Source organism: Halomonas sp. MMSF_3323 (genome assembly GCF_030733595.1).
Classification (GTDB): Bacteria; Pseudomonadota; Gammaproteobacteria; order Pseudomonadales; family Halomonadaceae; genus Halomonas; species Halomonas litopenaei.
Window position 1 is genome coordinate 57152 of sequence record NZ_JASHIT010000010.1, and the last position, 57671, is coordinate 114822.

Annotated in this window: 42 protein-coding genes and 2 tRNA genes (1 of these 44 cut by a window edge); 26 read left to right on the forward strand and 18 right to left on the reverse strand. The window is 64.0% G+C overall.

What is annotated here, in order from left to right; all coding sequences use genetic code 11:
- On the reverse strand, positions 1-1476 hold the 5' portion of the coding sequence (locus tag RBB39_RS06880) for a collagen-like triple helix repeat-containing protein (protein ID WP_306168960.1). The gene continues 813 nt to the left of window position 1, outside the view; 1476 of the gene's 2289 nt are visible here — the first part of the coding sequence; the start codon lies at positions 1474-1476; its stop codon lies off the left edge, out of view.
- A 378-nt stretch (positions 1477-1854) separates the two neighbouring features.
- Between RBB39_RS06880 and RBB39_RS06885 the strand changes: the two genes are divergently transcribed.
- Positions 1855-2385 (forward strand): hypothetical protein, encoded by a 531-nt coding sequence (locus RBB39_RS06885; protein ID WP_157033055.1) that lies wholly within the window; start codon positions 1855-1857, stop codon positions 2383-2385.
- Positions 2386-3088: 703 nt separating this feature from the next.
- On the opposite strand, the gene RBB39_RS06890 is transcribed toward RBB39_RS06885, so the two are convergent.
- Both RBB39_RS06890 and RBB39_RS06895 read right to left on the reverse strand, forming a co-directional pair.
- Positions 3089-3679 carry a helix-turn-helix domain-containing protein gene (locus RBB39_RS06890; RefSeq protein WP_052704361.1) on the reverse strand — a complete coding sequence of 197 codons (591 nt, stop codon included), beginning with the start codon at positions 3677-3679 and terminating at the stop codon, positions 3089-3091.
- 103 nt (positions 3680-3782) lie between these two features.
- Positions 3783-4535 carry an SDR family NAD(P)-dependent oxidoreductase gene (locus RBB39_RS06895; RefSeq protein ID WP_045992956.1) on the reverse strand — a complete coding sequence of 251 codons (753 nt, stop codon included), beginning with the start codon at positions 4533-4535 and terminating at the stop codon, positions 3783-3785.
- A 166-nt stretch (positions 4536-4701) separates the two neighbouring features.
- Between RBB39_RS06895 and gltX the strand changes: the two genes are divergently transcribed.
- The 3 genes from gltX to RBB39_RS06910 all read left to right on the forward strand — a co-directional run bounded on the left by gltX (position 4702) and on the right by RBB39_RS06910 (position 6886).
- Positions 4702-6189, forward strand: a complete 1488-nt coding sequence (gltX, locus tag RBB39_RS06900) for a glutamate--tRNA ligase (RefSeq protein ID WP_045992955.1) — start codon at positions 4702-4704, stop codon at positions 6187-6189.
- Between the two features lie 528 nt (positions 6190-6717).
- A tRNA-Ala gene (locus RBB39_RS06905) sits at positions 6718-6793 on the forward strand.
- Positions 6794-6810: 17 nt separating this feature from the next.
- Positions 6811-6886, forward strand: a tRNA-Glu gene (locus RBB39_RS06910).
- A gap of 511 nt (positions 6887-7397) precedes the next feature.
- Here the strand turns inward: RBB39_RS06910 and RBB39_RS06915 are convergent.
- Both RBB39_RS06915 and gltA read right to left on the reverse strand, forming a co-directional pair.
- The gene (locus tag RBB39_RS06915; RefSeq protein WP_045992954.1) at positions 7398-8294 is read right to left on the reverse strand and encodes an NAD(P)-dependent oxidoreductase; all 897 of its coding nucleotides are present in this window, start codon (positions 8292-8294) and stop codon (positions 7398-7400) included.
- Positions 8295-8509: 215 nt separating this feature from the next.
- Positions 8510-9796 carry a citrate synthase gene (gene gltA, locus RBB39_RS06920; protein ID WP_045992953.1) on the reverse strand — a complete coding sequence of 429 codons (1287 nt, stop codon included), beginning with the start codon at positions 9794-9796 and terminating at the stop codon, positions 8510-8512.
- A gap of 477 nt (positions 9797-10273) precedes the next feature.
- Here gltA and sdhC point away from each other — a divergent pair, with 477 nt between their 5' ends.
- From sdhC to sucD, 9 genes are all read left to right on the forward strand, one after another.
- Complete coding sequence (gene sdhC / locus RBB39_RS06925) at positions 10274-10651, forward strand: succinate dehydrogenase, cytochrome b556 subunit (RefSeq protein ID WP_045992952.1); 378 nt, start codon at positions 10274-10276, stop codon at positions 10649-10651.
- Positions 10645-10992, forward strand: a complete 348-nt coding sequence (sdhD, locus tag RBB39_RS06930) for a succinate dehydrogenase, hydrophobic membrane anchor protein (RefSeq protein ID WP_045992951.1) — start codon at positions 10645-10647, stop codon at positions 10990-10992. Before sdhC ends, sdhD begins: the two co-directional genes overlap by 7 nt.
- A 3-nt stretch (positions 10993-10995) precedes the next feature.
- Positions 10996-12768: a succinate dehydrogenase flavoprotein subunit gene (sdhA, locus tag RBB39_RS06935; RefSeq protein WP_045992950.1), complete on the forward strand. Its 1773-nt coding sequence runs from the start codon at positions 10996-10998 to the stop codon at positions 12766-12768.
- A 12-nt stretch (positions 12769-12780) separates the two neighbouring features.
- The gene (locus tag RBB39_RS06940) at positions 12781-13491 is read left to right on the forward strand and encodes a succinate dehydrogenase iron-sulfur subunit (RefSeq protein ID WP_045992949.1); all 711 of its coding nucleotides are present in this window, start codon (positions 12781-12783) and stop codon (positions 13489-13491) included.
- A gap of 300 nt (positions 13492-13791) precedes the next feature.
- Positions 13792-16629 (forward strand): 2-oxoglutarate dehydrogenase E1 component, encoded by a 2838-nt coding sequence (locus RBB39_RS06945; RefSeq protein ID WP_045992948.1) that lies wholly within the window; start codon positions 13792-13794, stop codon positions 16627-16629.
- Between the two features lie 39 nt (positions 16630-16668).
- A complete protein-coding gene (gene odhB / locus RBB39_RS06950; RefSeq protein ID WP_287165314.1) occupies positions 16669-18255 on the forward strand; it encodes a 2-oxoglutarate dehydrogenase complex dihydrolipoyllysine-residue succinyltransferase in 1587 nt (528 codons plus the stop codon).
- Positions 18256-18321: 66 nt separating this feature from the next.
- Entirely contained in the window at positions 18322-19758 is a 1437-nt protein-coding gene (gene lpdA / locus RBB39_RS06955; protein WP_213228887.1) for a dihydrolipoyl dehydrogenase, read from the forward strand.
- A 185-nt stretch (positions 19759-19943) separates the two neighbouring features.
- Positions 19944-21110 (forward strand): ADP-forming succinate--CoA ligase subunit beta, encoded by a 1167-nt coding sequence (sucC, locus tag RBB39_RS06960; RefSeq protein ID WP_045992945.1) that lies wholly within the window; start codon positions 19944-19946, stop codon positions 21108-21110.
- The gene (gene sucD / locus RBB39_RS06965) at positions 21110-21982 is read left to right on the forward strand and encodes a succinate--CoA ligase subunit alpha (protein WP_045992944.1); all 873 of its coding nucleotides are present in this window, start codon (positions 21110-21112) and stop codon (positions 21980-21982) included. Before sucC ends, sucD begins: the two co-directional genes overlap by 1 nt.
- 136 nt (positions 21983-22118) lie before the next feature.
- On the opposite strand, the gene RBB39_RS06970 is transcribed toward sucD, so the two are convergent.
- Complete coding sequence (locus tag RBB39_RS06970; protein WP_287165312.1) at positions 22119-23126, reverse strand: lysylphosphatidylglycerol synthase transmembrane domain-containing protein; 1008 nt, start codon at positions 23124-23126, stop codon at positions 22119-22121.
- Between the two features lie 31 nt (positions 23127-23157).
- A complete protein-coding gene (locus RBB39_RS06975; protein ID WP_213228883.1) occupies positions 23158-24273 on the reverse strand; it encodes a glycosyltransferase in 1116 nt (371 codons plus the stop codon).
- 347 nt (positions 24274-24620) lie between these two features.
- Between RBB39_RS06975 and RBB39_RS06980 the strand changes: the two genes are divergently transcribed.
- Together RBB39_RS06980 and RBB39_RS06985 are read left to right on the forward strand one after the other, a co-directional pair.
- Complete coding sequence (locus RBB39_RS06980) at positions 24621-27296, forward strand: T6SS effector BTH_I2691 family protein (RefSeq protein WP_287165309.1); 2676 nt, start codon at positions 24621-24623, stop codon at positions 27294-27296.
- A 12-nt stretch (positions 27297-27308) separates the two neighbouring features.
- Positions 27309-28244, forward strand: coding sequence for a DUF6708 domain-containing protein (locus RBB39_RS06985; RefSeq protein WP_306168961.1), 936 nt, complete (start codon positions 27309-27311; stop codon positions 28242-28244).
- Between the two features lie 152 nt (positions 28245-28396).
- Here RBB39_RS06985 and RBB39_RS06990 read toward each other — a convergent pair whose 3' ends face one another.
- Positions 28397-30337, reverse strand: a complete 1941-nt coding sequence (locus tag RBB39_RS06990; protein ID WP_306168962.1) for an exoribonuclease II — start codon at positions 30335-30337, stop codon at positions 28397-28399.
- Between the two features lie 317 nt (positions 30338-30654).
- On the opposite strand from RBB39_RS06990, the gene RBB39_RS06995 reads away from it, so the two are divergent.
- The 7 genes from RBB39_RS06995 to RBB39_RS07025 all read left to right on the forward strand — a co-directional run bounded on the left by RBB39_RS06995 (position 30655) and on the right by RBB39_RS07025 (position 40117).
- Positions 30655-31389, forward strand: coding sequence for a GntR family transcriptional regulator (locus tag RBB39_RS06995; protein WP_108133240.1), 735 nt, complete (start codon positions 30655-30657; stop codon positions 31387-31389).
- 9 nt (positions 31390-31398) lie between these two features.
- Positions 31399-32535, forward strand: coding sequence for an N-acetylglucosamine-6-phosphate deacetylase (gene nagA / locus RBB39_RS07000; RefSeq protein ID WP_306168963.1), 1137 nt, complete (start codon positions 31399-31401; stop codon positions 32533-32535).
- Positions 32519-33538, forward strand: coding sequence for an SIS domain-containing protein (locus tag RBB39_RS07005; protein ID WP_306168964.1), 1020 nt, complete (start codon positions 32519-32521; stop codon positions 33536-33538). The genes nagA and RBB39_RS07005 overlap by 17 nt, the downstream gene beginning before the upstream one ends.
- Before the next feature lie 28 nt (positions 33539-33566).
- Positions 33567-36140: a phosphoenolpyruvate--protein phosphotransferase gene (gene ptsP / locus RBB39_RS07010; protein ID WP_306168965.1), complete on the forward strand. Its 2574-nt coding sequence runs from the start codon at positions 33567-33569 to the stop codon at positions 36138-36140.
- A complete protein-coding gene (gene nagE / locus RBB39_RS07015; RefSeq protein WP_306168966.1) occupies positions 36137-37849 on the forward strand; it encodes an N-acetylglucosamine-specific PTS transporter subunit IIBC in 1713 nt (570 codons plus the stop codon). The genes ptsP and nagE overlap by 4 nt, the downstream gene beginning before the upstream one ends.
- Positions 37850-38015: 166 nt before the next feature.
- Complete coding sequence (locus tag RBB39_RS07020) at positions 38016-38819, forward strand: Cof-type HAD-IIB family hydrolase (protein WP_306168967.1); 804 nt, start codon at positions 38016-38018, stop codon at positions 38817-38819.
- Positions 38820-38935: 116 nt separating this feature from the next.
- Positions 38936-40117: an AGE family epimerase/isomerase gene (locus RBB39_RS07025; RefSeq protein ID WP_306168968.1), complete on the forward strand. Its 1182-nt coding sequence runs from the start codon at positions 38936-38938 to the stop codon at positions 40115-40117.
- A 63-nt stretch (positions 40118-40180) separates the two neighbouring features.
- Here the strand turns inward: RBB39_RS07025 and RBB39_RS07030 are convergent, their stop codons facing one another.
- From RBB39_RS07030 to RBB39_RS07055, 6 genes are all read right to left on the reverse strand, one after another.
- On the reverse strand, positions 40181-41251 hold the full coding sequence (locus tag RBB39_RS07030) for a YcjF family protein (protein WP_306168969.1): 1071 nt from the start codon (positions 41249-41251) through the stop codon (positions 40181-40183).
- The gene (locus RBB39_RS07035; protein WP_045992935.1) at positions 41248-42639 is read right to left on the reverse strand and encodes a YcjX family protein; all 1392 of its coding nucleotides are present in this window, start codon (positions 42637-42639) and stop codon (positions 41248-41250) included. The genes RBB39_RS07030 and RBB39_RS07035 overlap by 4 nt, the downstream gene beginning before the upstream one ends.
- A gap of 20 nt (positions 42640-42659) precedes the next feature.
- Positions 42660-43862, reverse strand: a complete 1203-nt coding sequence (locus RBB39_RS07040; RefSeq protein ID WP_108133247.1) for an MFS transporter — start codon at positions 43860-43862, stop codon at positions 42660-42662.
- A 52-nt stretch (positions 43863-43914) separates the two neighbouring features.
- A complete protein-coding gene (locus RBB39_RS07045; RefSeq protein ID WP_306168970.1) occupies positions 43915-44934 on the reverse strand; it encodes a GlxA family transcriptional regulator in 1020 nt (339 codons plus the stop codon).
- Positions 44935-45152: 218 nt separating this feature from the next.
- Positions 45153-46748 (reverse strand): solute:sodium symporter family transporter, encoded by a 1596-nt coding sequence (locus RBB39_RS07050; protein ID WP_222568556.1) that lies wholly within the window; start codon positions 46746-46748, stop codon positions 45153-45155.
- A gap of 379 nt (positions 46749-47127) precedes the next feature.
- Positions 47128-47346, reverse strand: coding sequence for a hypothetical protein (locus tag RBB39_RS07055; protein ID WP_045992932.1), 219 nt, complete (start codon positions 47344-47346; stop codon positions 47128-47130).
- Positions 47347-47448: 102 nt separating this feature from the next.
- On the opposite strand from RBB39_RS07055, the gene RBB39_RS07060 reads away from it, so the two are divergent.
- Positions 47449-48003, forward strand: a complete 555-nt coding sequence (locus tag RBB39_RS07060) for a DUF924 family protein (protein WP_108133249.1) — start codon at positions 47449-47451, stop codon at positions 48001-48003.
- A 244-nt stretch (positions 48004-48247) separates the two neighbouring features.
- Positions 48248-48487, forward strand: coding sequence for a GlsB/YeaQ/YmgE family stress response membrane protein (locus RBB39_RS07065; RefSeq protein ID WP_045992930.1), 240 nt, complete (start codon positions 48248-48250; stop codon positions 48485-48487).
- Between the two features lie 112 nt (positions 48488-48599).
- On the opposite strand, the gene RBB39_RS07070 is transcribed toward RBB39_RS07065, so the two are convergent.
- The 3 genes from RBB39_RS07070 to RBB39_RS07080 all read right to left on the reverse strand — a co-directional run bounded on the left by RBB39_RS07070 (position 48600) and on the right by RBB39_RS07080 (position 52980).
- Positions 48600-50018 (reverse strand): amidase, encoded by a 1419-nt coding sequence (locus RBB39_RS07070; RefSeq protein ID WP_108449063.1) that lies wholly within the window; start codon positions 50016-50018, stop codon positions 48600-48602.
- A 140-nt stretch (positions 50019-50158) separates the two neighbouring features.
- Positions 50159-51451, reverse strand: a complete 1293-nt coding sequence (gene gabT, locus RBB39_RS07075; protein WP_306168971.1) for a 4-aminobutyrate--2-oxoglutarate transaminase — start codon at positions 51449-51451, stop codon at positions 50159-50161.
- A gap of 89 nt (positions 51452-51540) precedes the next feature.
- On the reverse strand, positions 51541-52980 hold the full coding sequence (locus RBB39_RS07080; RefSeq protein WP_045992927.1) for an NAD-dependent succinate-semialdehyde dehydrogenase: 1440 nt from the start codon (positions 52978-52980) through the stop codon (positions 51541-51543).
- A 310-nt stretch (positions 52981-53290) separates the two neighbouring features.
- Between RBB39_RS07080 and RBB39_RS07085 the strand changes: the two genes are divergently transcribed.
- Both RBB39_RS07085 and RBB39_RS07090 read left to right on the forward strand, forming a co-directional pair.
- Positions 53291-55747, forward strand: coding sequence for a DUF1266 domain-containing protein (locus RBB39_RS07085; protein ID WP_306168972.1), 2457 nt, complete (start codon positions 53291-53293; stop codon positions 55745-55747).
- Positions 55748-55987: 240 nt separating this feature from the next.
- Positions 55988-56614 (forward strand): C40 family peptidase, encoded by a 627-nt coding sequence (locus RBB39_RS07090; protein ID WP_231498679.1) that lies wholly within the window; start codon positions 55988-55990, stop codon positions 56612-56614.
- Between the two features lie 105 nt (positions 56615-56719).
- Here the strand turns inward: RBB39_RS07090 and RBB39_RS07095 are convergent, their stop codons facing one another.
- The gene (locus RBB39_RS07095) at positions 56720-57607 is read right to left on the reverse strand and encodes a LysR family transcriptional regulator (protein WP_213228859.1); all 888 of its coding nucleotides are present in this window, start codon (positions 57605-57607) and stop codon (positions 56720-56722) included.
- Positions 57608-57671: the final 64 nt, after the last annotated feature.

Below are 57671 nucleotides of genomic sequence, written 5' to 3' on the forward strand. Positions count from 1 at the left end.
GAAGTTCAGGGTCAGCACGTTACCGGCCTGGGTCACGCCGCCACCAAGGGCCGCGACGCTGCTGCCGAGCTGGGTGATGGCGCCGCTGCGGTTGTCGAGCTGCATGACCAGGGGGAGCTGGTTCAGGTTGCCGACGGTGGCGCCGAGGCTGGATACCACCTCTCCGGTTTCGGAGACCGCTACACCGCCGCCGGCCAAGGTGGTTCCCACAGCGTTGGGGTTATTCGAGAAGTTGCCCAGACCATTGTCGAGTCCGTTGCTGAGCCCGGATACGGCTTGGCCGCCATTGCTGATGACATTGCCCAGCCCGTCGGTGACGAACTCTCCACGTCCTCCCAGACTTTGTTGCGAAATGCCATCGCCCAGGGCGGTGACCGCGTCTCCAGCACCGGCGCCGGTCTGTCCTGCGCTGGCGACGGTGCGCTCCAAGTCGGTGCGGCCGTCGTCAGGTGCACTGGTATCGCCATCGAGCAGTCCGCCGAGGCCGCCGCCTGAGCCATTGTCGCCTTCACCGCCGCCGAGCAGCTCGCCGGTCGCGATGACGATATTACCGCTGCCGGTCACGCTATCGCCGGCGCCGCCAAGCAGAGAGTAGCGTTCACCGATGCGCTGACCGAGGTCGGCCAGGGTGCCACCGGTGCGTAGCAGCAGGTTGCCGGCCTGGGCCGGCAACACCAGCGCTTGACCGACGCGTGTGACCTTGCCGTCGGTGCCCAGCAGCACAGGACGAAGGGCAACACCAAGCTTGGTAGTGGTGGCCCCGAGCACCTCGCTGGAATCCTCGAAATTGACGCTGAGTGCGTCGCCTGCGCGCTCCACCTTGCCGCCGAGCCCATTGACGGTGGTACCGAGCTTGGTCACCAGGCCTGTTCGGGCGTCGAGTTCCATCACTACGGGCAGTTCGCCCAGGCTGGCAACGGTGTCTCCTGTCGCCGAAACTGCCTGTCCAAGCTCGCCGACACCGTTGGTCACGCCTGCGGCGGTGGTGCCCAGATAGTTGTCATTGGTACTGAGACTGCCGACACCATCGCGTATGCCGCTCGAGATGTCGCCGACCGCATCGCCCGTTTCGGAGACGATCGTACCTGCAGGTTCGGTGACGCTGGCCAATTGAGGGACGGCGCTCTGCTGGGAGATGCCGTTCCCGATGTCAGTAAGCGTGGTGTCTACACCGTCGCTGGTATCGGCGGTCGCCAGGAAGACACCTTCCAGCGATGAGCGGGCAATGCCATCGCCGCCATCACCACCGTCGGATCCATCACCACCGGAGCCATCACCACCGGAGCCATCGCCACCGGAGCCGCCATCGCCACCTGAGCCGCCATCGCCACCGGAGCCATCGTCGCCACCGCTGGTAATCGGGTCCTGGCTGTTACTGGCCAGGGTGCGAGAGTTGCTGGAATCACCAGAGCAGGCGGTCAGGGTCGCCATCGCGCTGGCGAGAGCAATAACGAGCAGTTTTCGTTGCAAAGTCATCGGTTTATACCTCACCTAGTCCGGATGTAATGGTTGTCTTGGTGGAAAGGCAATGAAGCCTGTATGGGCTTTCTAAAACTCTTGTCGTTGAATATTTAGCGTAGATGCATCTTTACGCATAATTCCTTTTTATTAGCTTTTTATGGGTTTTAATTGGTGTTTAAGTGTTATCAAACGTAATGAAAGGTGTTATGAAGTGATTGTGCTGAAGATTGTTTTGAAAAGGGCGGGGCGCTCGGGCGTACACTGAACTAGCACCGTGCTAGGCTCATGTAGCAGCAAGGAGAGGTGATGATGAGCCCTTGGCGTTTTGTAGTAATGTTGGTCGCAGGAGCCATGGTTGCCGGGGTACTGGCGGCCTGTGATGGAGATTCAACAGTGAGTCAGCCTTCGGAGACGAGCGGTGAGCGAGACATCGCGTCCGGTCCTGTCGAAAGGGTGACGTCCCGAGTTGATGAACCTGAACCGATGACGGTAGCGGCGCTGAACGAGCCGGTGACGGTTTCGCTGGATATCCGGCTGGCGTCGGATCGGCGAATGCATGTGGCGGCCACGACCAACTTGCCGGAAGGCACCAGAGTCCAGCTGCGGGTGGTGCGCGAGGCCAGCAATGTGCGTTGGCAGTCACGCACCGAGGTGCGTGAGGGCAGTGTGGCAGCTGGGCCCTACGGTCCCGGTAGCGGGTTGCCCGATGGCTACTATCGTATCGAACTGGTCACCGCTCCTGCTGACGTGCAGCCCGCCGAGGTCAAGGCGCGGATCGGGCCGAGCGGCGAGTACCTTGATGGGCCACTGGTTGCCACGTCGGAGCATGGACTGGGCAAGATCATCAAGGCTAGCCAGCGGTTTCTGGTAGGACAGGAAGTGCGACGAACGCTGGACGATGTCGAAGTGCAGCAAAGCCCCTGAATCAACCCTTGAAAGCAGCCCTTGATAAGTGTCCCTAAGACGCGAACGCAGCAGGAAGTTGTTACAGGCCGCCCGTGGAAGTCGCTTTTGGAAATCGTTTTTGGAAATCGTTCCGGAAGCGTGTTCTTGAGAAGTGTTCCTGGCAAAGTTCTTGCGAAAAGTTGTTGAGAAGATGTATCTGAAAAGGCTTTGAGAAGTGTTCTCGGAAAACATGCTTGAGAAAAGTTCTTGGGAAGAGTTCTCGGGGCAACGTTCTTGAGAAGAGTTCTTGGGAAGGGTTCTCGGGGCAACGTTCTTGAGAAGAGTTCTTGGAAAAGACTGAGAACAGTTCTGGAGAAGTGTTCCAGAAAAGCGTCCTGGAAGATGGCTGGAAGCGGACGTCATGTGTCGAACACGCCTGGACGCCATCGCCGACTTATAAGTAAGAGGGATAAACGGCGCCAGGGGTAAGAAGCTCAAGAGATAAGAAACGCAAGTGATAAGAAGCGCAGGGGATAAGAAGGGCAAGGCACTGAGAGCGGTGGCGACAAGACAGCCGGGCAGGGCTGAGGCGGCAAGGGACAGTAAGGCCGGATTGACCGACCTGACCCGTCGGGCTCGCTCCCGGGGGTTGGGCGCCTGGTTGGATGATCTGGGTAGGCGAGAGATGAAACGTCAGGCCCGGCCGACTGCTTTTGGTTTCATCTCTGCTTTTCGTCTCACCTCAGGTCGCTGACTCGCTACGCCATAGCGCTACCACCTTGGCCTTGAGTCGCATGCCGCTGTGATAAGGCATGGTGGTGGTCTGGCCCTGGCGCTGAAAGGTCAGTTGCCCGTTGTTGTCCTGTGCGACTCGGCGCAGGTACAGGGTGTCTTCCTCCGCCACAAGATAGAGTCCCGGCTGCCGGAATATCTCGGTCGGAGCCACGGCGGCCAGATCCAGCGGTCCCAGAAAATCGAAGTGCTCATCCGGCGCTGGCGTCACCAGGTGGCAGTCACCGTCCCAACGCTGCTCCGGGATCAGCTCCAGTGGCAGATCGATCCCCTTGTGGGCGACTTCCTGCCAGGGCAGCGGCAGGGTCGATCTCAGGTAGAGGGGAGATGGTCGGTTCGGTTCTCCTTCCAGCAGGTGTGCCAGGGGGCAGTTAAGGGCCTGTGACAGCGCCACCAGGCGTTCATGCCCGATCTGCTTGATGGTGCCGGACTCCCAGTAGGAAATGGTGACGTCAGAGACCCCGACCTGGCGAGCCAGCGCCGCCTTGTTCAAGCCGGCTGCCAACCTCAAAGATTTGATGCGCGGACCCAGCGCGTCCATGGAACCTTCCTGTCGACACATAAAGAGAATTTAGAATACTCATTCATAAGCACCTCTTGTGCAATATCAGGCGTCAACGATATTCGACGGTTCCTATGCCGCACTACCAGGTGATCGGCTCGTTGGCCCAGTCGAAGAAGCCGCCGCTGTCGTCGGGGCCACGCTGCTGCACCATGGTCATCAGTCGGTCGGCGACAAAGTCGGCGGTGAACAGCTTGTGCTCAGGGACTCGGGCCTGAAAGGGGCGTGACAGCAAGCTGTCGGTGGTACCCGGGTGGAAGCTCAGCACGCAGGACCGGGGGTTCAATCGCTTGAGTTCGATGGCAGCGGTTTTCATCAGCATGTTGTGGGCGGCCTTGCTGGCGCGGTAGGCGTACCAGCCGCCCAGGCCGTTATCGCCGATCGAGCCGACCCGTGCCGACAGGCTGACCACGGTGGTGGGATGGGAGCCCTTGAGGTGGGGAAGCAGCGTCTGGAGCATCAAGGCCGGCGTGGCGGCGTTGACCTGAAAAAGGGTCGTCAGGGCGGCTTCGTCGAGGTCCTCCAGGCGTTTCTCGGGCTGAATGTTGCTTGCTTCGTCGTGCAACAGGCCAATGGCGTTGACCACAAGGTGAAGAGGAACGGCTTGGCCAGCAGGGCCGTGAAGGGCTCGACCCAGGTCAGCCCGGCCCTGTGCAGTGGTGACATCGCCTTCGATCGCTTCCAGGCGAGAAGAGGAGGCCTGAAAGGAGGTTCGGCTGACGACGGTCGCCTGCCCCAGCCGTGGGTCGGCGAGCAGTCGATCGACGACGGCGCGACCTATGCCTCCATTGCCGCCGATGACGAGGGCGCGATAGCCGTCGGGAAGTCTGTCCATGTCGCTCTCCTGGCCTGGGTGGGGTGGCAACCTGTTCGAGTCCCGCACGGGGTGACGATTTCAGAGTTTCGCGAATCCCGCCGGGTCCTGCGCAATTGCTTCGTCGGTGCGTATAATGCGCCCACGCCGCCAGCTTGGCTTCAACGACTTCAGGATGCAGGACGTTATGACTGTTCGCACGCGTATCGCCCCGTCGCCCACCGGGGACCCCCACGTAGGAACCGCCTACATTGCCTTGTTCAACCTGTGCTTTGCTCGACAGCATGGGGGAGAGTTCATCCTTCGCATCGAGGACACCGATCGTGTTCGTTCCACCGCCGAGTCGGAGCAGATGATCCTCGATTCGTTGCGCTGGTTGGGGCTCGAATGGGACGAAGGACCCGATGTAGGCGGCCCGCATGGTCCCTATCGTCAGAGCGAGCGAGGAGACATCTATGCCGAGCACGCCCAGCGATTGATCGATGCCGGCCATGCCTTCAAGTGTTACCGCACCAGCGAGGAGCTCGACGAGCTGCGTGAGGCGCGCAAGGCCCAGGGGCTGCACCTGGCGCTGAAGCCGGCCGATCTGGCGCTTGATCCCGATGAACAGGCCCGTCGCGAGCAAGAGGGCATGCCCTATGTGGTGCGCATGCAGGTGCCGGAAAGCGGCCCCTGCGTCGTTCAGGACATGCTGCGTGGCGCCATCGAGGTGGACTGGGCCCAGGTGGATGCGCAGATCCTGCTCAAGTCCGACGGCATGCCGACCTATCACCTGGCCAATGTGGTGGATGATCACCTGATGGGGATCACCCACGTGCTGCGTGGCGAGGAGTGGATCAATTCGGCGCCCAAGCACCAGTTGCTGTATGAGTACTTTGGCTGGGACATGCCTGAGCTGTGCCATATGCCGCTGCTGCGCAATCCCGACAAGTCCAAGCTGTCCAAGCGCAAGAACCCTACCTCGATCAACTATTATCGGCGTATGGGATTCCTGCCCCAGGCGGTAACCAACTATCTCGGACGCATGGGCTGGTCCATGCCGGACGAACGAGAGAAGTTCTCCCTCGCCGAGATGATGGAAAACTTCGACATTCAGCGGGTATCGCTGGGTGGCCCGGTGTTCGATCTCGAGAAGCTGACCTGGCTCAACGGTGTCTACCTGCGCGAGGACCTGGACGACCGCGCCTTTCTCCAGGCCTTGATGACCTGGGCCTTCAATGAAGACTATGTGGCGCAGATCCTGCCCCAGGTGCGCACGCGGGTCGATACCTTGTCCGACGTGGCGCCTCTGGCGGGGCACTTCTTCTCCGGGCTGCCCGCCATCAGCGAAGCAAGCTTCGACGGGATCAACCTGGAGCGTGAAGATCTCGTCAAGCTGCTGCAGTTCCTGGTCTGGCGGCTCGAAGGTGTGTCCAGCTGGAACAAGGACGCGCTGCTGGCCGAGATCAAGCTGTTGGGCAGCCACTTCGATCTGAAGATGAAGGTACTGCTGGCACCGGTCTTTATCGCCATCACCGGCTCGTCATCGAGCACCTCGGTGATGGACGCCATGGCGATTCTTGGCTCCGACATGACCCGCGCCCGCCTGCGTCACGCCATCGGCGTGCTGGGTGGCGTCTCCAAGAAGCAGGCCAAGCGCTTCGAGAAGGAATATCGCGAGTTGCCGGCGGAATAGTGACAAGTGATGGCGGTGGGGGAGAGGCGTTATTGCGAGCCCCCATCGCCATGGCGCTTGATACGTTTAGCTCCCCCGCGCCCGCCTGCGTCACGCCATCGGCGTGCTGGGTGGCGTCTCCAGGAGGCAGGCCAAGCGCTTCGAGAAGGCGCGCCGCGAGCTTTCCGGAGAAAAAGCGCGAGTTGCCGGCGGAATAGTGACAAGTGATGGCGGTGGGGGAGAGGCTTTATCGCGAGCCCCCATCGCCATGGCGCTTGATACGTTCAGCTCCCCCGCGCCCGCCTGCGTCACGCCATCGGCGTGCTGGGTGGCGTCTCCAGGAAGCAGGCCAAGCGCTTCGAGAAGGCGCGCCGCGAGCTTTCCGGAGAAAAAGCTCGAGTTGCCGGCGGCATGATGAAAAAGATGGGGAGGCCTGCTGGCACCCCATCACCTTGGCATCGCCATGGCCGGGACACCGAAAAATTTTGGCGCTTCCGGGGTTGACCAAATCTTATGATATCCGTAAGATACGTCTCGTCTTCACGAGATGGGGCCTTAGCTCAGCTGGGAGAGCGCGACACTGGCAGTGTCGAGGTCAGCGGTTCGATCCCGCTAGGCTCCACCAATCTCGTTTCAGGCTGCGTCCCATTCGTCTAGTGGTCCAGGACACCGCCCTTTCACGGCGGGAACAGGGGTTCGAACCCCCTATGGGACGCCACTTCCTGTGCGTAGCGTCTGCTCCGTATGGATTCATGCTTTCGCATGAATCGTTGTGAACTCCGTGGTCTCTCCTCTTGTTATCACCATTCGCTTTGTGAGCTCTTCGTGATTTGCACGAAGCCTCAGTTTGCTTGTGGATGGTTTGCAAAAACTGTCTTGTACGGCTTGACAGAACCTTCCTCTTGTCCACCAGTGACGCATTTTTCCCCCGGTCAGCCTCTGCTACGGGGATAACGCCCGTGGTTGCGCGATTTATATTTTTTCCTTTCAAAATCAATGTGTTGCGACAGGTTAAAAATTAACCAATCTAAGTCCAATGCCCAGTTCATGGCGATTCGAGGGCGGTTTCGATAGGTTGTGAACAGGGTTATCCACAGAAAGTGTGGAAAACGCTGGGCGGGGTGAAAAGGGCTTGGGGAGAGAGGGGGATGTTGGCCCATGAGCGCATGCCGGCGCCGCGAGAAGGTCGGGCCAGCAGGAGGGCGCTGGCCCGGCAGGTATGGAAAATGTCAGTCCTTGCGGTCAGACCTTTCGCGCAGGCGTCGCAGCAATGAGGACGTGTCCCAGCGCCCACCCCCCATTGCCTGCACGTCGGCGTAGAACTGGTCCACCAGGGCGGTCACCGGCAGGCGAGCCTCCAGCTGACGCGCCTGGTTCAGACAGATATCCAGATCCTTGCGCATCCAGTTGACGGCGAAGCCATGCTCGTATTCGTCACGGATCATGGTCGCGTGACGGTTCTCCATCTGCCACGATCCGGCGGCTCCCTGGCTGATGACCTCGACCACCCGCTCCTGATCGAGACCCGCTTGCTCGGCGAAATGAAGGCCTTCAGCGAGGCCCTGGACAAGGCCCGCGATGCAGATCTGGTTGACCATCTTGGTCAGCTGTCCGGCGCCGACGCCGCCCATCAAGGTTACGGCTCTGCCATAGTGCTCGAGTACCGGCCTTGCCCTGGAGAAGTGCTCCTCCTGGCCGCCGCACATGATGGTCAGGGCGCCGTTCTCTGCTCCTTGCTGGCCGCCAGAGACCGGCGCATCGATGAAGCCCACATCCTGCTTCTGGCAGGCCTGGTCGAGCTCCTCGGCGAGGCTCGAGGAGGCGGTGGTATGGTCCACCAGGATGGCGCCCTGGGAGAGCGTCGACAGTACCCCGTCGGGCCCGGTGGTGACCTCGCGAACGTCGTCGTCATTGCCCACGCACACCAGTACCAGATCGGCGCCGCTGGCGGCCTCTGCGGGTGTCGGGTGGTGGCTTCCTTCGTAGCGTTCGCACCACTGCTCGGCCTTGCTTTGCGTGCGATTGTAGACGCGCACTGTCAGCCCGGCTTCGGCGAGATGTCCTGCCATGGGAAAACCCATCACGCCAAGGCCGATAAAGGCGACGGTGGAGATGTCTTGACTCATGAAAGCGCTCCTTTGTTATTTGCTTCGAAGGGGTCAGCATAGCGCCGGTAGGCGTGTCCGTTCATCCGTTGGGCAAAAAAGTTGAACAAAAAAAGGGCCGCCCCGGAGGGCGGCCCTTTTCATGGCAATGCGACGCGGGATGTTGCGTCTTCTGGCGTGACGGCGATTCCCTTGCCTTGGGCAGCGGGCGCCACGCGAATTACCTGGTCGGCGAATTACTTGGACGGGTAGTCGCGCTTGGGATGCCCGGTGTAGAGCTGGCGCGGACGACCGATCTTGTAGCTTTCGCTGATCATCTCGTTCCAGTGCGAGATCCAGCCGATGGTACGGGATACCGCGAAGATGACCGTGAACATGTTGGTCGGGATGCCCATCGCCTTGAGGATGATGCCGGAATAGAAGTCGACATTCGGGTAGAGCTTGCGCTCGACGAAGTACTCGTCTTCCAGGGCGATCTGCTCCAGGCGCTTGGCGATCTTGAGTTGCGGATCGTCGGCCTTGCCCAGTTCTTCCAGGACCTCGTCGCAGGTCTCTTTCATGACCTTGGCGCGCGGGTCGAAGTTGCGATAGACGCGGTGACCGAAGCCCATCAGCTTGAACGGGTCATCCTTGTCCTTGGCCTTGTCGATGAAGCGCTGGATGTTCTCTTCGGAGTCGTCGCCGATCTCGTCGAGCATGTTGAGCACTGCTTCGTTGGCGCCACCGTGGGCAGGACCCCACAGGGCCGCGATGCCGGCGCTGATGCAGGCAAACGGGTTGGCGCCGGTGGAGCCTGCCAGACGCACCGTGGAGGTGGAGGCGTTCTGCTCGTGGTCCGCGTGCAGCATGAAGATGCGGTCCATGGCCTTGGCGTAGACCGGGTTGATCTCGTAGGGCTCGCACGGATTGCTGAACATCATGTAGAGGAAGTTCTCTGCATAGTTCAGGTCGTTGCGCGGGTAGTTGAAAGGCTGTCCGATGTTGTACTTGTAGGACATGGCCGCGATGGTCGGCATCTTGGCGATCAGGCGAATGGCGCTGATCTCGCGGTCCTTGGCCTGGGTAATGTCCAGGTGGTCATGATAGAACGCCGCCAGGCCGCCAATCACGCCGCACATGATCGACATGGGGTGGGCGTCGCGACGGAACCCCTTGAAGAAGTTGGCGATCTGCTCGTGGACCATGGTGTGGTTGCGCACCCGGTGCTCGAAGTCCTTGTACTGCTCTTCGTCCGGCAGTTCACCGAACAGCAGGGTGTAGCAGAGCTCGACGAAGTTGGAATGCTTGGCCAGCTGCTCGATCGGGTAGCCGCGGTGCAGTAGCACGCCGTTGGCGCCATCGATGTAGGTGATGCCGGATTCGCAGGAAGAGGTGGCCAGGAAGCCGGGGTCGAAGGTAAAGAGGCCTTCCGCTCCGAGTCCGCGCACGTCAACGACGTCGGGGCCGAGGGTGCCTGAATGGACGGGAAGTTCGACAGGTTTCTCCAGACCATCCACCGTCAGGGTCGCTTTTCTCTCAGCCATGTCAGGCCTCCTTCGTGTTCGATATGGAGCGATACGTTGTCATTTCTCACTAACGTGCCGACGAATAGGGGGTCGCCCGGCAAAAAAGGTTCGCCCACTATAGAAGCGTTCAGGATATTGTCAATTCTCCCATTGAACGCTTGCTGTTGTACTATGCTCATTTAGCAGTATAGGTGTTGTATAGGTTATGGTGCTTTGCACCATAGGCTGTCCTTTTGCGGTGCAGCAACTTGACGAAGTCGCATTTTTATGCAGCTTTGCCGCATTTTCCGACGAAGCGTTCGCCAAATTGCATGGTCATGCCATTTGTCATGGTGGGGGCATGTCCCTATAATTCAGGCCGCGACTGGCAGGAACAGGAGGTCGTGTCCAACTTGTCGCAGGTTGGGTCACGACAGCGCCCTTCCCAAAACCACCGCCCGCTCGGGCCTCTGGCCCGTATGTCGTAGAGTGGGCCAAGAGAGTGTGTAGAGAGCCGTGAATAGCAAACGACCCGTAAATCTGGATCTATCCACGATCCACTTCCCCCTTCCCGCCTTGACGTCGATTACCCACCGGGTCACTGGCGTCATTCTCTTCGTCGGTCTGATCTTCGGCTTCTGGGCGTTGGACGCCTCGTTGTCCTCGCCGGCCGGTTTCGATGCCGTACGCGATGCGCTGGCGCACAACTTCTTCGCCAAGCTGGTGGCCTGGGGACTGTTGTCCGCTCTGGCCTTCCACTTCGTCGCCGGCTGCAAGCACTTCATTATGGACGCCAACATCGGCGTGTCATTGGAAGGTGCGGTGAAAAAGGCGCAGATCACCATCGTGGCGAGCGTTGTCCTGATCATTCTGGCGGGAGTCTGGGTATGGTAACCAACATCACGAGCTTCAGCCGCAGCGGCCTGTCCGACTGGATCATCCAGCGCGCCAGTGCGGTTGTAATGGCGCTCTACACGGTCTTTCTGGTGGTCTATCTGCTGGCTCATCCGCAGCTCGACTATGCCACCTGGAGCGGTCTGTTCGAGCAGACCTGGATGCGAATCTTCTCGTTGCTGGCCTTCGTCTCGCTGGCCGCCCATGCCTGGGTGGGCCTGTGGACCGTGACCACCGACTACATCAAGCCGACCGCCATTCGTGTCGGCACCCAGTCCGTCATCATCATTGCCATCTTCGTGTTCCTGGTCTGGGGCATCCAAGTGCTGTGGGGAGCCTGATACATGTCAACCATGCGTAGTTTGACCTTTGACGCCATCATCATCGGTGGCGGTGGTGCCGGCCTTCGTGCGGCGCTGGAGCTGGCCAAGTCCGGCAAGAAGACCGCGGTGCTGTCCAAGGTCTTCCCGACGCGTTCGCACACCGTGTCCGCCCAGGGCGGCATTACCTGTGCCATCGCTTCCTCCGATCCCAACGACGACTGGCGCTGGCACATGTACGACACCGTCAAGGGCGGTGACTACATCACCGACCAGGACGCTGCGGAATACATGTGTTCCGAGGGGCCGAAGGCGGTGTTCGAACTCGAGCACATGGGCCTGCCGTTTTCCCGTTTCGACAATGGGCGGATCTATCAGCGCCCGTTCGGTGGTCAGTCCAAGAACTTTGGCGAAGGCGGCCAGGCGGCCCGTACCTGCGCCGCGGCCGACCGTACCGGACACGCTCTGCTGCACACGCTGTACCAGAACAATCTGAAAAATAACACCACCTTTCTCAATGAATGGTACGCCGTCGACCTGGTGAAGAACGCCAACGGTGACGTGGTCGGCTGTATCGCCATGGATATCGAGACCGGTGAAGTGGTGCACGTAAAGTCCAAGGCTACCGTGCTGGCCACCGGCGGTTCCGGTCGCATCTATGCCTCCACCACCAATGCCCTGATCAACACCGGTGACGGTATCGGCATGGCGCTGCGTGCCGGTGTGCCGATGCAGGACATGGAAATGTGGCAGTTCCACCCGACCGGTATCCACGGTGCCGGTGTGCTGGTGACAGAAGGTTGTCGCGGCGAAGGCGGCTATCTGGTCAACAAGGACGGCGAGCGCTTCATGGAGCGTTATGCGCCGAACGCCAAGGACCTGGCCGGCCGCGATGTGGTTGCGCGTTCCATGGTCATGGAAATCCTCGAAGGCCGTGGTTGCGGCGAAGACGGCGATCACGTCTTCCTAAAGCTCGACCACCTGGGCGAAGAGGTGCTGTCCAAGCGTCTGCCGGGTATCGTCGAGCTGGCCAAGACCTTCGCCCACGTGGATCCGGCCAAGGAGCCGATCCCGGTGGTGCCGACCTGCCACTACATGATGGGTGGTATTGCCACCAACGTGCATGGTCAGGCGATTGCCCAGGATGCCGACGGCAACGACCAGATCATCAATGGTCTCTACGCCTGTGGCGAGGCAGCTTGTGTCTCCGTGCACGGTGCCAACCGCCTGGGCGGCAACTCGCTGCTGGATCTGGTGGTGTTCGGGCGTGCCGCCGGCATGTACATCGAGAGCGCGCTCAATGAAGGCATCGAGTACCTGGATGCCCGCGAGTCCGACATCGAGACCGCGATGAAGCGCATCACTCGCTGGAACGAGTCCGAAGGCGGCGAGAGCGTGCCTGAGCTCAAGCGCGAGCTGCAGAGCATCATGCAGAACTCCTTCGGCGTGTTCCGCGAAGAGAAGAACATGGTCGAGGGCGTCGAGAAGCTGGCCGAACTGCGTGGACGGATCGCCAACGCCCATCTGGCCGACAAGTCCCATGCGTTCAACACTGCCCGGGTCGAGGCGCTCGAGCTCGACAACCTGATGGAAGTGGCCGAGGCCACCGCCATCGCGGCACTGGAGCGCAAGGAGAGTCGCGGTGCGCACTCCCGCTACGACTATCCGGATCGTGACGACGCCAACTGGCTGAAGCACTCCATGTTCTTCCCCGGCGAGAAGCGGGTCGGCCAGCGCGATGTCAATTTCGCGCCGAAGACCGTCGACAAGTTCGAGCCGAAAATCCGTACCTATTAAGGGGGAGTCAACATGTCCAAGCTTCAGGTATCCCTGTACCGCTACAACCCGGAAACCGACTCCGCGCCTTATATGCAGGAGTTCGAGGTCGATACCCAGGGTCGCGACCTGATGGTGCTGAACCTGCTTGAGATGATCAAGGAGGACGACAGTTCCGTGGCCTTCCGTCGCAGCTGCCGTGAAGGCGTCTGTGGTAGTGACGGCATGAACATGAACGGCAAGAACGGCCTGGCTTGTATCACCCCGCTGTCCGAGGTGGTCAAGAACAACAAGCTGGTGCTGCGTCCCTTGCCCGGTCTGCCGGTCATTCGTGATCTGGTGGTCGACATGGCGCTGTTCTACAAGCAGTACGAAAAGATCCAGCCGTACCTGCAGAATGACACGCCGGCGCCGGCCATCGAGCGCCTGCAGTCTCCGGAAGAGCGCGACAAGCTCGACGGTCTGTATGAGTGCATCCTGTGCGCTTGCTGTTCGACCTCGTGCCCGTCGTTCTGGTGGAATCCGGAGAAGTTCGTCGGTCCCGCCGGCCTGCTGCAGTCCTATCGCTTCCTCGCGGATTCCCGCGATACGGCGACCCAGGAGCGTCTGTCGGAGCTGGAGGATCCGTTCTCCGTATTCCGTTGCCGCGGCATCATGAACTGTGTGGCGGTCTGCCCCAAGGGGCTTAACCCGACTCGGGCGATCGGCAAGATCCGTGAGATGTTGCTGGCGAATGCCACTTAAATCGTGGCGCCGGGCTTGTTATCATGGGCTCGGTCCGGGGCGCGGCATCCTGTCGCGCCCCCGGATGATAGCGTCAGGAGCCGGTGCCATGGGCACCGGCTTTTGAGCATGATGCAAGACCGCTAGGCAGATCGACCGCGGCCCCGATGACCGCGGCAGAACCACCAGGGCGCTCGATGATGGTCAGTGCCAAGGGTGACGATGGGCAGGACACCTTCCACTGAGGGGCCTGCGCCACGCCCGCGGTAGATCACGAGCATCGAGCCCACTACCACCCCATCAGTGCAGGGTGACCGAGAGATGCAACAAGGCATAATGGAGTTGATGTGGCGCTCCTCTCACGTGACGGGCAGCAACGTCCACTACGTGGAAGCGCTCTATGAGCAGTACCTCGACGACCCTAGCGCCGTCTCCGATGAATGGCGCGATTACTTCGACGAGTTGTCACGCCAGGAAGGCGCCCCGTCCGACGAGACCCCCCTCTCACCGATCCGTGATCAGTTCTATCAGCTTGGCCGCGAACGTCGCACCGCCGTTGCCGGCGCCGCGACCGTCGACAGCGAAGAGAGCCGCAAGCAGGTCAAGGTCCTGCAGCTGATCAACGCCTATCGCTTCCGGGGCCACCAGAAGGCCGACATCGACCCGCTGGGGCTGCGTGATCCGAAGCCGGTGCCTGACCTGGATCTGGCGTTCCACCAGCTGTCCAAGGCCGACCTCGATACCGAGTTCCAGACCGGTTCCTTCTTCCTGGGTAAGGACCAGGCGCCGCTCAAGGAAATCGTCGATGCGCTGGATCGCACCTATTGCCGTTCGATCGGTTGCGAGTTCATGCATATCGTCGACACCGAAGAGAAGCGCTGGCTGCAACAGCGTTTCGAGTCGGTGCGCTCGGCTCCGGACCATGGTGATGATCGCCGCAAGCAGCTGTTCGAGCGGCTGTCCGCGGCCGAAGGGCTGGAAAGCTACCTGGCCTCCAAGTACCCGGGCACCAAGCGCTTCGGCCTTGAGGGTGGCGAGACCTTCATTCCGATGATGGACGAGCTGATCCAGCGCGCGGGCAGCTACGGCACCAAGGAAGTGGTCATCGGCATGGCCCACCGCGGTCGCCTCAACGTGCTGGTCAACATCCTCGGCAAGAACCCCGGCGAGCTGATCGACGAGTTCGACGGCAAGAAGCTGATCGAGCGCGGTTCCGGTGACGTCAAGTATCACCAGGGCTTCAGCTCCAACGTGATGACGCCGGGCGGTGAGGTTCACCTGGCGATGTCCTTCAACCCCTCGCACCTCGAAATCGTGGCGCCGGTGGTGGAAGGCTCGGTACGCGCACGCCAGGATCGCCGCGACGATGTCGATGGCGGCAAGGTGCTGCCGATCAACGTCCATGGCGATGCCGCCTTCGCTGGTCAGGGCGTGGTCATGGAGACGTTCCAGATGTCCCAGACCCGTGCCTACAAGACCGGTGGCACGGTGCACATCGTCATCAACAACCAGGTCGGCTTCACCACCTCGCATCCCGAGGACGCGCGTTCCACCGAGTACTGCACCGACATCGCCAAGATGGTGCAGGCGCCGATCCTGCACGTGAACGGTGACGATCCCGACGCGGTGCTCCACGTGACCCAGGTGGCCCTGGACTATCGTCAGCAGTTCAAGAAGGACGTGGTCATCGACCTGGTGTGCTACCGCCGCCGCGGCCACAACGAGGCCGACGAGCCCTCCGGCACCCAGCCGATGATGTACCGCAAGATCAAGGACCATCCGTCCTCTCGTGCGATCTACGCCGAGCGCCTGGTCAAGCAGGGCGTGCTCAGCGAAGACGAAGCCAAGGCGGTGGTCGAGAAGTATCGCGATGATCTGGTCGCCGGCAATCACGTGGCCAATGCCCTGGTGCAGGAACCCAACACCTCACTGTTCGTCGACTGGAAGCCGTACCTCGGTCACGAGTGGACCGGGCATGCCGATACCACCTTCGACATGAAGCGGCTCAAGCAGCTCGCCGCCAAGATGTGCGAGATCCCTGACGGGGTGAAGGTGCAGCGTCAGGTCGCCAAGATCTACGATGATCGCCGCAAGATGCAGGGCGGTGGGCTGGCCATGAACTGGGGCTTCGCCGAAACCCTGGCCTACGCCACCTTGCTCGAGCAGGGGCACCCGATTCGCCTGACCGGTCAGGATGTCGGACGCGGTACCTTCTCGCACCGCCATGCGGTGATCCACAACCAGGCCGACGGTTCCACCTACGTGCCGCTTCAGCACATGGCGGACGGTCAGCCACGCTTCACCATCCATGACTCCTTCCTCTCCGAGGAGGCGGTGCTGGCGTTCGAGTACGGCTACTCGACCACCATGCCCAACGCGTTGGTGATCTGGGAAGCGCAGTTCGGTGACTTCTTCAACGGTGCCCAGGTGGTGGTGGACCAGTTCATCTCCTCCGGCGAGACCAAGTGGGGCCGTCTGTGTGGCCTAACCATGCTGCTCCCCCACGGTTTCGAAGGGCAGGGCCCCGAGCACTCCTCGGCGCGTCTCGAGCGCTTCCTGCAGCTGTGCGCCGAGCACAACATGCAGGTGTGCGTGCCGACCACCCCGGCGCAGATCTATCACCTGCTGCGCCGCCAGGTGATTCGCCCTCTGCGCAAGCCGCTGGTGGTGATGTCGCCGAAGAGCCTGCTGCGCCACAAGGAAGCCACCTCGAGCCTCGAGGACCTCGCCAACGGCAGCTTCAACATGGTGCTGCCCGACCAGGGACAGCGTGATGCGTCCAAGGTCGAGCGGATCATCATGTGCTCGGGCAAGGTCTACTACGATCTGGCCAACTGGCGCGAGGAGAACCTGCGTGACGATGTAGCGATCGTGCGCGTCGAGCAGCTCTATCCGTTCCCCAAGGAAGAGCTGATCGAGACGCTCAAGGACTACAGTGGCGTCACCGACATCGTCTGGTGTCAGGAAGAGCCCCTGAACCAGGGCGCCTGGTATTCCATGCAGCACAATCTGCGCATCGTCGCCGATTCGCTCAAGGACGGCCTGGGCGGTCAGCTGAAGTTTGCCGGACGTCCGGCATCGGCGGCTCCCGCGGCGGGCTACATGTCCGTTCACACCGAACAGCAGCGCCAACTGGTGGAAGACGCCTTCAATCTCTAAGGCGACCATCGGGAAGAGAGAGAACACTAAGGATACGACATGGCTACCGAGATCAAGGCACCATCCTTTCCGGAATCCGTTGCCGAAGGCACCGTAGGTACCTGGCACAAGAAGCCGGGTGACAGCGTCGAGCGTGACGAACTGATCGTCGAGATCGAGACCGACAAGGTCGTGCTCGAGGTGGTGGCGGTGGAAGCCGGCACCCTGTCAGAGGTGCTGGTGGAAGAAGGCGACACCGTGGAGTCCGAGCAGGTCCTGGGCCGCATCGGTGAAGGCGGCGGCGAGTCCAAGGAGGCGTCCGAGGAGTCGTCCGAGAAAGACGAGGACGACGCCAAGGAAGACGCTTCCGAAGCGTCCGACGACAAGGCCGAGAAGAAGCCGGCCGAAGCGCCCAAGGGCGGCGGCGAGAAGCGCGACGTCAAGGCGCCGAGCTTCCCCGAGTCGGTGCAGGAAGGGACCGTCGCCAGCTGGACCAAGAAGGTCGGCGAAGCGGTCAAGCGTGACGAAGTGCTGGCCGAGATCGAGACCGACAAGGTCGTGCTCGAGGTGGTCGCACCGGAAGATGGCGCCCTGGCCGAGATCAAGACCGAGGAAGGCGACACCGTGGAGTCCGAGGCCGTGCTGGCGGTGTTCGAGGTGGGTGCAGGCGGTGGCTCTGCCGATACCGCCGACCAGGAAGCGCCCAAGGCCAGCGCCGACGATGGCGACAGCGACGAGCAGGTCGGTGACAAGATCGTGGCGCCTGCCGCGCGCAAGCTGATCGCCGAGCACGACCTCGACGTCAGTGCCATCAAGGGCACCGGCAAGGATGGTCGCGTGCTCAAGGAAGACGTGCTCAAGGCGGTCAAGGACGGCGGCGCCAAGAAGTCCACGCCGGCCAAGAAGGCCAGCTCCGGCGCCACCGCAGCCCCGGCCGTGGAAGGCGAGCGTCCCGAGAAGCGCGTGCCGATGACCCGTCTGCGCAAGACCATCGCCAAGCGTCTGGTCCAGGCTCAGCAGACCGCTGCCATGCTGACCACCTACAATGAGGTGGACATGGGTGCGGTGATGGAGCTGCGCTCCCAGTACAAGGACACCTTCCTGAAGGCCCACGACGTCAAGCTCGGTTTCATGGGCTTCTTCGTCAAGGCGGCTTCCGAGGCGCTCAAGCGCTTCCCTGACGTCAACGCCTCCATCGACGGTGACGACATCGTCTACCACGGTTATCAGGACATCGGCGTGGCCGTATCCACCGACCGTGGCCTGGTGGTGCCGGTGCTGCGCGATACCGACAGCATGAAGATCGCCGACGTCGAGAAGGGCATCGTCGACTTCGGCAAGCGCGGACGCGAAGGCAAGCTGGGCATCGAGGACATGCAGGGCGGTACCTTCACCATCACCAACGGCGGCATCTTCGGCTCGCTGATGTCGACCCCGATCCTGAATCCGCCGCAGACCGCGATCCTCGGCATGCACAAGATCCAGGAGCGTCCGATGGCGGTCAACGGCAAGGTCGAGATTCGCCCGATGATGTATCTGGCAGTGTCCTATGACCACCGCATGATCGATGGCAAGGATGCGGTACAGTTCCTGGTCACCATCAAGGAGCTGCTCGAGGATCCGGCGCGTCTGCTGCTGGAAATCTGAGCCAGACCGTGGCAGCGACAGGGATTTACTGCAGAGCCTCTGCACACAGAACGAACAGGAGCCAACATGGCCGACAAGTATGATGTGATCGTCATTGGCGCGGGCCCGGGTGGCTACGTGGCCGCCATCCGTGCTGCTCAGCTGGGTCTGAAGACCGCCTGCGTCGAGAAGTGGATCGGCAAGGAAGGCAAGGTGGTGCACGGCGGTACCTGCCTGAACGTGGGCTGTATCCCGTCCAAGGCACTGCTCGAGGCCTCCCACAAGTTCGTCGAGGCCCAGCACGACTTCGACGACATGGGCATCCAGGCCGGCGACGTCAGCATGGACGTGTCCAAGATGATGGCGCGCAAGGACAAGATCGTTAAGCAGCTGACCGGCGGCATCTCCGGGCTGTTCAAGGCCAATGGCGTCACCGCCATCGAAGGTACCGGCAAGGTCGTGGCCAAGAACAAGGTCGAGGTCACCGACAAGGACGGCGAGTCCAGCACGGTCGAGGCGGACAACATCGTCATCGCCGCCGGCTCGGTGCCGGTGGAGATCCCGCCGACCCCGCTGACCGAGGGGCTGATCGTCGATTCCACCGGCGCCCTCGAGTTCCAGGAGACGCCCAAGCGTCTGGGCGTCATCGGCGCCGGCGTCATCGGCCTTGAGCTTGGCAGCGTGTGGAGCCGCCTCGGCAGCGAAGTGACCGTGCTCGAGGCGCTGGACAGCTTCCTGCCGATGGTCGACTCGGCCATCGCCAAGGAGACCCAGAAGCTGCTCAAGAAGCAGGGTCTGGACATCAAGCTCAACGCCCGCGTGACCGGTTCCGAGGTCAAGGGTGAGGAAGTCGTCGTCAAGTACGAGGACAACGAGGGCGAGAAGGAACTGACCTTCGACAAGCTGATCGTCTGTGTCGGCCGTCGTCCCTACACCAAGGGCGTGGTAGCCGACGGCCTGGGCGTCGAACTGGATCAGCGCGGCTTCATCCACGTCGATGACCAGTGCCGCACCAGCGTGCCGGGCGTCTACGCCATCGGTGACTGCGTGCGTGGCCCGATGCTGGCCCACAAGGCCTCCGAAGAGGGTGTGATGGTGGCCGACATCATCGCAGGCCACAAGGCGCAGATGAACTATGACGCCATTCCCAGCGTGATCTACACCCACCCCGAGGTGGCCTGGGTCGGCATGAACGAGCAGGACGCCAAGTCCGCCGGTATCAAGGTCAAGACCGGTAGCTTCCCGTTCGCCGCCAGTGGCCGTGCCATGGCCAACAACGCCACCGAAGGCCAGGCCAAGATCATCGCCGACGCCGAGACCGATCGCATCCTGGGGATGCACATCGTCGGTCAGCACGCCGGTGAGCTGATCGCCCAGGGCGTCATCGCCATGGAATTCGGCTCCAGCGCCGAAGATCTGGCGCTGACCTGCTACGCGCACCCGAGCCTGTCCGAGGCGGTGCACGAGGCGGCGCTGGCGGTGGAAGGTCACGCCATCCACGTGGCCAACCGCAAGAAGCGCTAGCAAGACAACAAGCGCCCGGTAATCCTAGGCAAGCCTGTGCAGTTTTGGCAGGCTTGCCGGTGTTTTCCGCGAGCGCATCGCCGCCGACCATGTATCGGTGGCGGTCGGTGGCGACCCGATGACTTTCGTCCCTCGGGGCAGGGTGGGTCGCCGTTCGAGTCACATGCAACCAATGGCATGAATCGATGAACCTTCACGAGTATCAAGGCAAGCAGCTGTTTGCCGACTATGGTCTGCCCGTTTCCAAGGGCTTCGCCTGCGACACCCCCGAAGAAGCCTATGAGGCTTGCAAGAAGATCGGCGGCGACATGTGGGTCGTCAAGGCCCAGGTCCACGCCGGTGGCCGCGGCAAGGCCGGTGGTGTCAAGCTGATCAAGAGCCCGGACGAAGCCAAGGCCTTCGCCGAGCAGTGGCTGGGCAAGAACCTGGTGACCTTCCAGACCGACGAGAACGGTCAGCCGGTCGCCAAGATTCTGGTCGAGAACTGCACCGACATCGCCAATGAGCTGTACCTTGGCGCGGTGGTCGACCGTGGCACCCAGCGTGTGGTCTTCATGGCCTCCACCGAAGGTGGTGTCGAGATCGAGAAGGTCGCCGAAGAGACGCCCGAGAAGATCCTCAAGGCCGAGATCGACCCGCTGGTCGGCGCTCAGCCCTACCAGGCGCGTGAGCTGGCCTTCGCCCTCGGCCTGGAAGGCGCGCAGGTGAAGCAGTTCACCAAGATCTTCCTGGGTCTGTCCAAGATGTTCCACGACAAGGATCTGGCGCTTTTGGAGATCAACCCGCTGGTGATCACCGACGAAGGCAACCTCCACTGCCTCGACGCCAAGATCAACCTGGACGGCAACGCCCTGTACCGTCACCCGGACCTGCAGGAAATGCGTGATCCGTCCCAGGAAGACGAGCGTGAAGCCAACGCTGCCCAGTGGGACCTGAACTACGTCGCCCTGGAAGGCAACATCGGCTGCATGGTCAACGGCGCTGGCCTGGCCATGGGCACCATGGACATCATCAAGCTCCACGGTGGCCAGCCGGCCAACTTCCTTGACGTCGGCGGCGGCGCCACCAAGGAGCGCGTGGCTGAGGCGTTCAAGATCATCCTGTCCGACGACAGCGTGCAGGCCGTGCTGGTCAACATCTTCGGCGGTATCGTGCGCTGCGACATGATCGCTGAAGGCATCATCGGTGCCGTCGAGCAGGTCGGCGTCAATGTGCCGGTCGTGGTGCGTCTGGAAGGTAACAACGCCGAGCTGGGTGCCGAGAAACTGGCCTCCAGCGGTCTGAACATCATCGCTGCCAAGAGCCTCACCGATGCGGCTCAGCAGGTCGTCAAGGCAGCGGAGGGCAAGTAATGAGCATCCTGATCGACAAGAACACCAAGGTCATCTGCCAGGGCTTCACTGGCGGACAGGGGACCTTCCACTCCGAACAGGCCATCGAGTACGGCACCCAGATGGTCGGCGGCGTGACCCCGGGCAAGGGCGGCCAGGAGCACCTGGGCCTGCCGGTGTTCAACACCGTCAAGGAAGCCGTCGAGCAGACCGGCGCCGAGGCCAGCGTGATCTACGTGCCTGCCCCGTTCTGCAAGGATTCCATCCTGGAAGCCGCCAACGCCGGCATCAAGCTGATCGTGTGCATCACTGAAGGCATCCCGACCCTCGACATGCTGGACGTCAAGGTCAAGTGCGATGAGCTGGGCGTGCGTCTGATCGGTCCGAACTGCCCCGGTGTCATCACCCCGGGCGAGACCAAGATCGGCATCATGCCGGGTCACATCCACAAGCCGGGCAAGGTCGGTATCGTGTCGCGCTCCGGCACCCTGACCTACGAAGCGGTCAAGCAGACCACCGACCACGGCTTCGGCCAGTCCACCTGTGTGGGCATCGGCGGCGACCCGATCCCGGGCTCCAACTTCATCGACATCCTCGAGATGTTCGAGAAGGACCCGGCGACCGAGGCCATCGTCATGATCGGTGAGATCGGCGGTACCGCCGAGGAAGAGGCTGCTGCCTACATCAAGGAGCACGTCTCCAAGCCGGTGGTGTCCTACATCGCCGGTGTCACCGCTCCTCCCGGCAAGCGCATGGGCCACGCCGGCGCCATCATCGCCGGTGGCAAGGGCACCGCGGACGAGAAGTTCGCCGCCCTGGAAGCCGCGGGCGTCAAGACCGTGCGCTCCCTGGCCGAGATCGGCGACGCCCTGAAGGAAGCGACCGGCTGGTAAGCGGTCCTGCCGTCAGAATAAGCGTCAGAATAAAGGCCACCTCCGGGTGGCCTTTTTTGTGGCTGGAACTCCACCAGATGCGACGAGGGGGCGGGTCGAAGGGGGAAGTACTAGGAAAGGGATCAGGACGGGGCGACTACGATCTGGGCCGCGTGCGCCACCAGCCGATCACCTGTGCCACGAACACCGGCGCGCCCGCCACCAGATAGAGGTGGTAGCTGACCAGGCGCCAGACGATCACCGCCGCCGCGGCCTGCTCTCGGGCCATCAGCGGCAGCAGCAGGGCGCCTACGCTGACCTCCGCGGCGCCGGCGCCGCCCGGCAGCACGCTCAACTGGCTGGCGGCCATGGCCAGCATCTGTACCAGAAAGGTCCAGGCCCAGTCGGCGCCGCCGCCGACCCCCAGCACCGCCAGGTACAGGAGGCTGTAGCGCGCCAGCCAGTGCAGGCAGCACAACGCGAAGATCGCCATCAGCACACCCTTTGGCAGCCTCAGCGTACTCGCCAGGGTTCGGCGACAGCGCAGTAGGCGTCGGGTCATCCAGCGCCTGGGCCCCGAGCCGACAAAGGGTAGGTGGGGGACATGGCGGAGCAGCCAGGGTAGCCACACGATCAACACCGCAAACACCACAAGCGCCAGCAGCAGCGCCGCCAGGGAGGCCTCGACCAGGGCCTGGTGAGGCCAGCTGGCCAGTCCGCTCATCGACAGCGACACCAGTACGCCCAGCATCAGGCTGAAGAACAGCATGTCGGCCAGTTGATCGACCAGAAAGATGGCCGAGGCCTGGGCCGGCGGATAGCCGCGTCGTGCCAGCAGCCACAGCAGGGTGGCGACGCCTCCGCTTCCAGCGGGGGTGGCACAAAGCGCGAACTTCGACGACATCTCGATCGCCAGGGCGCCACCCTGACCGAGGCGGCCGGCTCGTCCGTCGAGCATCAGGCGCAGGCGCGCCGCGTTGAGGTTCCAGCAGATCACCGCCAGGGCTACCATCAGCGCCAGCAGGGGCAGCGGGAAGGCAATGACCGCAGTGAAGGTGCCGGCGCCCCCTAGCCACCACGGCAGCAGCAGGGTGATGGCCAGGGTCAGGATCAGCAGGGCGGCCTTCCACCACAGGCGCGATCGTATCCCGGCAGGGGCACGCACGCGCCTGTCCAGCGATGGTGTTGGCCCAAACCTAGCCATGGCGCCGATCGCGCGGGCAGACCGGATCGATGACGGCTTCGTAGTGGTTGAGCAGCGAAACCATCACCTTGTCCCAGTCGAACTGGCGCTCGACGAAGCGCCGAGCGTGGCGCCCGGCCGAGCGTGGATCATTGGCGAACAGCGCCTCGGTAGCCTCGGCCATGGCGGCTGCCGAGTGTGGCTGACATAGCACGCCGCCGCCCAATGGCACGTTCTCGATCAGCGCACCGGCCCTGGCGCCGATCACCGGGATGCCGCTGGCCATGGCTTCCTGGGCGATCAGCCCGAAGGTCTCGCGGGTGCCCGCGTGCAGCAGGGCATCACTGGAGGCGAGCGCACGGGCGACTTCGTGAACGCCGACGCAGCGATTGATGACGCTGACGTTGGCGGGCACCTCGGTGGGCATGCCGGGGCCCATCAACAGCAGGTGGTAGGGAGGCCCAAGGCGCCTGGCGGTGTCCAGCAGCACCTCGATGTTCTTTTCTCGTGAGTAGCGCCCGACGAACACCAATAGACGGCTGTCATTGTCCAGGCCCAGCTTGCGCCTGAGCTCGGGATCGCGCCTGTCCGGGTGAAAGGTCGCCAGATCGACGCCAAGGGGCTGCACCCGCACCCGTTTGACGCCCCAGGACGTCAGACGGTCGGCCATCGCCTGGCAGGGCGCCAGTACGCTGTCGAAGCGGCGGTAAAGGTCGACCACGTAGCGCTCCAGCCGTCGCTGCACCATCGGCCCGAAGCGATCCCCCATCAACCGAGGAAGGTCCGAGTGGTAGAAGCCCACCACCGGCACGCCGAGACGCTGGCCGGCGTCCAGTGCCGCCCAGGCGGTGACGTAGGGGTCGCCGGCTTCGATCAGATCCGGCGATAGCTCCACCAGAGCGTCGCGCCAGGGCCGGCGGCGCAGCGGAAAGCGGTAGCTCTGGCCCAGCGGGATGCGCAGTGCAGGCAACTGGTGATGGTCGCCGAGGCTGTCTCGCTCGGCCCCCGGCACCAGCAGACTGGTGCGCAACTGCGGGAAGCGCGAAAACACCCGGTGTTTGGCTTGAAGGTAGGTGCGTACGCCGCCGCTGGCGGGGGCGTGAAACATGGTGACGTCGGCGAGATGCAAAAGGGGCCTCCATGGCGTGCGCGTCATTGCCATGAGCCTACGAGGGAAATAAGTCAGTTCAGCGACAGGGGTGGGCAGTACGTCATCATCCTCGACATGAGCTGGGCAAGAAGTAAGCGAGGTGGACTGACCTCTGCATCGGATGTGTCTTTCGTCGCTGGCGCCTTGATCTCGATACGCTCCTGAAGCGCGCTTGTCGAACCGGAGTAGTGGTTAGGTGTTCTCGTACAGAAGTTGGAGGTGGCGACCCCTTATGCTGAGAGAAACAGCGGCGGCAAGGTTCAAGCCGCGTTTCATCGCCACCAGCACATGGAGCGGGAAGGCGACTTCAGGGAAGGGGGAGAAGTATGGCGGACGTCAGGATTAGCGAGATTGCCGACTGGCTCGAGGCACTGGACGACAACAGCCCGCTGCCAGGAACGAAGCAGCAGGGCTGCCCTTGCTGCGACAGGGTGGGACTACCCATCCTGCCGGTGCGCTACGCGGTATCGGACCGTCACGTCAGCGACTGGTCGCAAGACCTTCCCAGGTCGATGGCGGTGCACGCCAATCGCCACTTTCCTGCCCCGCGTGAGACGCGCTATGTCCTGCGCCTGATGCGCGAGGGCTATCTCTACCTGTTCGACGAGAAGCGCCAGCGCTGGCAAGCCTGGCGCATCACTCACGACTCCCGTTTCGAAGAATTTGACCCCTATGGACGCGGGCCGAGAGAGACGGCCTACGGGGACTCGCACATCGATGCGCCTTGCAATATTCCCGAGAATAATCTCTCGGCGCGCCTGATTTCTCTACCGAAGGCTCAGGAAGCTGGCATCGTACACGTTGGCTATAGTGACCATCCCTTCACGCAGGCCATGCTGGGGCGGCTGGAGCGCAACGACAGCGGCCTGCGTGATCGCCTGCTTGGTCCTTTCGATGTGGCTGCCTGGCTCGGTAAGGGAGAGGCCGCTGGCGTCATTCCCTCTACGCAACTCGGTACGCATGTCATGGAGTTCAATGACGCCTGTCCCGAGGAACTACTGGAAAACGATGGTTTTCCTCTTGTTGGCGTCTGCGAGCGATTGCCGTCGACGGTGAGTCAGCTTCGCGATCGGATGAACTGGATGGTCCAGGACGCCCCTCAGTGGATCGACAGGACCCCGGTACTAGCGGTGGCTGACCCTATCGGTATGTGCATCTCCGTCAATCATTTTCGTAACCAGGCCAAGGCTCGCCTCGATCGCTATGCCCGCCGCAAGGATGTGGTGGAAAAGAAGGTGACGTCGGAATTGATCGAGGGCATACGAGAAGCGGTGAAAAGCAAGGCCGAGCACCAGGCTGAGAAACATATTGAACGGGCACGTCGAGCCGAGGTATTTGGTGACCAGAGGCTCGCTCAGGAGTTCGATGCGCTGACGGACGCATCAGAAAAGGCAAGGCGCTGGGCGCTGATGGGCGATATCGACAGGCGAAGAGTCGAGCGGGGGCGCCGCGAGCTCGAATTGCTGCGCGCTCAGCAGGCTGATAACGCGCTAGCCTATCAGCGTCGTGCCATCGAGCAGAGCTGGGAAAAGTATCAGGCCTGCTACGACGAGCAGCGGCGTCTGGAGTTCGAGTCGCGCTATAGCGCCCATCTTGAACGTGACAGCCAAGCGGTGGTGAAGCTGGCCGAGATTCACCGTGACTGGTTGATGTCCGATCTGGTCCGTGACGCCATGCTGGGCTACGACGACCAGGATCTGGACAATGGGGCGGCCTATGAGGTGGCAGTGGCCGCCATGACGGTGGGCATGACCACGACAGAGACGGGGCAGGAAACCGTCGCCGAGTTGATCGAACGATCGATCGACGAGGTGGATTCCTACCTGTGGCGTGCCACCTTCGCCAATCACGCCCCGGCCATCGACATGGTCAAGGATCTGGTCTACGAAAGTGCCTTCTGGGGCAGCAAGATTCTGGGTCCCTTAAGGCGGGTGCTGGGGGCTGACATGGACAACCGCTCCCAGACCGAGCAACTGCTGGCCACCATGGCCAGTCAGATCGCGCAAAAGCTCGGGCTGGTCAGCTACACCAATATCGCCAACGACTCGCTGGCACGACTGTGGCAGGCGGTTGGCTGGGTGCGCTATGGGTTCAAGACGTCCTTGATGGTGTTCGATGCCACCCCCAGACAGCTGTTGTCCATGTACGACCAGGTGCTCTGGCGTGATGAACTGGCCTTCCGCAATATTCGGCATGACCTGCGCCACTTCTTCCCACCCTTGCCGGAAGGGCCTCCTGATGTGCCGATACGTCTGTGGGCCTTTGTTCCCACCTCCGTGGACCCGCTGCAGCGCCCGATCATCCAGGCGGAACTTGCCCAGTCGATCGAGATGCGGCGAATAGCCGTCGCATCGGCAATGACGCCCGGCTCCTGGTTGGGCGTCTTCGCCGCCAGCCTGGAGCTGATCAATTCGGTGTATCTGGGCGAAGCCGTGTTTGACGAGAACTCCGCCAGGAGTCAGGCGGAGCGAAACTGGATGTTTGGCGGTGGGCTGCTGTATCTGGCCAGTAGTCTGGTCGGGGTGACCAATCAGATGATCCACCCGGTGGCGGCGCCGGAGAGCCGTCTTTACAGAGGGCTGGCCTGGGGCGGAGGAATTTCCGCAGCGCTGGGGGCCTGGATTTTTGGCGTATGGCATGCAGTTAAGGCAGTCAAGGCATATCAAAGCGGGGACTTGGTTCTATTTGCGTTGTACGCATCTTCCTCACTTGTCTTTTTGGGCTCTGGAGCCTCCGCGCTGGCTGCTGTGGCTCAACAGGTAGGCAAGATATCGGCAACGGAAGCGGCGATGGGTTCCTTGATCATCAGTCGCTCTGGCTGGTCGTTGGTGGCTGCCAGGCTGGGTTGGATTGGCCTGGCGGTGGCGCTGTTGATCGTGGCGTTGGAGAAGAACCAGCTCGAGACCTGGCTGACCCGCTGCGTCTTTGGCAATGGAGATGCTGACGTTCGTTACCGGGATCTTCAGGCGGCGCTCGATGCGCTGGACGATATGACGCGCTAGAGGATGGCCGCGATGATCAACGAGTACTTTACCCAGCTGTTGTATCGCGACCGGGGGCTCGACTGGTTTGCCGAGCCGCTGGATATTCCTGTGGACGACGATATCCCCTTTGACCTAAAGACTCGAGCAACCGATGAGCCCTATGACGCCGAGTTTATCTACACAAAGAAAGATGTTTTTCTGGAAACCGTCAATGCCGATGAGTTTTGTCGGCGGGGCATGTACACAGCAATGTTTGGTTTTCTTTTTGGTGGGTTGATTCCCTTTGCTGTATTGTTTTTTCTTGAGGTTGCCTGGAATTTTTATACTGATGGTCTAAGCGTTCTGAGATGTGTGGCGCTATTTTTTTGTTCTGTTTTCATTTTTTTTCTTTCCTACGTAATCTGCAACGCCCACTCCGCCTGGGACTGCTTTACCTATCGCCATGCGGCGATTCGCTTTAACCGTCGTACTCGTCAGGTGCATGTGTTCTATACGCCGAAGCTGGGCGGTCCACGCAGCTATGACTGGGACGATATCCTGGCGACCATCACCCCCTTCGACAACGGCGGCTACTTTGTGCTGAACATCATGGCGGCAACGCCGGATGGAACCTGCTACTACGACAGCTTTCCGGTGGGAGGGGAGTTAGTGAAGCACGAGGAGTGCCTGGGCTGGTGGGAGTATATCCGTCGCTATATGGAAGAAGGGCCCGATGAAGTGCCGGAGCCCGGCTGGTACCACACCGACAGGCTGTCGCTGAAGGAGTCCTTTCTGCGCTGGTTCCCACTGCGGGAGATGAAGCGTGACAAGGCCCGGGGCCATGATATTCGTTACTCTCAATGTCGCATGGTGCTGATGTCGCCGATGCTGGCGCTGTTCTCATTGGGGCACTTTGTCTCGATGCTGACCAGCCGCAAGGTGGCCTGGTCGAAGGAGATTCGCGAGGCCTGCGGGAAAGGCGAATGATGGCGTGAAACACCGGGAGTCTTGCCTGGTCTTGCCGCCGTTGGGCCGCAGCAATTGAAGCCATCTAAGAAAACGGCGACCCGAAGGTCGCCGTTTTCTGTACTTCCAGGTCGATCGCGGTGTTACCGCCGCGACCGAGCAGGAAGGATCGCTCAGGCGGTGGGCTGGGCCACCAGTGAGCGGGTCTCTTCCTTGGCTTCGGTCAGGGCGACGCGTACCGCGTCGCCGAGCTTGAAGCGCTCCTCGCCCTCGATCTGGATGCGGCCTTCCTTGTCGTCGACCACCACCTTGTCGCGATCTGCGTGCATCAGCGGTGCCGGCACGAAGGCGGTGGCGCCGTTGGCGGTCAGGCGTACCCGCATGCCGCCGCGGTTGATGGCGATGATCTCGGCATCGAACACGTCCTGCTGCTTGGCCGCCGGGGTCAGGTAGCGCACGTAGAGCCAGTCCTTGACGTCGCGCTCGGCCAGGCGGTTGAGGCGACGACGCTCGGTGAGCTGCTCGGTCAGCTCGACGCTGGCCTCCTTCGGCGCCTGCTCGCCCTTGAGCACGCGCTTGATCAGGCGGTGATTGACCATGTCGCCGTACTTGCGGATCGGCGAGGTCCAGGTGGCGTAGGCGGCCAGTCCCAGGCCAAAGTGCGGGCCCGGCTGGGCGGACATGGCGGTAAAGCCCTGGAACTTGCGCAGGCGGGCGTCGAGCCAGGCATCGTCGCGGCTTTCCAGCGCACGCTTGAGCTCCTTGTAGCGCGACAGGTCGGTCAGCGCCTCACGCTCGACGGCGATGTCCTGGGTCGCCAGGAAGCTCTGGGCGGCCTCGGCCTTGTCGTCCTCGAAGGCACGATGGACGTTGAAGATGCCGTGACCGACCTTGTCGGCCAGCAACGCCGCACAGCAGGCATTGGCGGCGATCATCGACTCTTCGATCATGCGGTTGGCGATGCGCCGCTCTTCGGTGCGGATCGCCAGCACGTTGCCGGCCTCGTCCAGGTCGAAGACATAGTCGGGACGGTCCTTGAACACCAGGGCGTGCTCCTGACGCCAGGCGGTGCGTGCCTCGGTCAGATCGCGGAGGGCCTTGAGCTGTTCACCGATGGTGTCGTCGGGTGCCCAGTCGCCCCGGCCTTCGAGCCAGTCAGAGACGTTGTCGTAGACCAGGCGAGCCTGTGAACGCGCGGTGGCAGCGAAGAACTGATAGTCACCGAGGCTGCCATCGGCGTTGACGTCCAGGCGACAGGCCAGCACCGGGCGCTCCTGGCCCTCGTGCAGCGAGCACAGATCGTCGGCCAGCTGCTCGGGCAGCATGGTGACGTTCTGGCCCGGCAGGTAGACGGTGAAGGCGCGGGTGCGGGCCTCGAGGTCGGCGGCGTGGCCTTCCTCGACGTAGGCGGTGGGGTCGGCGATAGCCACCGACAGGCGCCAGCCGCCGTCCTCGCGGACCTCGACGCGCAAGGCGTCGTCCATGTCCCGGGTCTTCTCGCCATCGATGGTGAAGAAGGGCTCGGCGGTCAGGTCCTCTCGCTCCAGGCCTTCGTCGCGCAGCGGCCAGTCGTTGCCGGCGTCGGGGCATTCCTGCTCGAGGGCGTGGCGGGCCAGGGTGACGCGCCAGGGCACTGCGGGATCATCGGTCTTGGCCACCAGCTCGTCGATCTGGGTAAAGAAGGCGCGATCGTCGGGCTTGAGCGGGTGGCGCACCAGACGCGCCACTACCCAGTCGCCGTCACCGATGGCGTCTTCCTCAAGGCTGCGCTTGATGCGTGCCTTCATGGCGGTCTTGATCGACGGGTGATCAGGCACCACCGCCAGGCGTCCATCGCGCTTCTGCACCCGGGCAACGAAGCGCTGCATGTTGCTCTCGATCAGGGTGTCGGGTTCCACCGACTTGCGCTCGCCTTCCTCGTGCAGCACTGCCTCGACGCGGTCGCCGTGCAGCACCTTCTTCATGGCGGGGGGCGGCACGAAATAGGACGCACCGTCCTCGCACTCGAGGAAGCCGAAGCCCTTTTCGGTGGCTTTGATGACACCCGTGACGCGGGGGGTGTTATCGCGGATCTGTTGCTTGAGCTGAGCCAGCAAGGCGTTGTTCTGCAGCATGGTCACGATCGAGTGGCGGGAATAAGGGGGCCACTATACGGATTGTTGCAGCCCCGGCCAAACCCCGTGGAGCCCGAGGCCACAAATCAAGGGGTTGGAAACGGTATCCGGCAAAATTTCACCGCTTCCTGTGCGGCATCCTTGCTACGCCTCCTTTCGCTCCCGTGGGAATACCTCGGTAGAGGAGTTGAGGGGGCGTGTGGGTCGCCGTGAAATGCACAGTCAGGGTTCGACCAATGTGGTATTAGATTGGTATTCAACTGGTCTCTATGTGGAGCTATAGTGGTCATCACCAAGCTCCCAGGGACCACGCCGCCATGGATTCACGATTCGAGCACCTGCACCTCGACGCCTCGCTTGCCACGCCACTGTACCGCCAGCTGGCCAACGGCCTGGAGGCGGCCATCCGCAGTGGCAGCTGGCGCGCCGGAGAGGCGCTGCCGTCGGAACGCAACCTGGCCGAGGCGTTGGCGGTGTCACGCATCACGGCGCGCAAGGCCCTCGACCAGCTGGAGGAAAGCGGCCTGATCCGACGCGACCGCGGCTCCGGCACCTTTATTCGCCCCAGCATGGATCAGCCGCTGACCCGACTGGCGAGTTTCAGCGACATGCTGATCCAGCGGGGGTTTTCGCCGCGCTCCGAGTGGCTGAGGCGCGAGCGCTGCCAGCCGAGCTCCGAGGAGAATCTACGCCTGGGATTGTCGAGCAATGCCCAGGTGTCGCGACTCAAGCGTCTGCGTCTGGCCGATGACGTGGTGATGGCGGTGGAGGAGAGCTGCCTGCCGGTCACGGTGCTGCCGGACCCCATGGCGGTCGACGTCTCGCTGTATCAATGGCTCGAGCAGGCTGGTCGCCCCATCGTGCGTGCCCGTCAGCAGGTCACCGCGGTCAATGCCGACGCCGAACTCGCCGGGCTTGCCCAGGTGGCCGAAGGCCAGGCTCTGCTCAAGGTGACGCGGCTGGGCTACCTGGCCGACGACACCCCGGCGGAGCTGACCATCACCTACTGCCGTACCGACTACTACGACTTCACCGTCGAACTCGCCCGCTAGGAGACCGCCATGAGTACCGCTCCCACCCGCCTTGCCGGCAACGTGCTGACCCCCGAGGGCTGGCGCCTGGGTGAGATTCGGCTGGAACAGGGCCGGATCGCTGCCATCGAGGGCTCCCCCGTGGCCCCCTCTACCAATGATGCCCCTCGGCTGATCCCTGGCTTCGTCGACCTGCACGTGCATGGCGGTGGCGGAGCCGACGCCATGGAGGGGCGCGAGGCCGTCTCGACACTCGCCCGCACTCACCTGCGGTTTGGCACCACCAGCCTGCTGGCGACCACCATGACCGCGCGCCCGGAAGAGGTGCGTACGGTTCTGGGCGAGATCTCAGGCTATATGGACGCCCCGGACCCCGCGGCTTCCCGGGTGCTCGGCGTACACCTCGAAGGGCCCTTCATCAATCCTGGCAAGCTCGGCGCCCAGCCGGCCCACGCCCAGGTCGCCAGCGTCGCCGAAATGGATGAACTGATGGCGTTGGCGCCCATCCTGCTGATCACCCTGGCACCGGAAATCAGCGGCCATGGAGAAGTGATCCGTCACCTCACCGACAAGGGCGTGCGCGTCCAGCTGGGCCATACCCTGGGCAGCTACGAAGAGGGTGTCGAGGCGCTGTCCCACGGCGCCTGCGGCTTTACCCACCTGTTCAACGCCATGACCGCGCTGCACCACCGCAAGCCGGGCATGGTCGGGGCGGCGCTGGCCCACGCCGAGTACGCCGAGATCATTCCCGATCTGCTGCATGTACATCCCGGCGCCATTCGCACCGCGCTGCGCTGCATTCCGCGGCTCTATGCGGTGACCGATTCCACCGCGGCGGCTGGCATGCCCGACGGTGACTACCGCCTGGGCGAGCAGAAGGTGACCAAGTGCCTGGGCGGCGTGCGTCTGGCCGACGGCACCCTGGCCGGCAGCACCCTGACCATGGATCAGGCGCTGCGCAACTTCGTCAGTGTCGGGCTCAGCCTGGCCGAGGCCTCGGATCGGCTGTCGCGCTTTCCCGCGGACTTCCTCGGGCGCCGTGACATCGGTCGCCTGGAGGCCGGGGCCCGCGCCGATATCGTGACCCTCGACCCCGAACTCACCCTTACCTCTGTCCATCTGGACGGTCGTCTTGTCTCTGGAGAATCCCATGACACTCATGCTTGAAGAGGCGCTGAACGCGCCGGAACGCCTGCGCGGTCAGTTGACGCGTAACCAGACAGTGCTGCGGGAACTGGGTGATCGCCTGCGTGCCGAGCCGCCGACAGGCGCCGTCACCGTGGCCAGGGGCAGCTCTGACCACGCCGCCAGCTATCTCGCCTACCTGTGCATGCAGACTCGCGGCATTCCGGTGGCCTCGCTGCCGCCGTCACTGTCGACCCTGTCGCGTACGCCCTGGCGATTGGCCGGCCAGCTGTCCATCGCCATCTCCCAGTCGGGCCAGAGTCCCGATCTGGTGGCGAGCCAGGAGGCGCTGAAGCAGGGTGGTGCCACCACCATCGCGCTGGTCAATACGCCGGAGTCACCACTGGGCCGGGCGAGCGATCTGGAAGTGCCGCTGTTTGCCGGTGAAGAGAAGAGTGTGGCGGCCACCAAGAGCTTCCTGGCGACCCTGTCCGCCGGTGCCCAGCTGATGGCCCACTGGAACGAGAGCGCCATGCTGCTGGGGGCGCTCAATGAGCTGCCCGACCGCCTCACCGACGCCGCCGCCCAGGACTGGAGCCCGGCGGTAGAAGCGCTCAAGGACGCCGATCGGCTGATGGTCATCGGCCGCGGTACCGGGCTTGGCATCGCCCAGGAGGCGGCGCTCAAGTTCAAGGAAACCTGCGCCATTCAGGCAGAGCCCTTCAGTGGCGCCGAGGTCAAGCACGGCCCCATGGCGCTCATCGAGCCAGGCTATCCGGTACTGGTGTTCGCCCCCCCCGGCGCCGAACAGCAGGGCTTGCTGGAGCTGGCCGAGTGGCTCGAGAGCGTGGGTGCCAAGGTGCTGCTGGCCGCCGATGACCGTGTGGCCAATCGCCATCTGACATTGACCTCGGCGGGTCACGAGGCGCTGGAGCCGCTGTCGGTGATCCAGAGCTTCTATCCGATGGTGGCCCGCCTGGCCGAGGCCCGCGGTATCGATCCGGATCAACCGAGGCACCTGCGCAAGGTGACCTGCACGCTCTAATCACTACGACAATCATACGGAGCCGATCATGACTTCCAGCAATGTCACTCTGGTGGCGCCGGTCAAGGGGGTGGTAGTCCCCCTGGCCGACGTGCCGGACCCGGTTTTTGCCGAGGGTACCCTCGGCCAGGGCATCGCCCTGGATCCCCTGGGCGGTTGCCTGCACGCGCCCTGCGCCGGCGAGGTGATTCAGTGTGCCCGTACCCATCACGCCTTCACCATCAAGAGCGACGAGGGCGTCGAGGTACTGGTTCATCTTGGCCTCGACACCGTCGCCCTCGAAGGCAAGGGCATCGAGCCCTGCGTCAGCCTGGGCCAGCGCATCGAGGCGGGCGAGCCGCTGTGCTACTTCGATGTGGATCAACTGGTATGCGAGGCGGTATCGCTGGTGACGCCACTGGTGGTGCTGGATGCCGGAGGTCGTGAGTGGGTGTCGCTGGACCTGCGTGCCGGCGATATTGTCCAGCGCGGTGATCCGCTGGTGGTGTTGGGCCCCGAAAGGCTTGCCGATGATGTCACCGATGAAGAAGGCAGCGATGGCCAGGCGCTGGAGCGCTCTCTGGTACTGGCGATCGAGTCAGGGTTGCACGCCCGGCCGGCGGCACGCCTGCGTGCCATCGCGCGTGATCACCAGGTAAGCCTGAGCCTGCTGCGCGACGCTCGTACGGCCAGTTCGGATAGTGTCAGCGCCCTGATGAACCTGGGGCTCGAGTGCGGCGACGACGTGGTCATCAGGGTAAAGGGGCGTCAGGCCGAAGCGGCCCTGGCGGCAGCGATGGCGCTGTTGACCACGCCGGAAGGGCATGGCCCAGGGCAGGCGGAGGCCGCCACATCATCGGCAGCGCCCAGCGTCGATCTGCCCGCCGGACAGCTCGCAGGTCTTGTGGCCAGCGCCGGGATCGCGACCGGTCCGCTGGCGACACTGTCGGTCAAGTTACCCGAGGTGCCGCTGGAAGGGCTGGGGCGCAAGCTGGAAAGTCCGCGTCTGAAAGAGGCGCTCGAACGCGTCGGGCGCCAGCTGGAGGCCGCCCGAGAGCGCGCCGAGCGCAGCGGCCAGACCGCCGAGGCAGAGGTGTTCGAGGCGCACCAGGCGTGGCTTGAAGACCCTGACCTGGTGGCCTCGTCGATCAGCCGCCTGGAAGAGGGACTAAGCCCTGGCCAGGCCTGGCGCGAGGCGCTGGATGCCGAGGCCGATCGGCTGCGGGCCACTGGTAACCCCATCTTGATCGGGCGGATCGCCGACCTGCGTGATCTGCAACGCCAGGTGATGCTGGAATTCAGCGAAGGCGAGGGCAGTGGGTTCGGTGATATCACCCCCGGCGCCATCGTCGTCGCAGAAGATCTGACACCGTCCACCTTTGTCGATCTCTGTGCGCTCAAGCCGGCAGGGATATGCCTGGCCGCTGGTGGCACCACCTCCCACGTGGCCATCATGGCCAGGGCCAGGGGATTGCCGTGCCTGGTCGCCATGGGCGGCGGCCTGATGGAAGCGACCGAGTCGTGTCTGGATCGGGCGGTGGTGCTGGATGCCGACAACGGCCGGCTGGAACTCGAGCCCGACCAGGCGCGTCGCGATCAGGTGGTGGCGGACATCGCCGCCCGCCAGGCGCGTGCCGAGGAAGAACGTGCCGAGGCTCACCTGGAGGTGGTCACCCGGGACAACCGCATGATCGAGGTGGCGGCCAATATTGGCAGCGCCGAGGAAGCCCGCCAGGCCAGCGACTGTGGTGCCGATGGTGTCGGCCTGATGCGCTCGGAATTTCTGTTTCTGGGGCGTGACGCCGCGCCCGAAGAAGACGACCAGCGCCAGGAGTACCAGGCCAGCGTCGATGCGCTGGGGTCCAGGCCAGTGATCATCCGAACCCTGGATATCGGCGCCGACAAGCAGCTGCCGTATCTCACCCTGCCCGCCGTCCCCAATCCGGCGCTGGGCGTGCGCGGCATGCGCCTGTGGCAGACCCAACCGGCTCTGCTGGACACCCAGTTGAGGGCCTTGCTCGGAGTCAAGCCCTTGCGGCATCTGCGCATCATGGTGCCGATGGTCAGCGACGCCAGCGAACTCGAGTGGGTACGCGAACGCATGGAGGCGCTGGCCGCCGAGATGCGGCTGACCGAACTGCCGCTGCTCGGCGCCATGATCGAGGTGCCCAGCGCAGCGCTGTGCTCCGCCGCCATGGCCAAGGTCGCGGACTTCCTGTCGATCGGCACCAATGACCTGACCCAGTATGGCCTGGCCATGGACCGTGAGGATCCTCAGCTGGCGGCCCAGGCCGACGTGCTGCATCCCGGAGTGCTGCGGCTGATTCAGGCCACCCTGTCGGGCACCGCCAACCGCTGTCCGGTGGGGGTGTGTGGCGCCGCAGCGGGGGACGACCTGGCCGGCCCGCTGCTGGTGGCCATGGGCGTGTCGGAATTGTCGGTGGAGCCGTCGCGTATCGCTTCGGTCAAGGCCCGCCTGCGCAGGCTTGATGCCGCCGTGATCGCGCGTGAAATCGACACCCTGCTGGCGATGCCCGATGCGGCCTCGGTGCGCAAGGCACTGGCACCGCTGGTGGACGCCGCCCTCGACGTCGAACCCACTCCCGAGAGGATCCTGACATGACCACCTCCTTTGGTTCACGCCTGATGGCGGCGCTTCAGCTGCTCGGGCGCTCCTTGATGCTGCCGATCGCGGTACTGCCGGTGGCCGGCCTGCTGCTGCGCCTGGGCCAGCCGGACCTGCTGGACATCGCCTTCGTCGCCAGCGCCGGTCAGGCGATCTTCGCCAACCTGGCGCTGATCTTCGCCATCGGTCTCGCCGTCGGCTTTGCCGACGACAGCAATGGCGCGGCGGGGCTCGCCGGGGTGATCGGCTACCTGGTGCTGGACGCGGTGCTGCAAAGCCTCAACCCCGAGATCGACATGGGGGTGCTGGCCGGCATCATCATGGGTACCGTGGCCGGGCTTCTGTACAACCGCTTCAAGGCGATAAAACTGCCCGACTATCTGGCCTTCTTCGGCGGACGGCGCTTCGTGCCCATCGCCACCGGCCTTGCCGGGGTGGTGCTGGGGATCGCCTTCGGCTGGGGCTGGCCGCCGATCCAGCACGCCATCGACACCCTGGGACACTGGCTGATCGACGCCGGCGCCTTTGGCAAGTTCGTCTATGGTGCGCTCAATCGACTGCTGATCGTCACCGGCCTGCACCACGTGCTCAACAGCTTTGTGTGGTTCGTGTTCGGCAGCTTCGGCGACGCTACCGGTGACCTCAATCGCTTCTTCGCCGGTGACCCGGCGGCGGGTGGTTTCATGGCCGGCTTCTTCCCGGTGATGATGTTCGGTCTGCCGGCGGCGGCACTGGCCATGTACCACACCGCAGACAAGGGCCGTCGCGCCCAGGTCGGCGGGCTCTTGATGTCGCTGGCGCTGACCGCCTTCCTGACCGGGGTGACCGAACCGATCGAGTTCACCTTCATGTTCCTGGCGCCGCTGTTGTACGCCTTCCACGCGCTGATGACCGGGCTGAGCATGGCGATCATGCAGTGGCTCGACGTCAAGCTTGGCTTCACCTTCTCGGCCGGCGCCTTCGACTACGCCCTGTCCTACGGTCTGTCCACCAACGGCTGGCTGATGCTGCCGGTGGGGCTCGCGATCGGTAGCGTCTACTACGTGCTGTTCCGTTGGGCGATCGTGCGCTTCGATCTGCCGACGCCAGGGCGTGAGCCGATGGACGAGGGCGTCAAGGTACAGGCCGAGGACCTGGGCGAGCGGGGGCCGGCCTTCGTCACGGCGCTCGGCGGTGCCGCCAACCTCGAGGCCGTCGGTGCCTGCACCACACGCCTGCGGCTGGTGCTCAAGGAGCCGGAGCAGATCGACGAGCCGGCACTCAAGGCGCTGGGCTCGCGTGGCATCATGCGCCTCGGCGGAGGTGGCATCCAGGTCATCCTGGGCCCCATCGCCGACAGCGTGTCCGATGAGATTCGCGCCGCCATGGCCGCCGAGGGCCGGACCCCGCCGGTGGGCGCCGACCCCGCACCTATCGCCACCGGCGTCCCCAAGGTGGTGAGCGCCAAGAGTCTCAATGACGAGCAGATAGACGCCTGGACCCGAGCGCTGGGTGGCTCGGACAACGTTCGCGCGCTGGAAGCCCGGGCGGCGACCCGTCTGCGCCTGGAGGTCGGCAGCGACGGTGCGCTGGACGAGCAGGCGCTGGCGCAGCTGGGTTGTCACGGCGTGATGCGAGTAGCCGATGGCGTCTGGCACCTGGTGGTGGGCAAGGACGCCGAGGCCCTGGCCGGTGGCCTGCACCAGGCAGGGCTGGCAGCCCACTGAGTGGCAGCCCGCTGGGTGGCTGGTGGCGAGTGTGATGCGCCCGCCACCTGCGGTCATCTCGCCTTACCGCTAGCGGCGGCACACTTCAGGGTGTGCCGCCGCTGGCGTTCTACGCCTGGCCATCTGGTGTAGACTTCCCCGTTCCCCCTGAAGACCCGGAGTCGCCATGCTGCCTCACCTGATCGTGTCCGACCTCGACGGTACCCTGCTGGGTGCCAACCATGACCTGGCCGAGCTGACCTTCGAGACCCTGCGTCGACTGGCCACCGATGGCCACAGCATCGCCCTGGCCTCGGGCCGTCATCATCGCGACATGATCGGCTTTCGCGATCGCCTGGGGGTGGACGCCCATATCATCTCCAGCAACGGCGCCTGGACACTGGACCCGAACGACCGCTGCGTGCGGTCGGCACACCTCGCCCCGGAGCTGGTCGAGGCGCTGATTCAGTTGCCGCGTCATCCCGACGTACGCCTCAACATGTACCGCGACGAGGCCTGGGTGATCGATGATCACGCCCCGGGCCTGCTGTCGCTGCACGAGGCCACCGGCTTCGGCTACCGGGTGGAGGGACCGGCAGAGATGGACGTCCAGGGGGTCGGCAAGGTGCTCTATATCGGTGACCCCAGTCTGCTTGCCGACATCGAAGCCGGCGCCCGGGAGGCGGCAGGCGAGGCGCTTCACATCACCTACTCGATGAGTCATTCGCTGGAGATCATGGCCGCCGGGGTCAACAAGGGCACCGCCGTCTCGGCACTGCTTGACGACCTCGGCATCCCCGCCACCCGTTGCCTGGCCTTCGGCGACAACCTCAATGATCTGGAGATGCTGGCGCTGGCCGGCGAGGCCCAGGTGATGGCCAACGCCCATCCCAGGCTGGCCGAGGACCTGCCCGAGGCCCGCGTGATCGGTCACCACGCCGAGGCAGCGGTGGCCCAGCACCTGCGGCAGCGCTTTGGGCTGGACGGCTGACGGGCGGCCGAGGCAAAGGCAGCGCGCTACACTGAGGCCACACTTGGGGCAGTGGTGGGGCGGCGGGCTAGCGCCGTCATACCGAGGTCTTGCATCCCCTGTAACAGGAGGCAGTGATGAACGGATTTGACCCGATGTTTCTCGATCGCCATGTGCGCGACACCATGGCGTTCTATCATCCGCGGGCGATCGATCCGCACGGCGGTTTCTTCCAGTATTTTCGTGACGATGGTCACATCGTCGACGCCGGACATCGGCACCTGGTCTCGAGTACGCGTTTCGTGGTGACCTATGCTCGCTTTGCTCGCCAGACCGGCAATCCCGAGTATCTGCACTGGGCCCGCCATGGTCTGGCCTATCTCGAAAAGGCCCACTTCCAGACGCGCCATCAGGGCTACGCCTGGACCCTGCGCGATGGAAAGGTCGAAGACCCCACCCATCACTGTTACGGCCTGGCCTTCGTGTTGCTGGCCTACGCCGAGGCCTATCGCGCCGGCATCGATGAAGCCTACGAGGGTATCGGTCGGGTACACGCCATGCTCGACAAGCGCTTCTGGGAACCCCAGTGGCAGCGCTTCGCCGATGAAGCAGATGAGCACTGGAATCTCAGCGACTATCGCGGCCAGAACGCCAACATGCATGGCTGTGAGGCGCTGATCGCCGCCTTCGAGGCCACCGGCGAGACCCCCTATCTGGACCAGGCCATGGCCATCGCCCGCGCGATCACCAAGGCCAGCGATGACCATCCCCATGGCTGGATCTGGGAGCACTACAACCGCCAATGGCAGCGCGACTTCGACTACAACCGCGACGATCCCAAGCATCTGTTCCGTCCCTGGGGCTATCAGGTGGGCCACCAGACCGAATGGGCCAAGCTGCTGGTGCAGCTGGCACGCTATCGCGATGATGCCTGGTTGATCCCCACCGCCGAGCGGTTGTTCTCGAGCGCCTGCGAAGCGGGCTGGGACAGGACCCATGGCGGCCTGGTCTATGGCCTGGATCTCGACGGGCATGTATGTGACGGCGACAAGTACTTCTGGGTCCAGGCGGAGAGCTTCGCCGCGGCCGCCGTGCTCTGGGAGGTCACTGGCAAGGCCAACTATCGCCGCTGGTACCAGCGGCTGTGGGACTACAGTTGGCAGCACATGATCGACCACCACCATGGCGCCTGGGTGCGTATCCTGACGCCGGACAATCGTCGTTACGACAACCTGAAGAGCCCTGCCGGCAAGGTCGACTACCACACCATGGGCGCCTGTCAGGAAGTCATGGAAGTGCTCGAGCGGCTGGATCGTTAGGCATCTGTCTTCGGCGCCGGCCGATGCCATGCTACGGCCGGCGTTCCTCACCATCCTGGGCCGTCAGGCGTCCTTCTTCGGTGCCTCCATGCGCCTGAGCTGGCGCCACAGATCGCGGCGCAGGTCCGCCACTCGGGGGCGCTCGTCAGGGTCGAAGGCCAGCGGGCGCACTAGACGCTGGGTGCGCAGTCCCAGACGTGCCCCCAGCAGCCCCACGCCGAGGCCCTGGGCGGCGCGGGTGGACAGCCGCCCGGCCAGGTCCAGCGACAGCATCTGCATGCTGGCGTCGGCGGCAAGCTCGGTGGCGCCGGCGAAGGCCATCTGATAGAGCACGCTGCGCAGCAGGCGTACCCGGGCGGCGTAGCCCAGCTCCAATCCGTAGAGTCGGCACAGGCGATCGATCATCGCCAGGTGGCGCCAGGCCACCAGCGCCATGTCGACCAGGGTTAACGGGCTGACCGCCACCATCACGGCGGTTTCTCCGCTCATGCGCGAGATCAGCCGGCGCGCCTCTCGGTCACGGGGGGCGAGCAGATGGTGGGCCACCAGCGCCTGCAGGTCACGGCCGTCATGGTGGTCTTCACGGGCCGCCTCGAAGGCCAGCCAATGGGGATCGTCGTCGCCGAGGGCCAGCTGATGCTTGAGCCGTCTGACCATGGACAGTGCGTCCCTGGGGGAGCGCGACGGCAATTCGGCCAGGGATTCACGCAACTGGTCGTGGCGCTTGAGGCGCCTGAGGCGAAACAGCTCCCGGCTCAGGGCGAGCCCGCCAAGGCCGATGGTGGCAAGTCCCAGCAGTTGCCAGCCGGTGGCGATCAGGTCACCGCCTGCCAGGGTAGCGGGGACCCCGGTCACCAGTTCGGCGCCGCCGAGTCCCACCGCCGCTCCCAGTACTGCGATCAGGCCCCAGCGGCGCTTGCGTGGGCGTCCCAGAGAGCCCTCCAGATCTACCTTGGCATCGGTTTCCGGCGCCTCGGCTGGGGTCAGCGCTCGGCTATCCAGGTGATCGTCGAAGCGCAGGCCCGGACGCGGGTCACTGAAGGTGGTGTTGTCGACGCCGGCAGCGGAGGGCGCATCGTCGTCATCGGCAAAGCGTACCGCAGGGCGCGGGTCGTCACGGCTATCTCGAGTCATGCGAGCTTGTCTCCAATCAGCCAGTCCAGCGCCAGGTCCATGCGAATATGGGGCAGCGCACCGGTGGTCGAGGGCTGAGGGCGGAAGGCGGTGAAATCGAACCCCTGGCGATCCCAGAAGGCCGGGTCAGGCAGGCGGCTGGGCACCTCGCCGGGGAAGGCCAGCAAGGGCTCGCCTTCCAGGGTGACGCCCTTGAGCGCAGGGGATTTCCTGCCCTGGTGGGTGACCTCGCGGGCCTCGGTGGCGCGAATGGCCGCCAGCGACATGGCCTTGACCGGAATATTGGCGTACTTGAGGTTCTTCAGCGGCTCGGCCAGCAGCGCCTCGAGCAGCCCGACCAGGCGGGCATGCTGTTCCGGGGTCACATGGTCGGCCTTGGTGGCGGCGATGGCGAGGCGGTCGATGCGTGGCGTGAACAGCCGCGAGAACAGGCTGCGCTGGCCGTAGTTGAAGCTCTGCATCAGACGATGGAGCGCCTTGGACAGATCCTCGAAGCGTTCCGGCCCGGCGTTCAGTGCCCCCAGCACGTCCACCAGCACGATCTGGCGATCGAAGCGCCGGAAGTGCTCGCGGTAGAACGGCTTGACGATATGTTGCTGGTAGTAGCTGAAACGTCGGGCCAGGGTACGGTAGACGCTGGTCTCGGGCAGCCGTTCGAGGTCGTCGGACGATGCCTGCTCCAGCCCCGGCAGGGGGAAGAACTGCAGCACCGGGGCGCCGGACAGCTCCCCCGGCAGCAGAAAACGGCCGGGCTGAAGGTCGGAGAAGCCGGCCTCCCTGGCGGCGCGCAGGCCTTCGGCGTAGCGCTCGCTGATCTCCGCCAGGCGGGCCTCGTCGGCCTCGTCGTCGAGCCGAAGTTCACGCACCGCGCTTTCCCAGTCGGCCAGCATGGCACGCCTTGCTGGCCCCGCCGCGTCCCACTGGGCGAGGCTCCAGCTCAGGAAGTCGTGGTCCAGCAGCGGCAGGTCGAGCAGCCACTCGCCAGGATAGTCGAACAGGTCCAGGGTCAACTCGGCGGTATCGGGTCGCAACCACTGCTGGCGACCAGGGCGATAGCGAATCTTCAGGCGTAACTCGCTGATGCCACGGGTGGGCTGGGGCCACTCGGGAGGCGTGCTCTCGAGGCTGGCGCGGGCTCGGTCGAAGGGAAACCTGGGGACCGCGAGATCCTGCTGGGAAACCCGCTGGGCGCCCAGCAGGCGCCCCTCGCGGCTGGCCGAGAGCAGGTCGAGCCGCGCCTCGAGCCCGGCGTGACGCAACTGGTCCACCAGGGAGGTCAAGAATGCCGTCTTGCCGGCCCGAGATAGCCCGGTCACCGCCAGACGCAACTGGCGGTCTCGGCCGCGCTCGATCAGGTCCATCAGATCACGGGTCAGGTCCGTTGGCATTGCCACTCCGTCGGTGAAAGTTATTCCTTAATCTGGGGGCGACCGGCGTCAAAGGCAAGACGCTGCGCCGCGATCAGTATCAGCGGCAGGGCAGCCATCGGCAACAGCCACAGATTGAGCGTCTGCCAGCCAAGCCACTGGATCAGCGGGCCGGCCGCCAGGGCGGTGATCGCCGCAGTGGAAAACACCAGGAACTCATTGGCGGCCTGAACACGAGCCTTTTCTGCGGGCAGGTGACACTCGGTCAGAAGGCCAGTGGCCGGCAGAAAGGTAAAGTTCCAGCCCAGTCCCAGCAGGATCAAAGTGACATTGAAGCCCGCCAGGCTGGAGGGTGCCAGGGCGCTGAGGGCACTGGCGCAAAGCAGCACACAACCCAGCGCGATCATGCGTGTCGTGCCGAACCGCTGGGTCAGTTGGCCGGTGAAGAACGAGGGCGCGAACATCGCCAGCACATGCCACTGAATCGTCATCGAGACGTGGTGAAAGGCGTGGCCATCGGAGGCCATGGCCAGGGGGGTAGCGGTCATGGCCAGGTTCATCACGCCGTAGCCGATCATGGCGGCGAGTACCGCAAGCCAAAGCTTGGGCTGTGCCAGCAGCTCCCCGAGCGGACGTCTCTTGCCATGACGGGTGCTCGGGTCCAGCGGGGGCAAAGGTACCACCAGCAACAGGGCCAGGGCGATGAGGTAGAGCGCTCCCAGGCCGACAAAGCTTCCGAGAAAGGGCGTCGTGACAGCATCCTGACTGATACGCGCAAGCCAGGGGCCGAAGAAGGCGGCCAGCACACCACCGCCCATGACCAGACCGATAGCCCTGTCCCTGGCGCCGCTCGGGGCCAGCTCGATCGCCGCGAAGCGATAGAGCTGACCGAAGCCGATGCCCACGCCGATTGCCATGGTCGCCACGGTGAAGGCGGCGAAGTGATTGGCCAGCAACGCCAGGTAGGCGGCTACCGTGCCGGCGAAGCCGATCAGGTTGCCGATCACGAAGCCTCGCTTGCGCCCCAATCGGCCCATGATCAAGGAGGCCGGCAGGGTGGCGAGCATCAACCCCAGCCACTGAGTCGCCACCGGCAGGGTGGACAGCCAGGGCGAGGGCGCCAGGCTCTGGCCGATCAGCGGCGAGACGGCGATCAACAGAATGTTGCCGCTCACCAGCAGCGCCTGACACAGCGACAGCAGAAGCACTCCGCCGGGGAGGCGGGATGAAGTCACAGGGGGCATGGCGGAGTCTCCGGTAATGAAGGTCGTGGATAAAAAAGACTGAGGCGGTAGCTCAGCGATGGTTCGCTGAATCGGCGCCGAAGCGCGCACGGTAGACCGATGGCGAAACGCCATAGTGGCGATGGAACTGGCGTCTCAGTTGTTCGCTGGTGCCCAGGTGCCAACGTGAAGCGAGGCGTTCCAGCGAGGTTTCGCCACGCACCAGTTCGCGCCGAGCCGCCTCCAGGCGCAGTCCGGTGAGGTACTCGCCGGGACTGGTGTCCAGGTGGTGGCGAAACAGCCGGGTCAGGTGGCGTGGGGTGATCTTCAGGCTGTCGGCCATGCTCTCCAGATCGAAGGCGCCGCCGGGGTCGGCGTGCAGTCGATCGATCAAGGGGCGCAGGCGGGGGCCGCAACGATGCTGGCGCGACAGCAGTTCGCTGAACTGGGACTGGCCGCCGGGGCGATGGAGGAACATCACCAGTTCGCGGGCCACCGCTGCGGCGGCTTCAGCGCCCAGATCACTCTCGACCAGTGACAGTGCCAGGTCGATGCCGGCGGTGACCCCGGCGCTGGTGTAGCGCCCGCCGTCATGGACGTAGAGCGCATCGGCCTGGACCCTTACCTGTGGAAAGTCGTCGGCAAGCCGTCGACAGTGGCGCCAGTGGGTGGTGGCGCTGCGTCCGTTAAGCAGGCCCGCATCGGCCAGCAGGAAGGCGCCAGTGCAGACGGCGCCCAGGCGCCCGAGGTGCGGCGCCACCCGCGTCAGTCGTTCGCGCCAGCGCTGTTGCTGGCACTGGACGAAGACGCCGTGGCCTCCGGCGATGAGCAGGGTGGTCAGGTCGCGGCCGTTGCCGCCAGCATCGGGGGGCTTGTCGAGTTCGCTCTCCCACTCTTCCCAGTCAAGATCCGGCAGGAGTCGCAGACCGCCGTTGGTGACCAGTTCGCTCGCACTTCGGCCGATCAGACGTAGCCGGTAGGCAGGCTTGCCCAGCACGTCGTTGGCGCTGGCGAAGACCTGCCAGGGGCCGCTGACGTCGAGCATCTGACAGTCGGGGTAGGCCAGCAGGGCGACGTCTCGAGTCGTGGTCACGATGGGGGCTCCAGAGAAGGGGGGGCGCACCTGACAACGGCGCGACAGCGAATCTCTGGAGTCTGGGGGAGGTCAGGAATGTCGGCAAGGACCATTACCCCACCGATATGGACATGTGGTGTCCACAACGACGACGCCCCGCCTTGACAGGGCGGGGCGTCGCGGTCAGAGCAGACCGTGGTGACGGTCAGGTTCTGGTCCGTCGGAGATCGGGAGCATCAGCCGGCAAAGGCCAGGTAGATGGCGATGACCAGGATCACCAGCACGATGCCCGCCGGCACGGCGCCCTTCCAGGGCGTCAGGTCGACGGCGCCCACGTCCTCCTGCTTCCAGGCCTCAGCGCGCGGGCGCAGCTTGCCGATCACCAGCATCAATGCCACCAGCAGTACGAACACCAGGGCGACGAAGTGGAACTCGTGCATGATCACCGGCAGCTTGTTGAAGGGCGGGATGAAGTAGCCACAGAAGATGGCCAGACAGCCACCCACCAGGGCGATCTTGGCCGCCATGGGGGGCACACGACGGGTCAGCAGGCCGACCACCACCACCGCCAGGATGGGGATGAAGTAGATGGCGTTCATCTTCTGCAGGTAACCGAACAGGCTTTCCTGACCGGCCAGCAGTGGCGCGATGATCATCGCGGAGATGGCCATGATCCAGCCGAATACCTGGCTCGACTTGACCACCTGGGCCTCGGTGGCGTCCTTCTTCAGGACCGCCTTGTAGAGGCCCAGACTGAACAGGGTGGTGGTGGAGTTCAGCGCCGAGTTGAAGGAAGACAGGATGGCGCCGACCATCACCGCGGCGAAGAAGCCGGTGAGTGGCGCCGGCAGCACGTTGAACACCAGGTGGCCGTAGGCCGCGTCAGCCTTGACGCCCTGATCGGCGTACAGGTGGTAGGCGATGATGCCCGGCAGGACCAGGTACAGGGGCCCCAGCAGCTTGAAGAAGCCGGTCAGCAGTACGCCCTTCTGGCCCTCGGCCAGGTTCTTGGCGGCGAAGGTCCGCTGGATGATCTGTTGGTTGGTGGTCCAGTAGAAGACGTTGATCAGGAAGACGCCGGTGAACAGGGTGAAGAAGGGGACGCTCTGTTCGCTGCCACCGATGGAGTTCATCTTGTCGGGGTTGGATTCCTTGAGGATCTCCCAGCCGGCGAGCACACCGCCATTGTCGCTGATCGCCTGAAGGCCGAAGTAGACGATCACGAAGCCACCGATCAGCAGGCCGACGCCATTGAGGGTATCCGACACGGCAACGGTGCGCAGGCCCCCGAACAGGGCATAGATGGAGCCGATGATGCCGACGATCCACACCGTCAGCCACAGCAGGGTGGTGCTGGATTCGATGCCGGTGAGCCCGGACAGGTCGAGCATGCCCTGCAGGCCGATGGCGCCGGAGTAGAGGATGATCGGCAGCAGTACCACCGCGTAGGCGATCAGGAAGATCACGTTGGTGATCAGCTGGGTGCCCTTGTCGAAGCGAATCTCGAGCAGCTGGGGCAGGGTGGCGATGCCGCTTTTCAGAAAGCGCGGCAGGAAGAACAACGCCAGCGCCACCAGCGCCATGACCGCCACCACCTCCCAGGCCATCACGCTGAGGCCATCGGTGAAGGCGGAGCCGTTGAGGCCGACCATCTGCTCGGTGGACAGGTTGGTCATCAACAGCGAGCCGGCGATCAGCGGGAAGGTCAGGCTGCGTCCCGCCAGGAAGAAGCCGCTGGTGCTTGAATGGTCGTCACGGCGGGTGATGCGCCAGGTGATGAAGGCGACCAGTCCTGTAAAGAACAGGAAGGACGCGAAGGTGAGTAGGGGCATGGTGTCATCCTTGCGGTCGTTGTCCGGTGCGGCGTGGTCGTGAGCCACCTCCCACAGGGGGCATGGCGATTACCGCACTTGGGTCGATGTCCGTGCCGAGCGCCAGCTGGCAGACCAGTGGCGCCGACACCCAGGAAGTATCTTTGCAGCGCTTGCGTCATCCTGCCCGCTGCAGTGCATCTTTTGGCGCTGAAGCAGCGCGGGTTCGCGCAGTGTCGCATTGACGTCAAGTCGGTGGAAATTCCGAAAGTCTTCGTCTTTTTCCAGAAAGACGTCGAACTTAAAGGATTAAGTTAACCGACGGTTGCGTATTCCAACTACGTGATCGCAAGTCTAATCGGCTCTCCGTGGCGAGCCATACGTCTTTTGTCGCAGCGGGTCAGTTTGGTGGAGCTGCTGAAATCGGCACAGGCTCGATGATGCCGAACAGTTGCAGCAGTGTCGGCGTTGCCGCGATGATAAAGCCGCACAGGGCCAGTGCACGACCGGGCCATCGGCGCTGCGGGTGGCGTGCCAGGTGAAGGCCGAGCAGGCAGACCAGCAAGCCCGTGAGATGAAACACCACGGCGAGCGATCGAAGCAGTTCAAACGAGGTCATGGGCTGTCCCTGGGCATCCTGTGGCAGAGGGGCGACGTGGCGGAATCCGCGAGCGAAAGGGCGCGGCCGCCTGGGTCACAAGCGAGCGAAGGGGAGTCTGCCATGACCGACAGGGTGGTGCGAGCCGACGAAGTGATCGAGTTCTGGTTTCAGACGCTGACACCAAAACAGTGGTTTGCCAAGGATGATGCGCTGGATGGCCGTATCCGCCATGACTTCGGTGCGACCCTGGCGGCGGCGGCCGCCGGCGAGACCTGGCAGTGGCGTACCTCGGCCCGCGGGCGGCTGGCGGAAATCCTGGTGCTCGATCAGTTCTCTCGCAACATCTACCGCGGCGAGCCGCGAGCCTTCGCCTGTGACGGTCAGGCCCTGGTACTGGCCCAGGAGGCGGTATCCCAGCGCGCAGATCGGGTGCTCGATCCTCCCTGGCGAGCCTTCCTGTACATGCCCTATATGCACAGCGAGTCGTTGCGTGTGCACGACGAGGCGCTGCGCCTGTTCGACCAACCGGGACTCGAGCACAACCTGCACCACGAGCATCGCCACCGCGAGGTGCTGGTGCGTTTTGGTCGCTATCCTCAGCGCAATGAGGCGCTGGGACGAGCGTCCACCGCCGAGGAACTGGCCTTTCTTGCCCAGCCCGGCAACCGATTCTAGCCGCGACGAAGGGCCTGTCATCGGCGCTGACCCAGCGCCACCGGACGGCATTCGTGCTGTCGCGTCTCACATTACGTGACATATCCCTACTTTCGTATGCATTGATGTAATGGTATAGCTGTGAACGGTGAAGATCGTCCGCGGGCGATCGACGCGGCACCTCGCGCCCTGGTCAAGGGATTTGGTCGAAGGAGCGAGGGTGAATGATTCGCAAGTTTCCATTCAGTGACGAAAGGAGAACGCAATGAGCTTTATCGCGTGGTTGATCATCGGTGGTCTGGCGGGCTGGATCGCGGGCAACATCATGCGTGGCGGCGGCTTCGGCCTGCTCGGCAACATCGGCGTCGGCGTGGTGGGTGCCCTGATTGGCGGCCTGCTGTTCAGCCTGGTGGGGCTGTCCAGCGGCGGCTTTATTGGTTCACTGGTCACAGCGGTGGTGGGTGCCGTGGTGCTGCTGTGGGGTGTGGGCAAGCTACGCGGTTAGCGCGCTCTGATCAGCGACCGAATGGCGGCGACTCGCCGTCATCGCAAGGGGCCCGGTGCACTGCACCGGGCCCTTGTCGTAGCTGGCCCCTGCCAGGGGCCTGATGCACCGCTCAGCCGGCGCGCTGGGCCGGGTCCGGCAGGGTCGGGAAGCGCGGCGGATGCGCCTCGAGAAAGGCGTGGCACGCGCGCAGTACCCGGGCGTCGTCGAACTTGCCGCCGGCCAGCTGGAAACCCACCGGCAGGCCACGGTCGGTGAAACCGCAGGGTACCGAGGCGGCCGGCTGCTGGCTCAGGTTGAAGGGGTAGGAGAACGGCGCCCACTCCTCCCAGTCGCGCATCTGGCTACCCGGCGGCACCTGGTGGTTGATCTCGAAGGGGCTGATCGGCACCGAGGGCGTCATCAGCAGGTGGTAGTCCTGGTTGAACTGCTCAAGACGCATGGTCAGCTCGGCTCGGGCCGCCTGGGCGCGAAACAGCTCCACGGCCTTCCACTCTTCTGCACGCAGGGCGTTCTCGTAGAGGCCGGGATCCAGCTTGGCGCGTTCGCTGTCGCTGAGCTGCGAGACCATCTCCAGCGAGGCGGTGAACCACAGCCGCTGAAAGATCCATAGCGGCGACGGCAGCTCTGGATCCACCTCGCAGATCTCCGCGCCCAGATCCCGCATGCGATCCGCCGCTTCTCTGACCCGTGTGGCGACCTGAGGGTCCACCTCGGCGAAGCCCAGATCGGTGGAAAAGGCGATGCGCAGCCCCTCGAGCCCCTTGCCGATATCCTGGCCCCAGTCCTCCGGCTGGCCCCGGGTGGCGTAGGGATCGACATAGTCGTAGCGGCCAATGACATTGAGCATCGCCACGGCGTCGTCGACGCTGCGGGCGATGGGTCCGATATGGGACAGCGTCGGCTCTTCCGCCGGCGGCCACTGGGGCGTCCAGCCGAAGGTCGGCTTGAAGCCGAACACCCCGCAGAAGGCGGCAGGAATGCGGATCGAGCCGCCGGAGTCGCCGCCCTGGTGCAACACCCCCATGTTGAGCGCCGCTGCGGCGGCAGCACCGCCGGACGAGCCTCCTGCGGTCAGGCGGGTATCCCAGGGGTTGCAGGTGGCGCCGAAAACCCGATTGTCGGTGACCGCCTTCCAGCCGTCTTCCGGGGTGTTGGTCTTGCCCAGCAGGATGGCGCCGGCCTCCCTCAGGCGTTTCGCCGGTGGCGCGTCGGCATCGCAGGGCTCGCTTGAGCCCAGCAGCGAGCCGTTGGACGTCGGCATGCCGGCCACGTTGGTCAGATCCTTGAGCGAGACCGGAACACCGTCGATCGGACTCAGCGGCTTGCCCTGGCCCCAGCGACGTGCCGACGCCTTGGCCGCCTTTTCGGCACCCTCGGCGTCGACGTAGGTGTAGGCATTGACGGCTTCGTTGAAGCGCTCGATGCGCGCAAGCGCCGCCCGTGTAGCTTCCAGGGGGGAGGCGTCGCCACTGCGATAGTGCTCCGTCAGCGCGGCAACGCCCAGAATGCCCAGTTCGTCCTCTTGCATGGTCGGGTCCCTCGCGTCCATGGATGGACCCTTACCCTAGCTTGATTCGGCATAGTGTTGCCAACCTCCACAAACGACGACGCCACCGGCGGGACCGGTGGCGTCATCGGCTGACGGCTCAGGCCGTCAAGGCTTCACGATCAGGCGGTAGCGGCGGCTTCGCTGCCGACCACGGCCTTGAGGTTCTGCTCGACGATGTCCAGGCCTTCCTCGAGTACCTTGTCCTCGATGGTGACCGGCATCAAGAAGCGGATGGTGTTGCCGAACATGCCGCAGGACAGCAGGATCAGGCCCTGCTCACGGGCACGCTTGCACAGGGCTGCGGCGAGATCCGGAGCCGGCTGACCGTCCTTGCCGTTGAGTTCGAAGGCGGCCATGGAACCCAGATTGCGCGGGTGGACCACGGCGTCGAAGTCGCTGGCCCACTGGGCAAAACGCTTGGCCAGCTTGTCGCCCAGCGCCTGGCTCTTGGCCAGGATGTCCTCTTCCTCGAACACCTCCATCACCGCCAGGGTCGCGGCGCAGGACACCGGGCTGCCGGAGTAGGTGCCGCCCAGCGAGTTGCCGCCAGAGGCGTCCATGTGCTCGGCGGTGCCGACCACGGCGGAGATCGGCATGCCGGCGGCCATGCTCTTGGCCATGGTCATCAGGTCCGGCTTCACGCCGCTGTGCTCGATGGCGAACATCTTGCCGGTACGACCGAAGCCGCTCTGGACCTCGTCGACGATCATCAGGATGCCGTGTTCGTCACAGATCTCGCGGATCTTCTCGAGGAAGCTCTGCGGCGCGGGGTAGAAGCCGCCTTCACCCAGTACCGGCTCGAGCACGATGGCGGCGGTGTCCTTGGGGTTGGCGTCGGTCTTCAGCACCATCTTGAGGCGACGAACCGCCTCTTCCTCGCTGATGCCGTGTTCGGCCACCGGGTAGCCGGCGCGGAACACACAACCCGGCATGGTGCCGAAGTCGCTGGCGTAGGGGGCAACCTTGCCGTTCATCGCCATGGTCATGAAGGTACGGCCGTGGTAGCCGCCGTCGAAGCAGATGACGTTGTTGCGGCCGGTGGCGGCGCGGGCGATCTTGACCGCGTTTTCCAGCGCCTCGGCGCCGGAGTTGGCCAGCATCACCTTGGCCTCACCGCGCACCGGGGTGATCGCAGCAAGCTTTTCGGCGACCTTCACGTAGCCCTCGTAGGGCATCACGGTCTGGCAGGTGTGCATCACCTTGTCGAGCTGGTCCTTGATCGCCTGCACCACCTTGGGGTGGCAGTGACCGATGTTGAGCACGCCGATACCGCCGGCGAAGTCGATGAAGCGGTTGCCATCGGCATCCCACAGTTCGGCGTTCTTGGCGCGGTCGGCGAAGGCGGTGGCGGGGCTGGCCGCGCCCTTGGCGACGTACTTGTCCTTGAGTTCGTTCAGCTGAGCGTTATTCATGTCGTGACTCCTTTGAGGGCACTGAATGTATAGGGTAGACGCTAGGTCCGGGACACGCAGGGCGTGCCCCGGGGAGACGGGGCTGGCCCTTAGAGGCCGCCGACACAGGCGTACTTCAGCTCTGTGTACTCATCGAGGCCATGGCGTGAACCTTCGCGACCGAGACCCGATTCCTTGACGCCGCCGAAGGGGGCGAGCTCGGTAGAGAGGATGCCCTCATTGATGGCGACCATGCCGTACTCGAGTTGTTCCATGGTGCGCCAGATACGGCGATAGTCGGTGGCATAGAAGTAGGCGGCCAGACCGAATTCGGTGTCGTTGGCCATGGCGATGGCTTCGTCGTCGCTGGAGAAGCGGAACACCGGGGCCAGCGGCCCGAAGGTCTCTTCCCGGGCGACACGCATGTCGGTGGTCACGTCGGCCAGCACCGTGGGCTGGAAGAAGGTGCCCTCCAGGGCCTCACCGCCGGCGACCAGGCGGGCACCGTTGTCGAGTGCGTCAGCGATATGCGACTGCACCTTGTCCACCGCTGCCGAGTTGATCAGAGGACCCTGAACCACACCGTCCTCGAGGCCGTTGCCGACCTTCAGTTCGCCCACGCGCTTGGCCAGCTTCTCGACAAAGGCATCGTAGACGCCGTCCTGAACCAGGAAGCGGTTGGTGCACACACAGGTCTGGCCGGAGTTGCGGTACTTGGAGGCGATGGCACCCTCGACGGCGGCGTCCAGGTCGGCGTCATCGAAGACGATAAAGGGCGCGTTGCCGCCAAGCTCCATGGAGGCCTTCTTCACGGTGTCGGCGCACTGGGCCAGCAGGATCTTGCCCACCGGGGTGGAGCCGGTGAAGGACACCTTGCGCACTCGGGCATCGCCGGTCAGTACCGGGCCGACTTCGCGCGGGGAGCTCGAGGTCACCACGTTGAGCACGCCGGCGGGGATGCCCACGTCTTCAGCGAGCTTGGCCAGTGCCAGGGCGGTCAGCGGGGTGGCCTCGGCCGGCTTGACCACCACGGTGCAGCCGGCGGCCATGGCCGGAGCGCACTTGCGGGTGATCATCGCCAGCGGGAAGTTCCAGGGGGTGATGGCGGCGACCACACCGACCGGCTCGCGGAACACCAGGATACGCTTGTCGGGTCCGTGGCCCGGCAGGGTCTCGCCAGCCACACGCTTGGCTTCCTCGGCGTAGAACTCGACGAAGGCAGCGCCGTAGGCGACCTCGCCACGGGACTCGGCCAGCGGCTTGCCCTGTTCACGGGTCATGAGTTCGGCCAGGGCTTCCTGGTGGTCCATGATGCTGTTGAACCAGGCGCGCAGCAGGGCCGAGCGTTCCTTGGCGGTCTTGCGCTTCCAGCCGGCCCAGGCCGCATCGGCGGCACCGATGGCTTCGCGGACTTCCTCGGCGTTCAAGTCCGGCACCTCGGCCAGGGTCTCGCCGGTGGCGGGATTGGTGACGCTGAAGTGGCGATCGGCGTCACGCCACTGGCCGCCGATGTACGCCTTGTCGATGATCAGGTCCTGAACGTGGGACATGCGGGAGCTCCGGAAAGGGTCAGAGAAGAGGGGTGTTATGTCATGATTGACGAGTGTGCATTATTTGAAACATCTCGCCAAGGGCTGTGATCGGAATTTTTTACGCCCGTTCGAAGAATGCATCGATGAGGCTTGCCGGGCCCTCGAGGCCCAGGTCTGGAAGATCTATTGGCAACAATCGCCATCGGCGTGGCGAACAGTTTCCGGTACACTGTGTCGCCGACTTCTAGCTGCCCGAAGCGATGGTCCTTGGCGCCTTGTGTCAGGCCGGACCGGGCTGGCCTGACTCCGTGTTTCTGCGAGGTGAGACTTGGTTGATCCGCTCAATGCCTGGTGGGCTCAGCAACTGGTGCTGTGCGACTGGGCCTTTATGCCTGACCCCTTGATGCTGCCTGAAGAGGCGGCACGTGAGCGATTGGCCGCCCTCGAGATCCCCGACCGGGGCGAACTGGGGTGGCGCCTGCTCGAGCTCAATGCTGCGAACACGGTGCCTGCCTCCCACCTGCTGGGAGCGCTTGAGCTGGTGGCCCTGGCAGGGGCGTCGGGATGGATGTCGGCCGAGGTAAGTCGTGGCTGGGCAGCACGCCTGTGCAGCGACATCCACCATCGTCACGCAAGCCTGGATGAATGGCTGGAGGCACTCTGCGCCTCCCGCAGCGGCGAAGGCTGGCTTCGCGGCGATGAGGGCTTGCTCGATACCTGCCGGGCACTGTCGAAGCTGGAAGGCGAGGGTGCCGGCATCACCTGGCCGTTGCTCGGCACTGCGCTGAGTCGCGAGCCTGCCGCCGCCCTCTGGCCCGACAGCCCGGAAGATCGCGTCTGGCGATTGCGGGCGGCCTTCTCGCCGGTACTGATGACGCCGGCCAGCATCGATGACTGGGACGGGGTCGAGGCCTGGCTGGGGGAAGTCTGGCAGATTCACGGCGCCGAGGATCTCAAGCGCGCCTTGCTGTGGCTGACCAGTCAGGGGGATCGCCAGGGCTGGGATATCGACGCCGCGCGGTTGATGGCGGTCAGTGCCGGCGAACGCCAGGCCTGGTGTGAGGGGCTGGCGCCTCAGGAGCGCCCATACGGCCGCCTGCTGTGTCGCTACGTGGATCAGGGGGAGCCGCTGGAGTGGGCCGCCTGGGACTGGCTGAGGGCGGTGGATCTGGCCTGGGCCGGCAGCTGCATCGGCTGGCTGACACCCCAGGAAGCGTCGCTGCTGGCGCATCACGCAGGCGATCTGGTCCAGCGTCGCTACAGTGACTGGAGCGCCCTGGCGCGCTCCTATCAGCGCGGCCGTGGTCTGTTCGAAGGTCAGGACCGGCTGCCGACCCTGGCAGCCGACTGGCAGTTGCTGATGGGCTCGCCGGTGAGCCCTTGGCATGGCTCGTTGCAGGAGTTGCTCGACCAGGAGCAGGTCGAGGCATCACGCCAGGCGGCCAGGCAGTGGCGCGCCTCACCTCGCCACTGGGTGCTGGCGCTGGCCTCGGTGCGTGAACCCGAGCTGGCGGCACGTCAGGGGCCGATTCCGTCGCTGCCCCAGGCGCGTCGTGACGAGGCGCGCAAGTACCTGGCGGAGACCCTCGATCTGCACCCCGACGAGGGCGCCCGCTCACTGGTGCGCTACTGGCTGCCGGCCCAGGCCCATCATCTCAATCAGCTGGCGGCTGACGCGGCGCATCGAGCGCTGCCTTCGGCCAGAACCCCCTTTGGTGATGCGCCCCAGGCGGATCTGGCAGGTCGTGATGGCCTGGCCAGGGCGACCCGCCATTCGGCGACCATCCATATGGCCGAGAAGTACGCCTTCTACTTGCTGATGAGCATGGACAGTGAGCAGTTCGACGAGGACAGCCTGACCGATATGGCGGCGTCCCTGCGCGATGTGCTGTGTCGGTTCTACAGCACCCCCAAACGCCTGCTCGAGGCCTGGGCGACCTGGGATGCGCTGTTGCCGGAGCCGGACCAGCCTTCTCTGACCTACGAGATTCGCTGGCACCTGGACGATCCGGGTAGCCTGTTTCACTGGCTCGAGTGGCGCAGCGGCGATTGGCGCGAGCCTGGCGAGCGTCCGAGCCTGATGCACTTTACCGCGCTGTCGCTGGTGGGACCCTTGAACACCGCCGCCTGGAGCCTGCCGCAGCCGGAAAGCGACCGGGAAGGGGCATCGATCCTGGAGTGGATCGATGGACACTACGGCCTGCACTCCGCCACCGAGCTGATCGATTTCGTGCGCTTTCTGCTGGACGCCGGTGATCGCCAGGAATATCAGATCAACTACGCGCCCTACACCCTCAACAGCGCGCGCCTGAATTCCGAGATTGCGACCCTGGAGTCCGGTGAGTGCAACGAGGAAGAGCGCAATCATCTGGAGCGCCTGCTGCGGGTACGTGACAACGCCGACCAGTGCAATGACGTCGACATGTGCGCCTGGGACCTGGCCCAGGCGGTCGACCTGGCGATCGCCGGTCGCCAACTGGGCTGGCTGGCTCAGCAGGACTTCCTGGCACTGCTGGAGCGTGCGCACCAGTTGGCGTCGGAGCACTACGCCGGTTGGCAGGAGTATGCCCGGGGTCTCTATGCAGGATTTTCGTTTTTCATGGGGGAAACCCCTGAGCGCGAAGCGTTTCTGGCCAGCTTCCGCCAGGCGCTGGTGGCCTGGCTGTCGGGCGCTCCGCCCCTCGCCGGCACCTGGGCCAGCCTGGATTTCCCGGGTGCCCGCCCCCGCCATTGGGCACCGCTTCACATCGATACCTTGCCGGGAGATGGACGAACCCTGCACTGATCGTCGCGAAACAGCAGAAAAAAAACGCCAAAAAATTGTCCTGATCTATCGTCAGATCGGATAATTTTGGCTAGTATCGTGTTGATCTTTCGTCAGGCCTCCCATCAAGAAGGAGGCCGAATTGTCAAACTTGCAGCTGAGGGGCGTTATGGTAGTGACACGAGTGCGTCACTTCCACAGCGGCTCTTGGGCGCCGGCAGGCCGTCAGCCAGCCGGTTCAGGGAATGAGGTGTGTGTCGCATGAGCGTCGCCCAGACAAGCCGCGTGACAGCGGCGATGGTGTTGCTTGGCCTGCTGTCAGGCTGCGCGGCATCGAACTACCAGAATACCGCTGATAACGACTACTTTTCCCGTGACATGCCGAGCCTGGCCGAGCGCGCCGCCTCGCGCATGTCGCCCCTGGAGGACCCCGCGGCAGGCGGAAGCTTCCTCGAAGATCCCGCCGCTGCCATCCGCGAGGCGCTGATGGCGGAGCACGATCGCTGGGCGGGTACGCCCTATCGTTTCGGCGGCACCGGCATGAGCGGCATCGACTGCTCGGCGCTGGTGCAGAACATCTTCAGCGACGCCTTCCAGGTGCAGCTGCCGCGCACCACCGGCAGTCAGGTCCATACCGGCGAACCGATCACGCGTGATCAGCTGTCTCCCGGCGACCTGGTGTTCTTTCGTCCTCCGGGCAACCGCCACGTCGGCATCTACGTCGGCCAGGGGCGCTTTCTGCACGCCTCATCGTCGCGCGGTGTGATGATCTCCAAGCTGGATAACAGCTACTGGCGCCGCTACTACTGGCAGGCGCGTCGACCGCTGGAACCTACCCGGTTGAGCATGCGCCAGTTCGCCTACAGCCCGGCGGGCATGGGCGGCTGAAGCATCCTCGGCGCCATCGACGTCGCCACCACAACGGGGCGAGCCTTGTACTGGGCTCGCCCCGTTTGCGTTCGCAGGCCCTGGCTAGCCCTCGACGACTCCTGGTTACAGGGAGTCGCGTTGCGACAGGGCGTAGTCGATAAAGGCGCGCTCGGCGCGTGACAGGTAGCCCTGGGGCTGCCAGGCCAGCGACAGGGTCAGCCAGGCGGCGGGGTCAAAGGACACCGCCGACAGGTCATCTTCCTCGATCACCCGACGCAGAAAGGTGGTGATGCCAAAGCCCTGGCGGACGATGGCCTTGGTCAGCGGGATCAGATTCGACTGGAACGTCAGGCGGGGCTGGATATCCAGCCGTCGGGCCATGGCGTCGACAAACTCGCGGTGAAAATAGCCGTCCTGAAACAGCACCAGCGGCTCGCTCAGAAAGGCTTCCGGAGTCACGCTGTGGCGTGCCGTGAAGGGATGGTCCCGGGGCGTGCAGACCACCATCTCGGCACGTAGCAGGGCCTCGGTTTCCAGTTCGCAGGTACTGCCATCCTCGACCACGATTCCCAGGTCCAGCTCGCGGGCCTTGATCATTGCCTGCAGTCGGCGGGCGCCCGCCTCGATCACCGTCATGCGGATGCCAGGGTGGCGTGCGGCAAAGCCCATCAGCAGCGGCGGCAGATAGTAGGAGCCCAGCATCGAGGGGATGCCGATGCGCACTTCGCCCTTTACCAGGCCGTTGAGTTCCTTCAGCGCCAGTTCGGTGGCACTGGCGTCGGCGAGTAGCCGTCGGGCATGTTCCAGTAGCACCTCACCTTCTGGTGTCAGTCGAACACGCCGATCATGGCGTTCGAACAGACGAGTGTCGAGGCGTCGCTCCAGGCCTGCGATGGTCTGGCTGACGGCGGACTGGGCGATGTGACGGGCGCGGGCGGCGGCGCTGAAGCCGCCGTGGTCCACCACCGCGACAAACAGCGACAGCGAGCGCAGGTCAAAGGGTAGCGACATAAGGGAATGTGATGGATAGCATCATGTTCTTCTGTTGGTGTGATGGTAGTGAAGCATGGAAGAT

Bases quoted from the DNA above. Each gene is read 5' to 3' on its own strand.
- RBB39_RS07020 (WP_306168967.1), top strand. From the start codon at position 38,016: ATGCTGCCTCACCTGATCGTGTCCGACCTCGACGGTACCCTGCTGGGT.
- RBB39_RS06895 (WP_045992956.1), bottom strand. From the start codon at position 4,535: ATGGACAGACTTCCCGACGGCTATCGCGCCCTCGTCATCGGCGGCAAT.
- RBB39_RS07050 (WP_222568556.1), bottom strand. From the start codon at position 46,748: ATGCCCCTACTCACCTTCGCGTCCTTCCTGTTCTTTACAGGACTGGTC.
- gltA (WP_045992953.1), bottom strand. From the start codon at position 9,796: ATGGCTGAGAGAAAAGCGACCCTGACGGTGGATGGTCTGGAGAAACCT.
- RBB39_RS07090 (WP_231498679.1), top strand. From the start codon at position 55,988: ATGAGCGTCGCCCAGACAAGCCGCGTGACAGCGGCGATGGTGTTGCTT.
- RBB39_RS07065 (WP_045992930.1), top strand. From the start codon at position 48,248: ATGAGCTTTATCGCGTGGTTGATCATCGGTGGTCTGGCGGGCTGGATC.
- RBB39_RS07040 (WP_108133247.1), bottom strand. From the start codon at position 43,862: ATGCCCCCTGTGACTTCATCCCGCCTCCCCGGCGGAGTGCTTCTGCTG.
- lpdA (WP_213228887.1), top strand. From the start codon at position 18,322: ATGGCCGACAAGTATGATGTGATCGTCATTGGCGCGGGCCCGGGTGGC.
- RBB39_RS06915 (WP_045992954.1), bottom strand. From the start codon at position 8,294: ATGAGTCAAGACATCTCCACCGTCGCCTTTATCGGCCTTGGCGTGATG.
- sucD (WP_045992944.1), top strand. From the start codon at position 21,110: ATGAGCATCCTGATCGACAAGAACACCAAGGTCATCTGCCAGGGCTTC.
- RBB39_RS07080 (WP_045992927.1), bottom strand. From the start codon at position 52,980: ATGTCCCACGTTCAGGACCTGATCATCGACAAGGCGTACATCGGCGGC.
- RBB39_RS06940 (WP_045992949.1), top strand. From the start codon at position 12,781: ATGTCCAAGCTTCAGGTATCCCTGTACCGCTACAACCCGGAAACCGAC.
- RBB39_RS07095 (WP_213228859.1), bottom strand. From the start codon at position 57,607: ATGTCGCTACCCTTTGACCTGCGCTCGCTGTCGCTGTTTGTCGCGGTG.
- odhB (WP_287165314.1), top strand. From the start codon at position 16,669: ATGGCTACCGAGATCAAGGCACCATCCTTTCCGGAATCCGTTGCCGAA.
- RBB39_RS06985 (WP_306168961.1), top strand. From the start codon at position 27,309: ATGATCAACGAGTACTTTACCCAGCTGTTGTATCGCGACCGGGGGCTC.
- RBB39_RS07005 (WP_306168964.1), top strand. From the start codon at position 32,519: ATGACACTCATGCTTGAAGAGGCGCTGAACGCGCCGGAACGCCTGCGC.
- sdhA (WP_045992950.1), top strand. From the start codon at position 10,996: ATGTCAACCATGCGTAGTTTGACCTTTGACGCCATCATCATCGGTGGC.
- gabT (WP_306168971.1), bottom strand. From the start codon at position 51,451: ATGAATAACGCTCAGCTGAACGAACTCAAGGACAAGTACGTCGCCAAG.
- RBB39_RS07070 (WP_108449063.1), bottom strand. From the start codon at position 50,018: ATGCAAGAGGACGAACTGGGCATTCTGGGCGTTGCCGCGCTGACGGAG.
- nagA (WP_306168963.1), top strand. From the start codon at position 31,399: ATGAGTACCGCTCCCACCCGCCTTGCCGGCAACGTGCTGACCCCCGAG.
- RBB39_RS07035 (WP_045992935.1), bottom strand. From the start codon at position 42,639: ATGCCAACGGACCTGACCCGTGATCTGATGGACCTGATCGAGCGCGGC.
- RBB39_RS06990 (WP_306168962.1), bottom strand. From the start codon at position 30,337: ATGCTGCAGAACAACGCCTTGCTGGCTCAGCTCAAGCAACAGATCCGC.
- RBB39_RS06890 (WP_052704361.1), bottom strand. From the start codon at position 3,679: ATGGACGCGCTGGGTCCGCGCATCAAATCTTTGAGGTTGGCAGCCGGC.
- RBB39_RS07030 (WP_306168969.1), bottom strand. From the start codon at position 41,251: ATGACTCGAGATAGCCGTGACGACCCGCGCCCTGCGGTACGCTTTGCC.
- RBB39_RS06980 (WP_287165309.1), top strand. From the start codon at position 24,621: ATGGCGGACGTCAGGATTAGCGAGATTGCCGACTGGCTCGAGGCACTG.
- RBB39_RS06945 (WP_045992948.1), top strand. From the start codon at position 13,792: ATGCAACAAGGCATAATGGAGTTGATGTGGCGCTCCTCTCACGTGACG.
- RBB39_RS06995 (WP_108133240.1), top strand. From the start codon at position 30,655: ATGGATTCACGATTCGAGCACCTGCACCTCGACGCCTCGCTTGCCACG.
- nagE (WP_306168966.1), top strand. From the start codon at position 36,137: ATGACCACCTCCTTTGGTTCACGCCTGATGGCGGCGCTTCAGCTGCTC.
- RBB39_RS07060 (WP_108133249.1), top strand. From the start codon at position 47,449: ATGACCGACAGGGTGGTGCGAGCCGACGAAGTGATCGAGTTCTGGTTT.
- sucC (WP_045992945.1), top strand. From the start codon at position 19,944: ATGAACCTTCACGAGTATCAAGGCAAGCAGCTGTTTGCCGACTATGGT.
- RBB39_RS07025 (WP_306168968.1), top strand. From the start codon at position 38,936: ATGAACGGATTTGACCCGATGTTTCTCGATCGCCATGTGCGCGACACC.
- gltX (WP_045992955.1), top strand. From the start codon at position 4,702: ATGACTGTTCGCACGCGTATCGCCCCGTCGCCCACCGGGGACCCCCAC.
- RBB39_RS07055 (WP_045992932.1), bottom strand. From the start codon at position 47,346: ATGACCTCGTTTGAACTGCTTCGATCGCTCGCCGTGGTGTTTCATCTC.
- ptsP (WP_306168965.1), top strand. From the start codon at position 33,567: ATGACTTCCAGCAATGTCACTCTGGTGGCGCCGGTCAAGGGGGTGGTA.
- sdhD (WP_045992951.1), top strand. From the start codon at position 10,645: ATGGTAACCAACATCACGAGCTTCAGCCGCAGCGGCCTGTCCGACTGG.